General features: G+C 68.6%; 56 protein-coding genes (2 of these 56 cut by a window edge). 18 read left to right on the top strand and 38 right to left on the bottom strand.

Annotated features, from left to right (window positions below; translation table 11 throughout):
• Both IG04_RS0134565 and IG04_RS0134560 read right to left on the bottom strand, forming a co-directional pair.
• On the bottom strand, window positions 1-33 hold the 5' end (the start) of the coding sequence (locus IG04_RS0134565; protein WP_030480947.1) for an ATP-dependent helicase. Its footprint begins 3,327 nt before the window's first position; only the first 33 of its 3,360 coding nucleotides appear in the window; its start codon is at window positions 31-33; the stop codon falls past the left edge of the window.
• Between the two features lie 97 nt (window positions 34-130).
• The gene (locus IG04_RS0134560; protein ID WP_030480946.1) at window positions 131-3,268 is read right to left on the bottom strand and encodes an ATP-dependent helicase; all 3,138 of its coding nucleotides are present in this window, start codon (window positions 3,266-3,268) and stop codon (window positions 131-133) included.
• A gap of 193 nt (window positions 3,269-3,461) precedes the next feature.
• Between IG04_RS0134560 and IG04_RS0134555 the strand changes: the two genes are divergently transcribed.
• Entirely contained in the window at window positions 3,462-4,409 is a 948-nt protein-coding gene (locus tag IG04_RS0134555) for a chitinase (protein ID WP_030480945.1), read from the top strand.
• A 42-nt stretch (window positions 4,410-4,451) separates the two neighbouring features.
• On the opposite strand, the gene IG04_RS0134550 is transcribed toward IG04_RS0134555, so the two are convergent.
• A complete protein-coding gene (locus IG04_RS0134550) occupies window positions 4,452-6,545 on the bottom strand; it encodes a putative bifunctional diguanylate cyclase/phosphodiesterase (RefSeq protein ID WP_245816651.1) in 2,094 nt (697 codons plus the stop codon).
• 130 nt (window positions 6,546-6,675) lie between these two features.
• Window positions 6,676-7,491, bottom strand: a complete 816-nt coding sequence (locus IG04_RS0134545; RefSeq protein WP_030480943.1) for an SAM-dependent methyltransferase — start codon at window positions 7,489-7,491, stop codon at window positions 6,676-6,678.
• A 165-nt stretch (window positions 7,492-7,656) separates the two neighbouring features.
• Between IG04_RS0134545 and IG04_RS0134540 the strand changes: the two genes are divergently transcribed.
• On the top strand, window positions 7,657-8,970 hold the full coding sequence (locus tag IG04_RS0134540; protein ID WP_030480942.1) for a cytochrome P450: 1,314 nt from the start codon (window positions 7,657-7,659) through the stop codon (window positions 8,968-8,970).
• Between the two features lie 17 nt (window positions 8,971-8,987).
• The gene (locus tag IG04_RS0134535; RefSeq protein WP_030480941.1) at window positions 8,988-9,989 is read left to right on the top strand and encodes an alpha/beta hydrolase; all 1,002 of its coding nucleotides are present in this window, start codon (window positions 8,988-8,990) and stop codon (window positions 9,987-9,989) included.
• On the opposite strand, the gene IG04_RS0134530 is transcribed toward IG04_RS0134535, so the two are convergent.
• Together IG04_RS0134530 and IG04_RS0134525 are read right to left on the bottom strand one after the other, a co-directional pair.
• A complete protein-coding gene (locus IG04_RS0134530; protein ID WP_030480940.1) occupies window positions 9,982-12,066 on the bottom strand; it encodes a putative bifunctional diguanylate cyclase/phosphodiesterase in 2,085 nt (694 codons plus the stop codon). The genes IG04_RS0134535 and IG04_RS0134530 overlap by 8 nt on opposite strands.
• Before the next feature lie 102 nt (window positions 12,067-12,168).
• A complete protein-coding gene (locus IG04_RS0134525; RefSeq protein ID WP_030480939.1) occupies window positions 12,169-12,987 on the bottom strand; it encodes an SAM-dependent methyltransferase in 819 nt (272 codons plus the stop codon).
• 181 nt (window positions 12,988-13,168) lie between these two features.
• Between IG04_RS0134525 and IG04_RS0134520 the strand changes: the two genes are divergently transcribed.
• From IG04_RS0134520 to IG04_RS0134510, 3 genes are read left to right on the top strand one after another with little or no spacing between them, the layout of a single operon-like run.
• Window positions 13,169-14,479 carry a cytochrome P450 gene (locus IG04_RS0134520; protein ID WP_030480938.1) on the top strand — a complete coding sequence of 437 codons (1,311 nt, stop codon included), beginning with the start codon at window positions 13,169-13,171 and terminating at the stop codon, window positions 14,477-14,479.
• A gap of 17 nt (window positions 14,480-14,496) precedes the next feature.
• A complete protein-coding gene (locus IG04_RS0134515) occupies window positions 14,497-15,486 on the top strand; it encodes an alpha/beta hydrolase (RefSeq protein WP_030480937.1) in 990 nt (329 codons plus the stop codon).
• 13 nt (window positions 15,487-15,499) lie between these two features.
• The gene (locus IG04_RS0134510; protein ID WP_030480936.1) at window positions 15,500-15,823 is read left to right on the top strand and encodes an MGMT family protein; all 324 of its coding nucleotides are present in this window, start codon (window positions 15,500-15,502) and stop codon (window positions 15,821-15,823) included.
• Window positions 15,824-16,067: 244 nt separating this feature from the next.
• On the opposite strand, the gene IG04_RS45845 is transcribed toward IG04_RS0134510, so the two are convergent.
• From IG04_RS45845 to IG04_RS0134460, 11 genes are all read right to left on the bottom strand, one after another.
• Complete coding sequence (locus tag IG04_RS45845) at window positions 16,068-16,715, bottom strand: sirohydrochlorin chelatase (protein WP_084402059.1); 648 nt, start codon at window positions 16,713-16,715, stop codon at window positions 16,068-16,070.
• The gene (locus IG04_RS0134505) at window positions 16,712-17,803 is read right to left on the bottom strand and encodes a uroporphyrinogen-III synthase (protein WP_030480935.1); all 1,092 of its coding nucleotides are present in this window, start codon (window positions 17,801-17,803) and stop codon (window positions 16,712-16,714) included. The genes IG04_RS45845 and IG04_RS0134505 overlap by 4 nt, the downstream gene beginning before the upstream one ends.
• Window positions 17,800-18,111 (bottom strand): nitrite reductase small subunit NirD, encoded by a 312-nt coding sequence (gene nirD / locus IG04_RS0134500; RefSeq protein WP_030480934.1) that lies wholly within the window; start codon window positions 18,109-18,111, stop codon window positions 17,800-17,802. The genes IG04_RS0134505 and nirD overlap by 4 nt, the downstream gene beginning before the upstream one ends.
• A complete protein-coding gene (nirB, locus tag IG04_RS0134495; RefSeq protein WP_030480933.1) occupies window positions 18,108-20,564 on the bottom strand; it encodes a nitrite reductase large subunit NirB in 2,457 nt (818 codons plus the stop codon). Before nirB ends, nirD begins: the two co-directional genes overlap by 4 nt.
• A gap of 111 nt (window positions 20,565-20,675) precedes the next feature.
• Entirely contained in the window at window positions 20,676-21,977 is a 1,302-nt protein-coding gene (locus tag IG04_RS0134490) for an MFS transporter (protein WP_051771270.1), read from the bottom strand.
• Between the two features lie 99 nt (window positions 21,978-22,076).
• Window positions 22,077-23,522 carry an FAD-dependent oxidoreductase gene (locus tag IG04_RS0134485; protein ID WP_030480931.1) on the bottom strand — a complete coding sequence of 482 codons (1,446 nt, stop codon included), beginning with the start codon at window positions 23,520-23,522 and terminating at the stop codon, window positions 22,077-22,079.
• A complete protein-coding gene (locus tag IG04_RS0134480; RefSeq protein ID WP_051771268.1) occupies window positions 23,519-25,438 on the bottom strand; it encodes a molybdopterin oxidoreductase family protein in 1,920 nt (639 codons plus the stop codon). The genes IG04_RS0134485 and IG04_RS0134480 overlap by 4 nt, the downstream gene beginning before the upstream one ends.
• Before the next feature lie 105 nt (window positions 25,439-25,543).
• Window positions 25,544-26,341 (bottom strand): TIGR02569 family protein, encoded by a 798-nt coding sequence (locus IG04_RS0134475; protein ID WP_245816652.1) that lies wholly within the window; start codon window positions 26,339-26,341, stop codon window positions 25,544-25,546.
• A 133-nt stretch (window positions 26,342-26,474) separates the two neighbouring features.
• On the bottom strand, window positions 26,475-27,647 hold the full coding sequence (moeZ, locus tag IG04_RS0134470; protein ID WP_030480928.1) for an adenylyltransferase/sulfurtransferase MoeZ: 1,173 nt from the start codon (window positions 27,645-27,647) through the stop codon (window positions 26,475-26,477).
• A gap of 79 nt (window positions 27,648-27,726) precedes the next feature.
• The gene (locus tag IG04_RS0134465) at window positions 27,727-28,722 is read right to left on the bottom strand and encodes a DUF3152 domain-containing protein (RefSeq protein WP_245816653.1); all 996 of its coding nucleotides are present in this window, start codon (window positions 28,720-28,722) and stop codon (window positions 27,727-27,729) included.
• Window positions 28,723-28,762: 40 nt separating this feature from the next.
• Complete coding sequence (locus IG04_RS0134460; RefSeq protein WP_036016520.1) at window positions 28,763-29,716, bottom strand: alpha/beta fold hydrolase; 954 nt, start codon at window positions 29,714-29,716, stop codon at window positions 28,763-28,765.
• A gap of 125 nt (window positions 29,717-29,841) precedes the next feature.
• Here IG04_RS0134460 and IG04_RS0134455 point away from each other — a divergent pair, with 125 nt between their 5' ends.
• The gene (locus IG04_RS0134455) at window positions 29,842-30,471 is read left to right on the top strand and encodes a TetR/AcrR family transcriptional regulator (RefSeq protein ID WP_030480925.1); all 630 of its coding nucleotides are present in this window, start codon (window positions 29,842-29,844) and stop codon (window positions 30,469-30,471) included.
• Between the two features lie 37 nt (window positions 30,472-30,508).
• On the opposite strand, the gene IG04_RS0134450 is transcribed toward IG04_RS0134455, so the two are convergent.
• Window positions 30,509-31,288 carry an alpha/beta fold hydrolase gene (locus tag IG04_RS0134450; protein WP_030480924.1) on the bottom strand — a complete coding sequence of 260 codons (780 nt, stop codon included), beginning with the start codon at window positions 31,286-31,288 and terminating at the stop codon, window positions 30,509-30,511.
• Complete coding sequence (locus tag IG04_RS0134445) at window positions 31,261-32,148, bottom strand: AurF N-oxygenase family protein (RefSeq protein WP_030480923.1); 888 nt, start codon at window positions 32,146-32,148, stop codon at window positions 31,261-31,263. The genes IG04_RS0134450 and IG04_RS0134445 overlap by 28 nt, the downstream gene beginning before the upstream one ends.
• A 61-nt stretch (window positions 32,149-32,209) precedes the next feature.
• Here IG04_RS0134445 and IG04_RS0134440 point away from each other — a divergent pair, with 61 nt between their 5' ends.
• Entirely contained in the window at window positions 32,210-32,896 is a 687-nt protein-coding gene (locus IG04_RS0134440; protein WP_144065635.1) for a TetR/AcrR family transcriptional regulator, read from the top strand.
• Complete coding sequence (locus IG04_RS0134435) at window positions 32,896-33,204, top strand: DUF4873 domain-containing protein (RefSeq protein WP_030480921.1); 309 nt, start codon at window positions 32,896-32,898, stop codon at window positions 33,202-33,204. Before IG04_RS0134440 ends, IG04_RS0134435 begins: the two co-directional genes overlap by 1 nt.
• 59 nt (window positions 33,205-33,263) lie before the next feature.
• Here the strand turns inward: IG04_RS0134435 and IG04_RS0134430 are convergent, their stop codons facing one another.
• Both IG04_RS0134430 and IG04_RS0134425 read right to left on the bottom strand, forming a co-directional pair.
• Window positions 33,264-33,488 (bottom strand): DUF3107 domain-containing protein, encoded by a 225-nt coding sequence (locus IG04_RS0134430; RefSeq protein WP_030480920.1) that lies wholly within the window; start codon window positions 33,486-33,488, stop codon window positions 33,264-33,266.
• 209 nt (window positions 33,489-33,697) lie between these two features.
• Window positions 33,698-34,339, bottom strand: coding sequence for a ferritin-like fold-containing protein (locus tag IG04_RS0134425; RefSeq protein ID WP_030480919.1), 642 nt, complete (start codon window positions 34,337-34,339; stop codon window positions 33,698-33,700).
• Between the two features lie 168 nt (window positions 34,340-34,507).
• On the opposite strand from IG04_RS0134425, the gene IG04_RS0134420 reads away from it, so the two are divergent.
• Genes IG04_RS0134420 through IG04_RS0134410 form a run of 3 tightly spaced genes read left to right on the top strand, consistent with a single transcriptional unit; the run spans window position 34,508 to window position 38,383 of the window.
• On the top strand, window positions 34,508-36,160 hold the full coding sequence (locus IG04_RS0134420) for a DEAD/DEAH box helicase (RefSeq protein WP_051771266.1): 1,653 nt from the start codon (window positions 34,508-34,510) through the stop codon (window positions 36,158-36,160).
• A gap of 4 nt (window positions 36,161-36,164) precedes the next feature.
• Complete coding sequence (locus IG04_RS0134415; protein ID WP_030480917.1) at window positions 36,165-37,496, top strand: Rv3212 family protein; 1,332 nt, start codon at window positions 36,165-36,167, stop codon at window positions 37,494-37,496.
• An 8-nt stretch (window positions 37,497-37,504) separates the two neighbouring features.
• Window positions 37,505-38,383 carry an alpha/beta fold hydrolase gene (locus IG04_RS0134410; RefSeq protein ID WP_030480916.1) on the top strand — a complete coding sequence of 293 codons (879 nt, stop codon included), beginning with the start codon at window positions 37,505-37,507 and terminating at the stop codon, window positions 38,381-38,383.
• Window positions 38,384-38,621: 238 nt separating this feature from the next.
• Here IG04_RS0134410 and IG04_RS43230 read toward each other — a convergent pair whose 3' ends face one another.
• Window positions 38,622-38,918, bottom strand: a complete 297-nt coding sequence (locus IG04_RS43230; RefSeq protein ID WP_144065636.1) for a hypothetical protein — start codon at window positions 38,916-38,918, stop codon at window positions 38,622-38,624.
• Window positions 38,919-39,016: 98 nt separating this feature from the next.
• Window positions 39,017-39,856 (bottom strand): RecB family exonuclease, encoded by an 840-nt coding sequence (locus IG04_RS0134400; RefSeq protein ID WP_030480914.1) that lies wholly within the window; start codon window positions 39,854-39,856, stop codon window positions 39,017-39,019.
• Window positions 39,857-39,889: 33 nt separating this feature from the next.
• On the opposite strand from IG04_RS0134400, the gene IG04_RS0134395 reads away from it, so the two are divergent.
• Window positions 39,890-40,201 carry an ArsC/Spx/MgsR family protein gene (locus tag IG04_RS0134395; protein WP_245816654.1) on the top strand — a complete coding sequence of 104 codons (312 nt, stop codon included), beginning with the start codon at window positions 39,890-39,892 and terminating at the stop codon, window positions 40,199-40,201.
• Here the strand turns inward: IG04_RS0134395 and IG04_RS0134390 are convergent.
• From IG04_RS0134390 to IG04_RS47360, 4 genes are all read right to left on the bottom strand, one after another.
• Entirely contained in the window at window positions 40,198-40,812 is a 615-nt protein-coding gene (locus IG04_RS0134390) for a MarC family protein (RefSeq protein WP_030480912.1), read from the bottom strand. The genes IG04_RS0134395 and IG04_RS0134390 overlap by 4 nt on opposite strands.
• A 12-nt stretch (window positions 40,813-40,824) precedes the next feature.
• Window positions 40,825-41,682 (bottom strand): PHP domain-containing protein, encoded by an 858-nt coding sequence (locus IG04_RS0134385; protein ID WP_030480911.1) that lies wholly within the window; start codon window positions 41,680-41,682, stop codon window positions 40,825-40,827.
• Window positions 41,683-41,718: 36 nt separating this feature from the next.
• Window positions 41,719-42,279, bottom strand: a complete 561-nt coding sequence (locus tag IG04_RS0134380) for a PH domain-containing protein (protein ID WP_030480910.1) — start codon at window positions 42,277-42,279, stop codon at window positions 41,719-41,721.
• 78 nt (window positions 42,280-42,357) lie between these two features.
• Entirely contained in the window at window positions 42,358-42,516 is a 159-nt protein-coding gene (locus IG04_RS47360) for a hypothetical protein (protein ID WP_169746024.1), read from the bottom strand.
• 134 nt (window positions 42,517-42,650) lie between these two features.
• Here IG04_RS47360 and IG04_RS0134370 point away from each other — a divergent pair, with 134 nt between their 5' ends.
• Entirely contained in the window at window positions 42,651-43,070 is a 420-nt protein-coding gene (locus IG04_RS0134370) for an NUDIX hydrolase (RefSeq protein WP_420864961.1), read from the top strand.
• Window positions 43,071-43,098: 28 nt separating this feature from the next.
• Here the strand turns inward: IG04_RS0134370 and IG04_RS0134365 are convergent, their stop codons facing one another.
• Both IG04_RS0134365 and IG04_RS0134360 read right to left on the bottom strand, forming a co-directional pair.
• Entirely contained in the window at window positions 43,099-44,094 is a 996-nt protein-coding gene (locus IG04_RS0134365) for a DUF2332 domain-containing protein (protein WP_030480908.1), read from the bottom strand.
• Window positions 44,095-44,108: 14 nt separating this feature from the next.
• Window positions 44,109-44,615 (bottom strand): MaoC family dehydratase, encoded by a 507-nt coding sequence (locus IG04_RS0134360; protein ID WP_030480907.1) that lies wholly within the window; start codon window positions 44,613-44,615, stop codon window positions 44,109-44,111.
• Between the two features lie 286 nt (window positions 44,616-44,901).
• On the opposite strand from IG04_RS0134360, the gene corA reads away from it, so the two are divergent.
• Window positions 44,902-45,972 carry a magnesium/cobalt transporter CorA gene (gene corA / locus IG04_RS0134355; RefSeq protein WP_030480906.1) on the top strand — a complete coding sequence of 357 codons (1,071 nt, stop codon included), beginning with the start codon at window positions 44,902-44,904 and terminating at the stop codon, window positions 45,970-45,972.
• A gap of 137 nt (window positions 45,973-46,109) precedes the next feature.
• Window positions 46,110-46,487, top strand: a complete 378-nt coding sequence (locus IG04_RS0134345) for a hypothetical protein (RefSeq protein WP_030480905.1) — start codon at window positions 46,110-46,112, stop codon at window positions 46,485-46,487.
• Here the strand turns inward: IG04_RS0134345 and IG04_RS0134340 are convergent.
• Window positions 46,471-47,550 carry a DUF2332 domain-containing protein gene (locus tag IG04_RS0134340; protein ID WP_030480904.1) on the bottom strand — a complete coding sequence of 360 codons (1,080 nt, stop codon included), beginning with the start codon at window positions 47,548-47,550 and terminating at the stop codon, window positions 46,471-46,473. The two genes, IG04_RS0134345 and IG04_RS0134340, sit on opposite strands and share 17 nt — an antisense overlap.
• An 80-nt stretch (window positions 47,551-47,630) precedes the next feature.
• On the opposite strand from IG04_RS0134340, the gene IG04_RS0134335 reads away from it, so the two are divergent.
• Both IG04_RS0134335 and IG04_RS0134330 read left to right on the top strand, forming a co-directional pair.
• Complete coding sequence (locus IG04_RS0134335) at window positions 47,631-48,302, top strand: metallophosphoesterase family protein (protein ID WP_030480903.1); 672 nt, start codon at window positions 47,631-47,633, stop codon at window positions 48,300-48,302.
• Entirely contained in the window at window positions 48,292-49,158 is an 867-nt protein-coding gene (locus tag IG04_RS0134330) for a ParB N-terminal domain-containing protein (protein WP_030480902.1), read from the top strand. The genes IG04_RS0134335 and IG04_RS0134330 overlap by 11 nt, the downstream gene beginning before the upstream one ends.
• A 19-nt stretch (window positions 49,159-49,177) precedes the next feature.
• Here IG04_RS0134330 and IG04_RS0134325 read toward each other — a convergent pair whose 3' ends face one another.
• The 8 genes from IG04_RS0134325 to IG04_RS0134290 all read right to left on the bottom strand — a co-directional run.
• Window positions 49,178-50,170 (bottom strand): hypothetical protein, encoded by a 993-nt coding sequence (locus IG04_RS0134325; RefSeq protein ID WP_036016515.1) that lies wholly within the window; start codon window positions 50,168-50,170, stop codon window positions 49,178-49,180.
• A 104-nt stretch (window positions 50,171-50,274) separates the two neighbouring features.
• On the bottom strand, window positions 50,275-51,177 hold the full coding sequence (locus IG04_RS0134320) for a nucleotidyl transferase AbiEii/AbiGii toxin family protein (protein WP_036016513.1): 903 nt from the start codon (window positions 51,175-51,177) through the stop codon (window positions 50,275-50,277).
• Window positions 51,174-51,761 carry a type IV toxin-antitoxin system AbiEi family antitoxin domain-containing protein gene (locus IG04_RS0134315; protein ID WP_030480899.1) on the bottom strand — a complete coding sequence of 196 codons (588 nt, stop codon included), beginning with the start codon at window positions 51,759-51,761 and terminating at the stop codon, window positions 51,174-51,176. The genes IG04_RS0134320 and IG04_RS0134315 overlap by 4 nt, the downstream gene beginning before the upstream one ends.
• A 53-nt stretch (window positions 51,762-51,814) precedes the next feature.
• The gene (locus IG04_RS0134310) at window positions 51,815-52,702 is read right to left on the bottom strand and encodes an SDR family NAD(P)-dependent oxidoreductase (protein ID WP_030480898.1); all 888 of its coding nucleotides are present in this window, start codon (window positions 52,700-52,702) and stop codon (window positions 51,815-51,817) included.
• Between the two features lie 270 nt (window positions 52,703-52,972).
• Window positions 52,973-54,157, bottom strand: coding sequence for an ABC transporter ATP-binding protein (locus IG04_RS0134305; protein ID WP_030480897.1), 1,185 nt, complete (start codon window positions 54,155-54,157; stop codon window positions 52,973-52,975).
• An 8-nt stretch (window positions 54,158-54,165) separates the two neighbouring features.
• Complete coding sequence (locus IG04_RS0134300) at window positions 54,166-55,011, bottom strand: carbohydrate ABC transporter permease (RefSeq protein WP_030480896.1); 846 nt, start codon at window positions 55,009-55,011, stop codon at window positions 54,166-54,168.
• Window positions 55,011-55,940, bottom strand: a complete 930-nt coding sequence (locus tag IG04_RS0134295; protein WP_030480895.1) for a carbohydrate ABC transporter permease — start codon at window positions 55,938-55,940, stop codon at window positions 55,011-55,013. The genes IG04_RS0134300 and IG04_RS0134295 overlap by 1 nt, the downstream gene beginning before the upstream one ends.
• A 23-nt stretch (window positions 55,941-55,963) precedes the next feature.
• Window positions 55,964-56,931: the 3' portion of an ABC transporter substrate-binding protein gene (locus IG04_RS0134290; RefSeq protein ID WP_030480894.1), read on the bottom strand. The gene runs 286 nt beyond the window's last position; only the last 968 of its 1,254 coding nucleotides appear in the window; its start codon lies off the right edge, out of view; it ends in the stop codon at window positions 55,964-55,966.

Below are 56,931 nucleotides of genomic sequence, written 5' to 3'. Positions count from 1 at the left end.
CGCCTCAGCGATCTCAAACGGGCTGACGGTCACCAGTACATCTTCCTACCCGGGCCGGACGCGTCCGCACCACCCGGGACGGTGTGTTCGCCGACAGTTCGAACGCATGAAACACGCAGGTCGACAGTACTTACTCGCTGACCTGCCGGCCGGACGGGTGGACCGGGCACGTCGTGCGGGCCGGGCAGCGGTCGCAGTCCGCGTTCTCCCGCGCCGTGTAGTTCGGCCCGAGCACGGACTCCGCGGCACCCTGCACGACCTCCAGCCACGCCTGCACGCCCTGCTCGTCCAGCGGTGCCTGGGTACGTTCGACGGCTCCTGTCGTCTTGTCCTCCTTCGCCACGTAGAGCAGGCGGGCACCGCCTGGCTCGGTTCCGAGTCCGATGTGGGTGAAGCCGCCCAGCGACGACGCGAGCTGGTAGACGGCCAGCTGCGGGTGTTCCTGCGAGGCCTCGCGCGACACCGGGCTCTTGCCGGTCTTGAGGTCGATCACCACGGGGCGGCCGTCCTCGTCCTGTTCGAGACGGTCGACCCGGCCCCTGACCTGCAGCCACGGCCCGCCGTCGCGTTTCGGCACGTCGACGACCATCTCCTCCTCGACCGCGACCTGCGTGAGCTGGCTGCGGCTCATGGCCAGCCACGCGAGGAACGTGTCGAGCATCTTCTCCACCCGCAGGCGTTCGCGGCGGGAGAACCACGGGGCACCGGCGTCCACCGCGGCCCACGCCTCGTCGAGTTTCACCCTGAGCTGCTGCGCGTCCGCACCGGACGACGCCGCCTGCGCCAGTGCGTGGACCAGCGTGCCCGTCACCGAGGCGAGCTCCGCCGGGTCCTGCCCGCCGTGCCGCTCGACGACCCAGCGCAACGGGCACTTCGTGATCACCTCGATGGTCGACGGCGTCACGCTGACCTTCTGCTCTTCGGTCCACAGTGGAGCGTCGATGGACACTTCGGCCAGGCCGTACCAGGACTCCGGGTGCGCACCGGGCACACCCGCCTCGACCAGCCGGGCCAGCTGCTCGGCGGCACGCGAACGCCGATCAGGGCCCTCGGAGTCCGAGCACACGACGCGGCGCAGCTCGCCGACCAGTTCGCCCAGCACCAGACCGCGCTGCGGCCGGTGCAGCTTCCGTTCGTCCTCAGCGGACGACTCGATCTCGTCGAGGAACCGCGACGGCTGCTCGTCCTCCCCCCGCACGGCACTGATCAGCAGCTTCGACCGCGCACGGGAAGCGGCGACGAGCAGCAACCGGCGTTCCTCGGCCAGGATCGGCGCCACCGCCGACACCGAGGGCTCCATCCCGGCCAGCACGTCCACCATGCGTTCGACGCCCAGCACCGTGCCGCGCAGCCGCAGATCCGGCCAGCTGCCCTCCTGGACGCCGGGCACCGCGACGACCTCCCACTCGCGCCCGGCGGCCGAGTGGGCCGTCAGCACGGACACCGCCTCCCCGGTCGGGGCCGAGGCGGCCAGCGTGTCGCCGACGATCCGTTGCGACTCCAGGTAGTCCGCGAACCCGGCGACACCCGAACCCGGCAACCGGTCGACGTACTTCGCGGCCGCCTCGAACAACGCCACGATCGCGTCGAGATCGCGGTCCGCCTGCATGCCGAGCAGCCCGCGCCGGGCCGACTGCGCCACCCAGCGCTCCTGCAGACCTGTCGCCGTCCACAGGTCCCACAGCACGACCTCGACGGACTTCCCGGCCTCGATCGCCTTGCGCGCCAACGACAGCAGGTGCCCGATCCGCCGCGCCGGCAACGACTCCGCGTCCTCCAAAGCGGCCAGCCTGTCCCCGCTCTCCACGACCTCGACGAGCAGGTCGCCACTCGGCCTGTCCCCGCCCGCGGCCATCTCCAGGCGCCGCAGACCACGCCGCAACCGCCGCAGCGCCAACGGATCCGCGCCACCGTACGAGGACGACAGCAGCATCGCCGCCGTGTCCTCGTCCAACGAACCCGGCGAGGCGGCGGCACGGACGAGAGCGAGCAACGGACGCACGGACGGCTGCTGCGCCAACGGCAGCTCGTCCGACGCGACGGACACCGGCACACCGGCGGCGAGCAGAGCCCGTTGCAGCACCGGCAGGGACAACGTGGCCGACCGCACCACCACGGCCATCTGCGACCACGGCACCTCGTCGGCCAGGTGCGAACGCCGCAGCTGGTCCGCCACCCACGTCGCCTCCTGCGCGGACGACGCGAGCAACCGCACCTGCACGGAGCCCTCGCCGTCGACCGGATCGACCATGCGCGCGGGAGAAGCACCGGGCAAGCGGGCCGCCAGCCTGGCCACCGCGTCCCGGACCTCGGGCATCATCCGGTGCGACTGCCGCAGCACGACGGTCTCGCCGTCGGCGTCCCGCAGGATCTCCGGATCGGCACCGCGGAACGTGAAGATCGCCTGGTCCGGATCACCGGCCAGCACGAACCGCGCGGCTCCCGACCCGAGCGAGCGGATCAGCGAGTACTGCATCGGATCAAGGTGCTGCGCGTCGTCGACCAGCAGGTACCGCACGCGCCGCCGTTCGGCGAACAGCAGGTCCTCGTCGTTCACGAACGCCGCGTAGGCCGACGACACGAGCTCGGCCGCGTCGTAGGCGGGGGCGTACGCCGTCGCGGAGTCCAGCCCGGACAACAGGTTCACCGCCTCGTACTGCGCCCCGAACCGCCCGGCCGCCACCCACTCGTCGCGCCCGTGCTGTTCGCCGAGCTCGATCAGGTCTTCCGGCCCGAGCCCGCGCTCCGCCGCGCGCAGCAGCAGATCCCGCAGCTCGTGCGTGAACCCCGGCAGCTCCAGCGCCGCCCGCAACCGCTCCGGCCACTTCAACGCGCCCAGCTCCACGTCGCCGGCGAGCAGTTCGCGCACCATCGCGTCCTGGTCCGGGCCGGACAGCAACCGCGGCGGCGGCTCGCCCAGCAGCACCGCCTGGTTGCGCAGCACGGCGAACGCATAGGAGTGCACGGTCCGCACCAACGGCTCGCGGATCGCCGACAGCCGCCCCGTCAGCAACTGCGTGATCTGCGCGCGCAACGCCACCGACGCGCGTCTGTTCGCCGTCAGCACAAGCACGTTCTCGGGATCTGCCCCGTGTTCCAGCACGACGTGCGTGGCCAGCTCGGCGAGCAGCGTCGTCTTGCCGGTGCCGGGGCCGCCGAGCACCCGGACGAAGCCCTCGCGGGAGAAGACCCGCTGGGCAGCGGCGTCCCACCGGGGACGCGGGCGCGTCTCCGGCCTTCGGCGGACCAGCTGCGGTGGAAGTGCCACGACTCGATTGCACCATGCGGCACCGACAAGATCGTCAAAGGCCGCCCGACCAGGGGCGAAACGGCGCCGGGCGAACCACGGCCGATTTCGTCTACCTTCTTGACAGATAGTGGTGGTCTAGTCCATTTTTGAAGACGTTGTGAGCCCCTCACCGCAGCTCCGCCGCCCTGGACCGAGCAGTCTTGGAGGACTGATGAAGCGGTTCCTCGTCGGCGCTGTCGCTGCCACCTGCGCGGCGATCATGCTGCCCACGACCGCACAGGCGGCCGTCAACCCCGTGCTCGCGGCGCCCTACCTCTACCAGTGGGGTGGCCGGCCCAACCCCGCCACGGTGATGCAGCAGACGGGCATCAGGTCGTTCACCCTCGCGTTCATCCTCAGCGACGGCACGTGCAACCCGAAGTGGGACGGCTCCCGTTCGCTGACCGGCTCGGACCGGACCCTGATCAACTCGATCCGCGCGGCGGGCGGTGACGCGGTGCCGTCGATCGGCGGCTGGTCCGGCAACAAACTCGGCCAGTTCTGCGGCTCACCGGCCGCGCTCGCCGGCGCCTACCAGAAGGTGATCGACGCCTACGCACTCAAGGCGATCGACATCGACATCGAGGCCGCCGAGTTCGAGAACAACACCACGCAGGACCGCGTGCTCGGCGCGCTGAAGATCATCAAGCAGAACAACCCGAGCGTGAAGACGGTCATCACCATGCCGACCGACCGCACCGGCCCGAACTCCTGGGGCAAGCGCCTGATCACGCGGGCCAAGGAACTCGGCGCGCCGATCGACACGTGGGCCGTCATGCCGTTCGACTGGGGCAGCGGCGGTGACATGTTCGCCCTCACCAAGAGCGCCGTCGACGGCCTGAAGAACCACGTCAAGTCGACGTACGGCCTCACCGACGACGCGGCGTACCGGCGCAGCGGGCTGTCGTCGATGAACGGCAAGACCGACACCGGCGAGACCGTCACCCCGCAGAACTTCCGCGACATCGTGACGTGGGCGAACTCCAAGCACCTGGCACGCGTGTCGTTCTGGGCCGTCAACCGGGACCGCGGCAACTGCGGGGCGATGAGCTCCTCGTGCAGTGGCATCAACCAGCAGACCTACGAGTTCACCAAGGCGCTGGCGAAGTTCACCGGCTAGAAAACTTCTCCGGTGGCCGGACGTGACCCCGACCCCGTCCGGTCACCGGAGTTCCAAGGTCTGCAGGAACTCGCCCGGCTCCCGCGCCACCCCGAAGTGGTCGCCGGTCGCGAAGCCGGCTCCGGCGGCACGCCACCACTCGGCCTGCTCGGCGCTGCCGATCCCCTCCACGGCGACCGCCACACCCCGCTCCCGCAACAACGGCAGCAGCGCCGCCACGTACGGGGACCGGCTCGCCACCAGGCCGGGCGCCACCCGCACCGCCTGCACCGGCAACTCGGACGCGAGCAGCCCGAAGTCGAGCGGCGCCATCCCGAAGTCGTCGATCGCCGTCAGCACGCCCATGCGGGACAGCACCACGAGGTTGTCCGCCGCGTCGGCCACGGACAGCACGCCACCGGGCATGCTGATCATCAGCTTCCCGGCGGGCACCCCGATCTGGTCGAGCACCTCCACGACCCGCGAGACCAGGTCCGCGTCGGACGATTGGTGCGCGGTGAGCCGCACGGCCAGCGTCCTGTCCAGCTGCCCGCGCTGCCGCCACCACGCCGACTGACCGCCGGCGACCTTCAGCAGCCATCCGCCGAGCGGCAGGATCAAGCCGGTCTGTTCGGCCAGGTCCGCGCACCGGCCGTGGCCGAGCGCGCCGGATTCCGGTCTGTCCCAGTGGAACTCTGCCTCGACACCGCTGTCCTCGCCGTCCGCGAGCCGCACGACCGGCCGGTACCGCACGGTGATCTCGCCGTTCTCCCACGCGGCCGGCATCTCCACGGCCAGCGCGTCGTCCCGGCGCTCCTCGGCGTCCTGGCCGGCGTGGAACAGGTCCCACTGCCCGCGCCTGCCCTTCTTGGCACGGCGCAAGGACCGTTCCGCCGAGCGCAGCACGTCGAGCGGTTCCTCGTCGGTGCCCGGCCGGTGCACGACGCCGGCGCTCATCGACGCCGACAGCCCGTGACCGTCCACAAAGGTCGGTTCGAGCATGAGGTCGTCGTTGATGCTCTTCATGATCGCGTCGATGCCCGGCGTCGTCGCCGTGTTCTCCAGCAGGACGCCGAACTCGTCGCCGCCGAACCGGGCGATCATGACCTTCTCGCCCGCCAGCAACGTCTTCAGCCGGCCGCTCACGTGCTGCAGGTACCGCTCGACGACCCGGCCGCCGAAGCTGTCGCGCAGCATGCCGAACGCATCGAGGTCGAGGTGGAGGACGGTGATGCCGTGCTCGGGATCGGCCTTGCGCAGCGCGATCTCCAGCTGGGTGGTGAAGAACTGGCGGTTCGGCAGCCCGGTCAGCGGGTCGTGCAACGACTGCCGCTTGAGCTCGCTCTGCAGCAGCGCCAGTTCGGTGCCGTCCTCGACCACGACGACGAAGTGCATCGGCTGGTCGTCGGCACCGCGCAGCAGTGACGCGGTCAGCGTCACCGGCGCGGACTCGCCGTCCTCGCGCAGCAACCGTTGCGACTGCCGGAAGCGCTCGATGGTGCCGGCGGCGAGGTCGGTCATCGCCTCGCGCAGCATCTCGGTGAAGTCGGGTTCGATCAGGTCGAGCAGCGGCATGCCGGTGAGCTCGTCGGAGGTGCGCCCGAGAATCTGGCCGGTGGCCGCGTTCACCTGGAGCAGCCGGCCCTCGAGGTCGACGATCAGCACGCCGTTGGTGGACGACGTGACGACCTCGTTGAAGCGGGCCTGGCTCTCCTTGAGGTTCCAGTTCGCGTCGCGGACCGCCTTGAGCAACGACCGCTGCATGCTCTCCTGCTGCGCGAGCACGGATTCCGAGTTCGCCGCGGTGAAACCGGCGCCGAGCGCGCCCATCGCGAGCGCGATCCGTTCCGCGTACCGCTCGACGGGCTGGAACTCCGGCAGCGCGAGCAGGCCCTTGCCGAGGACCTCGGTGGTGCACCGCAGCCCGAACCGGCCCAGATGGCCCAGCGCCGCCAGGTCGGCGCCCGCCGCCTCGACCGGGATGGTCGTGAACGGCTCTTCGTGCAGCATCGAACACAACGCGTCCAGCCGGACGCTCAGTTCCTCGTCGAGATCTTCCCGGCCCAGTGGAATCGCGACTGCTCCGAGCAGGCGATACGACCATTTGCGGGCGAGTGTCGTCCGCGCCCTCGCATTGTCCTGAGGCGAGGGCGTCACGTCTGGTATTCGACTCGGCTTCGACATTCGGTGGGCCGCCTCGCATGGCTCTGAGGTCCGGCAGTTTACCCACGCAGAGTCGGCCCCGCCTCAACCGGTCGCGTGAATCGACATCACACCATCGATAATCCTATGGCTTCCGGCCGACGCCGGCGAACGCGATCCTGTTCACCGCTGGATCATCCGAGATGTCACCGGGACCGGAGGGTCGCCATTCGGCGAATTTGACGAGTCCGGGCTCGACCAGTTCGAAATCCCCGAAGAACGACTCGACCTCGGCGCGGTCGCGATAGGCGACGTCACCACCGCCCGCCTTGGCCATCCTGTCGGTGACCGACCGGGCGTCGTCGTTGACGTGGTCGCCGGCCATGTGCGAGATCGCGAGGTAACTCCCGCTGGGCAGCGCCTCGCGGTAGCGCTTGAGCAGGCTCTGCGGGTCCGCCTCGTCCGGCACCCAATGGACCATGAACAGCATCAGCAGGCCGATCGGCTGGTCGAAGTCGAGCAGCCGGTTCACCTCGCCGCTGTTCAGGATGCTGTCCGGGTCGCGCATGTCGGCCTGCAGCACGCCGACGCGCTCGTTGCCCGCGATGATCAGCTCACCGTGCGCGACGGCGACGGGATCGCGGTCCACGTACATGACACGGCACGACGGGTGCGCCTCCTGCGCGACCTCGTGCACGTTGGCCACGGTCGGGATGCCCGAGCCGATGTCCAGGAACTGGCGCACGCCCTGCTCGGTCATGAAGCGCACCGCGCGGCGCAGGAAGGCCCGGTTGAGCCTGGCCGCGCTGCGGGAGTTCGGCATCATCTGCTCGGCCTTGTCGCCCATCAGGCGGTCGACCGCGAAGTTGTGCGCGCCCCCCAGCAGGTAGTCGTAGACGCGCGCCGCGCTCGGCACGGAGACATCGACGCTCTGCGGAACCCAGTTCTGCACGTCGGACACGACTACCCACCCTCTTCAGGTTGCGGATGCACTAGCTTACGCAGGCACAAAGTGCGAGCGACTACGCCGCAAGTGTGAACGCACTCCACCCGATCGGGCACTGTCACCCTGGACCGAACGACTCATAGGGTGGCTCGATCTCTTTCCCCCTCGCGAGGAGCGATGATGTCCGTCCCGGTGGCACCCGGCAGGCTGCCATTTCTCGGGCATTCGCTGCCTATGCTCAGAAAAAGATTCGCATTCACCGGGAATTTACGGGACCAAGGTGATCTCGTCGAAGTACATCTCGGGCCGATGCGCACCTATTTCGTCGCCAGCCCGCAGTTGACCCATCAGGTGCTGGTCACCGACGCGCCGAAGTTCCACAAAGGCCGGATGTACGACAAGTTCCGGCCGTTCGTCGGCAACGGGCTCGCCGTGTCGAACGGAGCCTTCCACCAGCGCCAGCGCCGCATGATGCAGCCGGCGTTCCACCGCGACCGGATCGCCGGTTACGCGAACACCATGCTCCGCGCGACGCTCGACCTGCTGGACGGATGGCGTCCTGGCGACATCAGGCAGCTCGAGGCCGACATGCAGGGCCTCGCCGTCACGATCGTCGGTGAGGCCCTCTTCTCCACCGAGATCGGCAAGAAGGCGATCGCCGAGGCACGCCGGTCCGTGTTCGTGATCATCCGCAACGGCATCATGCGCGCCCTCTCGCCGGGGTTCGTCGAGAAGCTGCCCATCCCGGCCAACCGCGAGTTCGACGAGGCCATCGCCCGGATGCGCGCGATCGTGCACGAGGTCATCGAGAGCCGTCGCGGCGACGACACCGACCACGGCGACCTGCTGTCGACGTTGCTGATGGCACGGGATGCCGAGACCGGCGAACCGATGACCGACGAGCAGGTCTTCGACGAGGTCATCACGCTGCTGACGGCGGGCATCGAGACCACCGCGCTGGCACTGGCCTGGATCTTCCACGAGATCGCCGCCGACCCCGAGGTGGAACGGCGGGTCGTGGCCGAGGTCGACGAGGTGCTGGCCGGGCGTCCGGTGACGATCGACGACGTGCCGAAGCTGACATACGTCGGCCAGGTGGCGACCGAGGTCCTGCGGAAGTACCCGCTCTGGCTCGTCATGCGCCGCACGGCCGTGGAGGTCGAACTCGGCGGCGCCGTCCTGCCTCCGGGCACCGAAGTGATCCTCAGCCCGCACACGATGCACTACGACCCCGCGAACTTCCCTGACCCCGAACGCTTCGACCCGGATCGCTGGACGCCCGAACGCGTCAAACAACTGCCGAAGGGCGCGTTCGTGCCGTTCGGCGGCGGCATCCACCAGTGCATCGGAAACCACTTCGCACTGACCGAGATCGCCATCGTGGTGGCGACGGTCTGCGCGCGCTACCGGCTGGTCCCCGACCGGCCCGTGCGCACCAAGTTCACGAACGCGGCCTACCCCAACGACCTGATGATGAAGGTCGTCCCCCGCTAGCTGGAGGTTGTTCCCCCATGCGTTTCCGTCGGCTCTGTGCCGCCGTGCTGCTCGCTGCCCTGCTGCCGGTTCCCGCGCCGGCCAGCGCTGCCGCGACGACCTGCGAGGACGTGTACACGCCCGTTCAGTTCGGGCTCATCAGGCAGACGATGTACGGCAGGTTGTGCGTCCCGCAGGGAGCGAAGACCGTCCAGGTGCTCGTCCCCGGTGGTACCTACACCAGCGGCTACTGGGACATCCCGGTGGACGGCGAGGCCCGTTCGGTCACGCGCGCGATGAACAAGGCGGGCATCGCCACCATGGCCGTCGACCGGATCGGTTCCGGCAGGAGCACGAAGCCGCTGAGCATCCTCGTCGACGTGCCCAACCAGGCCGAGGCGGTGCACCAGGTCATCCAGAAGCTGCGCCCCCGGTTCGCCAAGGTGCTCGTCGGCGGGCACTCGATCGGCTCGGCCATCGCGATGGCCGAGGCAGGCAGGTACCGCGACGTCGACGGCGTCCTGGTCACCGGCATGACGCACCAGTGGGACTACATCAGGGCCGTACCCGCGCTGACGAACCTGATCCCCGCGCTGATCGACCCGAAGCTGAGCCTGCGCGGCCTCGACGTCGGCTACCTGACGACGGCACCGGGCTCGCGCTACACCATGTTCCACGCGCCTGGCCCGAGCATCACCGCCGTGAACACCCTCGACGAGGCCACGAAGGACGTCGTCTCGGCGGGCGAGTTCGTCACCACCGCACTGATGTCGAACCTCGTGCTGCCGGTGAGCGCCCTCATCAACGTGCCGGTGATGACCGTCCAGACCTCGGCCGACTACTTCTGCGGCACCCCGCCGCTCGGCGCCGACTGCTCCTCGGCCCAGGCACTCGTCCGGTCAGAGAAGCCGTTCTACCCCAAGGCACCGCGGCTCGACGGCTTCGTCGTCAACGGGTACGGGCACGTCTTCAACTTCGACACGAAGACCGCCAACAGCTACCACGCGGCTGTCATCGCGTGGCAGCGCGGCCTTAGCTGAACTTCCGCAGGAACTCGCCCGCGTCACGCGGGGAACCGTAGTGGGCGCCGATCGCGAGGTCGGCGCCCGCTTCCTGCCACCACTTCCCCTGCTCGGCGGTCTCGATCCCGTCCACACAGAGGTTCACGCCCAGGTCGTGCACGGCCGGGATCAACGCGGCGAAGCGGGGATCCTGCCTGTGCACCAGGTCCTTCGGCACCAGCACGGACACCACCGGCAGCGCCGAGAGCCAGGCCAGATCGCGCGGCCCGAGCCCGAAGTCGTCGAGGGCGATCCGGACGCCCATGTCCGCGAGCGTGCCCAGGTTGTCCGCCGCGTCGGCCACGCCCAGCACGCCGACCGGCATGGTCAGCGTCAGCCTGGCGCCCGGCATCCCGGTCTCCTCCAGCACCTTCGACACCCGTGACACCAGGTCCGCGTCGGTCGACTGGTGGTGCGTGAGCCGCACGCCGAACTGCTGGTCGAGCTCGCCGCGCTGGCGCCACCACTGCGCCTGGCCGGTGGCGATCCTGATCAGCCACTCGCCCATCGGCAGGATGAGCCCGCTCTGGTCGGCGAGTGCGGCGCAGCGGTCGGAGAGGTCCCAGTGCAGCAGGGCCTCGACGCCGGCCAGGTCGCCGGTCGCCAGCTCGCGGACGGGCCGGTAGACGACGCCGATGTCGCCCTGCTCCCACGCTCCCGGCATCACCACGGCCAGTGCCGCGTCACGCCGTCCGGCGGCGTCCTCGTTGGTGTGGAACAACTCCCACTGACCGCGGCGGTCGCGCTTGGCCTGCCGCAGCGCCAGGTCGGCCGTGCGCAGCAGCTCGGCCGGGTCGACGTCGGGCGACGGCCTGTGCACGACGCCCGCGCTCACCGACACGGCGAGACCGTGACCGTCCACATAGGTCGGTTCGCCCAGGTCGGCGTTGATGGTCGCCATGGTGGTCGCGACGTCCGGTGTGAGCGCCGTGTTCTCCACGATGATGCCGAACTCGTCGCCGTCGAACCGCGCGACCATGGCCTTCTCGTGCGACATCACGGCCCGCAGCCTGCGTGCGACGTGCTGGAGCAGGTGTTCGCCGACCCGTGCGCCGAGGCTGTTGCACACCAGGCCGAACGCGTCGAGGTCGAGATGGAAGATCGTCACGCCGAACTCGGGATCCGCCCTGCGCAGCACGGTTTCGAGGTGCGTGGTGAAGAACTGCCTGTTCGGCAGCCCGGTCAGCACGTCGTGCAGCGACTGCCTGCGCAGTTCTCCCTGCAACAAAGCAAGTTCTGTGTCGTCGTCCGCCATCACGAGGACATGACTGGGCTTGCCTTCGTCGTCGCGCAGCAGTGACGCCGTGAGCGTCACCTTGGCGAAATCGCCGTCACCGCACACGAGCTGCATCGGTTCCCGCTCGAACTCACCGCGCTCGGACAGAACCCGTTCCATCATCTCGCGGAACACGACGATCGAGTTCGGCGCGATGAGCTCGGCAAGACGGGTGCCCGGCTCCGGCGCACGTCCGATGATCACGCCGATCGACTCGTTGCCCCAGGCGAGGCGGCCGTCGAGGCCGACGATCAGGATGCCGTTGGTCGACGAGGACGCGATGCCCTCGAACTTCGCCTCGCTCTGGCGCTGATCGCGTTGCGCGTCATGGGCGGCCTTGAGCAGCGAGCGCTGCATGCTCTCCTGCTGGTCCAGGATCGCGCGTGCCCGTGCCGCGGTGAAGCCGCACGTCAGCGCCCCAATCCCGCCGACGACGCGGACCGTGTGCCGCTCGCTCGAACGGAACTCCTCCAGCGTCAGCAAGCCCTTGCCGAGCACGTCGACCGTGCGCTTCAGCCCGGGCTCGTTGACGTAGCCGAGAGCGACGAGCCGTTCGCCCACCTCCTCGAACGGAGCAGGGTCGAACGGTTCGCTGTGCAGTGCCGCGCACAATGCGTCGAGCTGGGCACCCAGTTCGGCGTCCAGCTCATCTCGGCTCAGCGCGACTACGACGACGCTACTGAGCAGGTAGCTCCACTTGCGCGACAAGGCTTCTCGCGCACGGACGGCGGCGGCGCCCTCGGGTGGAGCGGCATCGGGTCTTCGGCTCGGTTTCGTCATTCCCGTTGCCCTGTATAGGTTGGAGAGTGTCCGGGAGTTTACCTACCGGCAGTCGACGCCCGCTGCGCCAACCGTGTGATCCTCCGACACTACAGCGTGGTTTCAGTCCTTACGACCGACCCCAGCGTACAAGAACATGTTCATGGACGCCTCGTCAGCGACGTCCCCCGGTCCGTCCGGGCGCCACTCCCCGCACCCGACGAGACCGGGCTCCACCAGCGAAAAGCCGTCGAACAAGGCGCTGACCTGCGCGTGGTTGCGCATGTGCATCTGGTCGGCGCTCTTGCTGCGGTTCACGACCGCGGCGGCCTGGTCGACGGTGTCGTCGATCTGGTCCTTGGCCACGTGCGTCATCACCATGAAGCTGCCGGCGGGCAGCGCGTCGCGGTAGTGGGCGACGAGCTTGTCCGGGCTGTCCTCGTCGGGCACCCAGTGCATCATGAGCAGCATCAACAGCCCGACCGGTTCGTCGAGGCGCAGCAGCCTCTTCACCTCGGGACTCGACAGCACCATCTCCGGGTCGCGCATGTCGGCCTGCACGATCGCGGCGTTTTCGTTGTCAGACAACATCAATTGACTGTGCGCGACGGCGACCGGGTCCTTGTCGACGTAGACGACGCGCGCGGCAGGGTCGCGTTCCTGGGCGACCTCGTGCACGTTCGCGACGGTCGGGATGCCGGAACCGATGTCCAGGAACTGGCGAATCCCCTGGTCCATCAGGAAGTTCACCGCGCGGCCGAGGAACCGGCGGTTGAGTCTGGCGACGCTGGGCAGGCCTGGCACCAGCTTCTCGATCTGCGATCCGACCTGGCGGTCGGCGGCGAAGTTGTGGGCGCCGCCGAGGATGTAGTCGTAGACGCGGGCCATGCTCGGCACGTTCGTGTCGATGCCGAGCGGAACCCAGTTCTGGGTCTCTGCCACGGGGAACACCCTCTTCGGTTTCGTGGCGGTTCGGGGAAGACGCACGAGCTTAGTCACCCGGGCACCGGGCGCACTGCACCATCAGAGTGACGCCGAACCACCCGTTCAGGCACTGTCGTCTTACCCCAAACGGCTCCTAGGGTGGTCCATTCCCATTCGGCCGAACTCCTCAGGAGCCCGAATGCCCGTCCCGGTGGCTCCCCACCGCTGGCCGTTGCTGGGGCACACCCCGTCGATGCTCAGGCAACGCGCCAAGTTCACCGACGCGCTGCACGAACACGGCGACGTCGTGCGTCTCGACCTCGGCCCCCTGCACGCGCACTTCGTCACGAGTCCTTCGCTGACTCACGAAGTGCTTGTGTCGCAGGGCTCGAAGTTCCGCAAGGGCGCCATGTTCGACAAGTTCCAGCCGTACCTGGGCACGGGGCTGCTGCTGTCGAACGGCGAGTACCACCTGCGCCAGCGCCGGATGATGCAGCCGGCTTTCCATCGGGAACGGATTGAAGCCTATGCCTCGACGATGGCTCGTGCTGCTGCTGCGCTGGCTGCGCGGTGGCGCCCCGGCGAAGTCCGTGTCATCGAGGACGACATGCAGGAGCTCGCGGTCACCATCGTCGGCGAGACGCTCTTCTCGACGGAGATCGGCAAACGCGCGGTCGAGGAGGTCCGCCGGTCCATCTTCACGGTCATCCAGCAGGGCATGATCCGCGCGCTGTCCCCGTCCTTCGTGGAGAAACTCCCGCTGCCGGGCAACCGGGAGTTCGACGCGGCGATCGCACGCATGAAAGCCGTTGTGCTGCAGGTGATCGAGAGCTGGCGCGCGGACGGCACCGACAACGGCGACGTCCTGTCCATGCTGCTGCTGGCGCAGGAGGACGGCGTCGGCATGACGAACCAGCAGACCTACGACGAGGTCCTGACCCTGCTCACCGCGGGCATCGAGACCACGGCGATCGCACTGGCCTGGGCGCTCTACGAGGTGGGCAACGACCCCGAGGTCGAACGCCGGCTGCACGCCGAGGTCGACTCGGTCGTGGGCGACCGCCCGGTGACGTTCGCCGACGTCGCGTCGTTGACCTATACAAGCCAGATCGTGCAGGAAACGCTGCGGAAGTACCCGATCTGGTTCGTGATGCGCCGGACGCTCACCGAGGTCCAGCTGGGCGACGTCTCACTGCCCGCCGGCGCCGAGGTGATCGTCAGCCCCCACGCACTGCACCACGACGAGCGCTACTTCCCGTCACCGGAACGTTTCTGGCCCGACCGCTGGACGCCCGAGTTCACCGCCGGCCTGCCGCGCGGCGCGTTCATCCCGTTCGGCGGCGGCAACCGCCAGTGCCTCGGCAACACCTTCGCCCAGACCGAGATCGTCATCACGCTCGCGACCATCGCGGCGAAGTGGCGCCTCGTCCCCACCCGTCCGGCGCGCGTGAAGTTCACCTCCGCGCCGTACCCGAACGGCCTGCTCATGAAGGCCGTCCCCCGCAACTAGTTGGAGGTAGTTCCCCCATGCGTTTCCGCCGGCTGTGCGCCATCGCGCTGCTCGCCACCGGAACCCTGTTAGCCCCGCCGCCGGCCTCCGCAGCCACGTCCTGCCAGGACGTCGCCTACCCGGTGCGCATCGGCCTGACCCCACTGGTCACCACACAGGAGACCGTGGCAGGCAGGCTGTGCGTCCCCACGGGCGCGAAGACCGTGCAGGTCCTGATCCCGGGCGGCACCTACGACCGGACGTACTGGGACGTCGGCTTCGAACCGTCGACCCGCTCGTTCACCCAGTCCCAGAACAAGGCGGGCTTCGCCACCCTCGCACTGGACCGCCTGGGCACCGGCAGGAGCTCCAAGCCACTGAGCGTCCTGATCACGGCCTCGACCCAGGCCAGCGCGGTCCACCAGGTCATCACGACCCTGAAACCCCGCTTCACCAAGGTGATCGTCGCGGGCCACTCCATCGGCTCCGCGATGGCGATGATCGAGGCAGGCACCCACCGAGACGTGGACGGCGTCCTGGTCACCGGCTTCACGCACAAGATGAACTACGTGACCGTCGTCCCCGTCCTCGCGAACATGATCCCGGCGAGCCTGGACCTCGGCTACCTCACCACGATGCCGGACACCCGCTACAACTCGTTCCACAAACCGGGCCCACTGATCCCAGGCTCGATCTCGTTCGACGAGGCCACCAAGGACGTCTTCGCCGTGACCGAGGCCGTGGACACCATCCTCCTCAACACGGTCGTCATCCCGATCTCACGCAGGATCAACGTCCCGGTCCTCATCGTCGTCGGCAACGACACCCACTTCTGCAGCTCCGGCATCCCGCTGATGGGCAGCGACTGCTCCTCCGCCGCCGCCCTCAAGGCAGACGAGGCCCCGTTCTTCCCAGCGGTCCCGCGCCTGGACACCTACGTCCTCAACGGCTACGGCCACTCCATCAACTACGCCCCGAACGCCCCCGACTACCACGCCGCCGTGGCCCGGTGGTCCAAGGGCATCTAGCTAGACTCGGCGCATGGACGAAGAGATCCACGAGCGAGTCCGCGACTTCATCAAGGCCATCCCACGCGGACGAGTCGCCACCTACGGCGACATCGCAGATCTCGCCAAGGCCCCGTCGCCACGGCTGGTCGGCCGCATCCTCAACGAGGACGGCAACGACCTGCCGTGGCAGCGGGTCCTCAAGGCCGACGGCACCTGCGCCCCGCACCTCCGCGACACCCAACTCCAGCTCCTGCACGAGGAGGGGGTTCCGAACCTCGACGGCAAGGTGAACCTGCGGGAGTACCGCTGGGAGGACGCCCGCAAGGAGGCCGACGAGGTACCCGGCCTCTGGTAACGGCCCGCACGGAACGCGCCACCCCTCCGCTGGCGGGATGCTCCCCTCATGGGCACGGCCGGGCGCTTTTCAGCCCGGCCTTTTCCGGCCGTCAAGCATCCCGCCAGAGGCTCAAGGTCAAGCCCCAATCGCAACCCCGCGCAGTTCCGTCACGACCCGCGCAACCACCCTCGCAAGGCGACCTCTCGCGCGCCAGCGCAACCACCCCGCTGGAACGCGACAAACGCCCGCAAGCCGACCCGCGTCAAGCAGATCGCAACAACACAGCCCGAGCCTCAAAGTACTTCCGCACCACCACATCCACCACCAGCGGATGAGCCCCAACAGGCTCAGCCACGACATCAGCCCCACACTCCGCAAGCGACCCATGAAACACCCCAGGCGCCAACAACCAGGAAGCAACAGCCACCCGACGCCCAACCCCACGCAACCCAGCCACCACATCGCCAACACGAGGCGAAGCGGTAGCCACATACCCAACCCCAGCCGCCCCAAGCAACGCCGCAGCCTGCCGAACAGTGGCCAATGCCCGCGAATCAGAAGAACCCGCCGCGGCGAGCACAACTGCGTCGCCGCGGCGGAAACCTGCCTCCCGCAACCGATCCCGAACCGCCGGCACCGCGTCCAACCCCACCGGCGACGTCAGCACCACATCAGCCCGAGGTCCGATCTGCGCGGGAATGTCCACCCGAACGTGATACCCGGCAGCCAAGAACACCGGCACCACAACACAAGGACCATCCACAACAGACCGAACGTCCGGCTGCCGCACATCGGCGTACGCGACCTCAACAGGCAGGTCCACCGACTCCTGAACAGCAGCGGCGATCTCCGAACACACCGCAGCCCCACGCGGATCACGCGTCCCGTGGAACGCCAACACCAGTTTCATGCAGGCTCCATCGCTAGCCGATACCCACGCTTCACGACCGTGCACACCATCTGCGGCGACCCCAAAGCGGTCCGCAACCGCCCGATCGCCGTCTCGACGGCATGCTCTTCCCCACCAGAAGGCAAGGCAGCCAACAGGTCCTGGCGCGACACCACCCGGCCACGAGCGGCCACCAAAGTCCGCAGCACGGCCATGGGAGCAGGCGCGACAGGCCGCAGCTCACCGTCGATCACCACGGCCTGCGCACGCATCTCCATGTCACGAGAGGCGATCCGCAACCGCAACGCCCGTGAGGGCAACTCCAGCGCCAACTCACGCACCATCGACCCGATCCGCGACCGGGCAGGCTGCACAACGGGAATCCCTGCGGCCACCAACGGTCCCGCGGTGATCGCCCCGACACCGACCACCAGAACATCGCGCCGCAAACAGGAAACCAAAGCCCCGAAATCCGGAGCCGTGCGCAGAACAGAAGAAGCCGCAGGCGCCGAGGTGAACGTCAAAGCGTCCACCTGCCCGGCGAGGACGGCGTCGATCAACCGCTGCAACGGCCCCAGATCAGCCGGCGGCTCCCACCGGTAAACCGGAATCTCGACCACGAGAGCCCCAGCGGCCTCCAGCGTGTTCACGAAGTCCGGCAACGGCTCGCCGTGCAGCTGAACGGCGATTCGCTTGCCCGACACGCCCATCCGCAGCAGGTACTGCAGCAGCTCGGCGTTCGACTCGGACGAAGGCGACCAGGCCTCGACCAGGCCGGCCGCGCGGACCGCGCCCTTGGCCTTCGGGCCACGTGGCAGGACCACGGCGCCTTCCAGTGCCCGGTGCAGACGCCCGGCGAGTCCCCATCCCTCGGCGGCCTCGAACCACCCGCGAAAGCCGATCGCGGTGGTCGCGACGACGACGTCCACGGGCGACGACACCAGCTCCAGCGTCGCGGAGTGCAGGGTCGCGTCGTCGGGCAGCGGCACGATCCGCAACGCCGGACCGTGCAGCACCGAGGCGCCCTTGCGTTCCAGCATCGCGATGAGCTCGTCGGCCCGGCGGGCCGCGGTGACGCCGATCGTGAAGCCCGCCAGCGGACCCGTCATGTCAGCTCCACAACTCCGTCACGCACGCGCACCTGATGCACCGCAACGGAGACGGAAGGTTCCTCCAGGCACTTGCCGGTCGCGAGCTCGAACGCCTGCTTGTAGACCGGTGACACCACGACGGGAACGCCGCCGCGGTCGCCCACGATGCCGCGTGACAGCACCGCGGCGCCGCTGAACGGGTCGATGTTGTCGAGCGCGTGCACCGAGCCTTCCGCGGTCAGGAACACCGCCACCTGCGAGCCGTCGGGCAGCAACGCGGCGACGCCCTGTTCCGGCCGCAACACGTCAAAGTCACAGACGATCATCTGACGACCTCCGGGATGCCCAGGGAGACGGGGACGCGCTGACCGCGTTCAGCGCGGAACGAGATCGTGGGATCGGGTACACCAGGCGCGTTCACGAATGACGTGAACCGCGCCAGCTTCTCCGGGTCCTCCAGCACTCCACGCCATTCGTCGGCGTAGTCGGAGACGTGCGACTCCATCGCGGTCTCCAGTTCGGCGCAGATGCCGAGCTTGTCGTCGACGACGACCTCGCGCAGGTGGTCGAGCCCGCCGTCGAGCCCCTCCAGCCACACCGACGTGCGCTGCAACCGGTCAGCCGTGCGGATGTAGAACATCAGGAACCGGTCGATGATCCGGATCAGTTCCTCGGTGCCCACATCGGACACCAGCAGGTCGGCGTGCCGGGGCGTGAACCCACCATTGCCACCGACGTACAGGTTCCAGCCGTTCTCCGTCGCGATCACGCCGAAGTCCTTGCCTCGCGCCTCGGCGCACTCACGGGCACAGCCGGAGACCGCCGACTTGAGCTTGTGCGGCGACCTCAGCCCCCGGTAACGCAGCTCCAGCTCGATGGCGAGGCCGACGGAGTCCTGCACGCCGTAACGGCACCAGGTCGTGCCGACGCAGGACTTCACCGTGCGCAACGACTTGCCGTACGCGTGCCCTGACTCGAAGCCCGCGTCGACCAACCGCCGCCAGATCTCCGGCAGCTGGTCGACGGTCGCACCGAACAGGTCGATCCGCTGGCCGCCGGTGATCTTCGTGTAGAGGCCGTAGTCGCGGGCCACCTCGCCGATGACGATCAGCTTCTCCGGCGTGATCTCACCGGCGGGGATGCGTGGCACGACGGAGTAGGTGCCGTTGCGCTGCAGGTTCGCCAGGAACCTGTCGTTGGTGTCCTGCAACGAGACCTGCGTCTCGCCCAGGATGTGCCCGTTGCCCAGCGACGCCAGGATCGAGGCCACCGCGGGCTTGCATATGTCGCAACCACGTCCGGTGCCGTGCTTCTCGATCAACGCGGAGAACGTCGCCACGCGCGTCGCCCGGATGATCTCGAACAGCTCCGCGCGGGAGTACGTGAAGTGCTCGCACAACGCCTTGGACTGCTCGACACCGCAGTCGGTCAGCAGCTTCTTCAGCATCGGCACGCACGAGCCGCAGCCCGTACCGGCCTTGGTGCACGCCTTCAGCTCCGCCACGTCGCACGCCACGCCGGACTGGATCGCGTCGGTGATCGTCTGCTTCGTGACCGCGAGACAGGAGCAGACCTGCGCGTCAGCAGGCATCTCGACGTCCACGGCGCCGCCCGGCTGCAGCAACGCGGCCGGAACCTCCTTGCCCACCAACGGCCGCAGCGACAGGTACGACGAGGCGTCACCGACGAGCACGCCACCCAGCAGGATGCGGGCGTCGTCCGACACCACGAGCTTGCTGTAGGTGCCCGCGACGGCGTTGTTGACCACGACTTCGAGCGCGCCCTCGGTCTGGGCGTGCGCGTCGCCGAACGACGCCACGTCCACCCCGAGCAGCTTCAGCTTCGTCGACACGTCGGCGCCGGGGAACACCCGCGCACCACCGGAAAGCTGGTCGGCGACCACCTCGGCCATCGAGTAGCCGGGAGCCACCAGCCCGTACGTGACACCCTCTACGGCCGCACACTCGCCGATCGCGAAGACGCGCGGGTCGGAGGTCCGGCAGGCCGCATCGACCAGGTAACCACCGCGCGGCCCCAGCTCCAGCCCCAGGTCGAGGTCGGTGCGCGGCCGGATGCCGGCGCTGAACACCACGACGTCCAGGTCGAGTTCGAGTCCGCTGGCCAGCTTCGCGATCAACCGCGAACCGTCGCGTTCGATGGAGGAGGCGGAGGTGCCGGTGTGCACGGTCAGATCGAGCTTCTCGACCAGGCGCTTCAACAGCCCGGCACCACCGTCGTCGACCTGGATCGGCATCAGCCGCGGCGCCAGCTCCACGACGTGCGGCGAGACTCCCATGCCGCGCAACGCGTTGGCGGCCTCAAGGCCGAGCAGGCCACCGCCGAGCACCATGCCGGAACGCCGCCCTGGGCGCGAAGCCTCCTCCACGGTCGCCCGGATCTCGTCCAGGTCGTCGACCGTGCGGTAGACGTGGCAACCGGGCAGGTCACGACCTGGCACCGGCGGTACGAACGGCACCGAGCCGGTGGCCAGCACCAGGGCGTCGTAGGAGACCTCGACACCCGAGGCGCCCACGACGACCTTGCGGGCGCGGTCCACGGACACGGCCTTCTCGCCGAGCCGGAGCTCACAGCCGCCCAGTGCGGGCAGCTCCAGGTCCGCGAAGTTCCAGCTGTCCACATAGGACGACAGCGCGACGCGGTCGTAGGCGGGACGGGACTCCTCACCGAACACCACGATCCGCCAGGACGAGTCACGAAGGATCTCGACGAGCCGGTGGCCGACCATGCCGTTGCCAACTACGACCAAAGTCTGGGTCATCGGGCATTCCTCCTTCGCCCGGTATGCTCACCGGGCGGCGTGTCATCCCAAGGTCCGCGGTATTTCGCGGGTGTTAAAGGAAACTCTCTCCGCAGATCAGCGAGGCGTGCGTCACACGCCCGCGTAGGCGAGCGACGGACGCGCCGCGAACACGTTGCGCCGCAGGTAGAACCACCACGTGGTGCCGACGCAGAGCCCGTAGAAGACCAGGAACGCGGTCAGCGCGGGCGTCAGGGTCTTCGAACCCTCCAGCGAGAACTTGAAGACGAGGTTCACCAGCACACCTCCGGCGGCGCCGATCGCACCCGCGATGCCGACGACGGCGGCGGCCTGGCGCTTCGCGGACTTGTCGTCGTCCGACTGGGTGCGGAAGATCGCCGGGATCATCCGGTACGTCGAGCCGTTGCCCACGCCCGCCAGCACGAACAACGCGATGAACGAGCCGAAGAACAGCGCGAAGTTGTGCGCGTCGACACTGACGATCACGCCGACGGAGCCGATGGCGAGCCCGACGAACGTCCCCAGCGTCACCTTCGCGCCCCCGATCCGGTCCGCCAGCCAGCCACCGAACGGGCGGGCCACCGAGCCGATCAGCGCGCCGAGGAACGCGAGCGCCACCCAGCCCTTGTAGTCCACGAAACTGATCTTGATCAGCGAGGGGAACGCGAACGAGAACCCGATGAACGAGCCGAAGGTGCCGATGTAGAGGAACGACATAACCCAGGTGTGCCGGTTCTGCATCGCCAGCCGGTACGACTGCCCGTCCGGCTTGGCCTGGGTGAGGCTGTCCATGAAGAACCACGCGCAGGCAGTGGCGAGAACGATGAACGGCATCCAGATCAGCGCCGCGTAGGCGAGGTGGATCCCGGTGCCGACGGTGATCACGATCGGCACGAGGAGCTGCGTGATCGCGACACCGAGGTTGCCGCCGGCCGCGTTCAGGCCGAGCGCCAGGCCCTTCTTGCCCTCGGGGTAGAAGAACGAGATGTTCGCCATCGACGACGAGAAGTTGCCGCCACCGAGGCCCATCGCGGCCGAGGTCAGCAGGAAGAACCAGTAGGGCGTGCCCGGCGTCGACACCGCGTAGGCGAGCATCGTGCACGGGATGAGCAGCAACCCGGCGCTGATCGTCGTCCACAGCCGGCCACCGAAGCGCGGCACCGCGAACGTGTACGGCACCCGCAGCGCGGCGCCCACCAGGTTCGGCACGATCAGCAGCCAGAACTGCTGACCGACGCTGAAGTCGAAGCCGACGGAGCCGAGGCTCACGACGACGATGCTCATCAGCACCCAGACGCTGAACCCGAGGTTCTCCGCGAGGATGGAGAACACGAGGTTCTTGCGGGCGATCCGCTTGCCCTTGTTCTCCCAGAACTCGGGCTTCTCCGGCTCCCAGTGGTCGATCCAGCTCATCTTGAAGTCCTCCGCGGGGTCGGCGTTGCCCGAAAATCTAGGAACCGCGCATTACCGAGGCGTTCTGGGCGGTGACGGCGGAGGCAACTCCGCCGCACATCAGGCCGGAGCGGGCTGTGAGGCTCCGAGCCAGTCGAGCAACCCGCACACCGCGTCCTTGCAGCCACCACAGCCCGTGGTCGCGCGGGTGGCCTCCGCGAGCTGCGGCAACGACTCCGCGCCCGCACGCCAGGCCGACACGATCTGTCCCTTGGAGACGGTGTTGCACCGGCAGATCACCGCGCTGGACGGCAGATCGGCGGGCGACGCGGCCTCGGCGGGCAACGCACGTCCCAGCAGCAACGCCAGGCGGTCGGTCGGCGCGGGGATGCCGCGGTCGTAGAGCTGGGTGATCGTGGCCGCCGCGTCCGGCGCACCGAGCACGATCGCGCCCGTCACCCGGTCGTCGCGCAGCACGAGCTTGGCGTACCGGCCGCGCGAAGGTTCCTGGAAACACAGGACTTCCGAGTCCGGACAGTCCACATCGGTGTGCACGTCACCCAGCGCCGCGAGGTCGATGTCACGCGCTTTCAGCCGCGTGACAACGGAAGTGCCCCGGTAGCGAGCGGACGGGTCCGTGCCGGTCAGGCGGTCCGCGAGCACGGCGGCCTGGTCCCACGCGGGCTGCACCAGGCCCGACACCGTGCCGGGGTGCTGGGCGCAGTCACCGATCGCGTGGATGCGCGGATCGCTGGTGCGCAGCGCGTCGTCCACGACGATGCCGCGGTCGACGGTCAGGCCTGCCCGCACCGCCAGCGACGTCTCGGCGCGCACGCCAGCGGAGACCACGACGAGTTCGGCGGGGACGTGCGTGCCGTCGTCGAGGATCAGGCCGTCGCCGGGCAGGTACTTGGTGGCCATGGAGTTCAGGCGGAACTCGATGCCGAGCTTGCCGAGCGTGCGGGCGAGCACGCCACCGGCAGCGGGGTCGAGCTGACGTTCCATGAGGTGGCCGACGGGGTGGACGACCGTGACCAGGCAGCCGCGTCCGGCCAGGCCACGGGCGGCCTCGATGCCGAGCAGACCGCCGCCGAGGACGGCGACGGGCATGCCCTTGCCTGCCTTGGCCTCGATCTGGGCGCAGTCGTCGAGGGTGCGGAAGGCGACGACGCCGGGGGCGAGCCTGCCGTCCTCGGTGAGGCCTTCGGCCGGTGGCACCCAGGGGACGCTGCCGGTGGCGAGAACGAGGGCGTCGTAAGGAATGGCCGGCTCCGGATCACCGCCTGCCCTGCCGACCACCACGGTGCGCGCAGCGCGGTCGACCTCCCTGACTTCCCAGCCCAGCCGCAGGTCGACGCGGTGCTCGTCCGCCCACCTCTCGTCGTGCAGCCGCGTCGACTCGGGCGTCATCGTGCCCGCCACCACCGTCGACAACAGCACGCGGTTGTACGCGGCGTGCGGTTCCGCGCCCACGACGGTGATGGAGATGTCCTGATCGCGCCGCCGGAGTTCGTCCGCCAGCCGCGCACCCGCCATGCCGTACCCGACGATCACGACTCGCCTCATGCCCGCTCCAATCGAACCGCGCATACCTTGAACTCGGGCATCCGGCTCGTGGGATCGAGCGCGGGGTTGGTGAGCAGGTTCGCCCGCCCGTCACCGGGGAAGTGGAACGGCAGGAACACCGCGTCGGCGCGCATGCTCGGCACGCACCGCACGACCGCCGTCACCGTTCCCCGTCTGGACACGACGTGTGCGGACTCGCCGGAAGCGAGGCCGGCTCGCGCAGCCGTGTCCGGGTGGACCTCGACGTACATCTCGGGGACGGCCTTCATCAGCTCGCCGATCCGCCGCGTCTGCGCTCCCGACTGGTAGTGCTGCAGGACGCGCCCGGTGGTGGCCTGCAACGGGAACTCCTCGTCCGGCGGCTCGGCGGGGCCGCGGTGGTCGACCGGGATGAACCGCGCCAGGCCGTCGGGATGCGTGAACCGGTCGAGGAAGAGCCTTGGCGTGCCGGGATGATCCACCGACGGCACCGGCCAGTGCAGCTGCTCGGACTCCAGCCGCTCGTAGGTGATGCCGGAGTAGTCCGACAGACCGCCGGCGGACGCCCGTCGCAACTCCTCGAAGACCTCGACCGGCGCCACCGGGAACTTCTCGCCCACACCGAGCCGCGAGGCGAGGCCCTGCAACAACTCCAGGTCGCTGCGCACCCCGGCGGGTGGGTCGAGTGCCTTGCGGCGCCTGATGATCCGGCCTTCGAGGTTGGTCATCGTGCCGTCTTCCTCGGCCCACTGCGTCACCGGGAACACGACGTCGGCCATCGCGGCGGTCTCCGACATCACGAAGTCCGCCACCACCAACAGGTCCAGCGCCTTGAACCGGTCGACGACACCGGACGCCCGCGGCGCCGACACCACCGGATTGCTGCCGAACACCAGCATCGCCCTGATGTCGTCCGCGACCAGCAACTCGTACGCGCTGCGCCCCGGACCGGGCAGCCAGTCGACGCCCCAGACGTCCATGATGTGCTGCCGCGCAACGGGATCGTCGATCTTGCGGTACCCCGGCAGCTGGTCGGCCTTCTGCCCGTGCTCGCGGCCGCCCTGGCCGTTGCCCTGCCCGGTCAGGCAGCCGTACCCCGAACCGGTGCGACCGGGCAGACCCAGTGCCAGCGCCAGGTTGATCCACGCCGAGACGTTGTCCGTGCCGGACGCGTGCTGCTCGGTGCCGCGCCCGGTCAGCACGTACGAGCGCCCGGCCAGCATGTGCACGGCAGCGCGTTGGTCCGCGGCGGACACGCCCGTGACGCGTTCGGCCCGCTCGGGCCACCACCCCGCCGCCACCCGCCACGCGTCGTCGAAACCTGAGGTCCGCGAGGAGATGTACTCCTTGTCGATCACGCCCTCGATGACCGCCGTGTGCAGCAACCCCAGCGCCAGCGCCAGGTCCGTGCCCGGCGCGGGCTGCAGGTGCAACGTCGCGCGCTCGGCGGTCGGCGTGCGCCGCGGGTCGATGACGATCAGCCGCGCGCCTTCGAGGTGCCGCAGGAACGGCGGCATCGTCTCAGCCGGGTTCGAGCCCGCCAGCAGCACGGTGTCGGCGCCGCGCAGGTCCGTCAGGGGGAACGGCAGCCCGCGGTCCAGCCCGAACGCCCTGTTGCCCGCGGCGGCGGCCGACGACATGCAGAACCGGCCGTTGTAGTCGATCTGCGAGGTCTTCAACGCGACGCGCGCGAACTTGCCCAGCGCGTAGGCCTTCTCGTTCGTCAGCCCGCCGCCGCCGAACACGGCGACCTCGTCGGGTTCGCAGGAGGTGATCCGCGCGGCCACGAAGTCCAGTGCCTCGTCCCACGACACCGGCCGGCCGTGCAGGAGAGGCGTGGTGAGCCGGCCGGGATGGCGCAGCAGCTCCCCTGCCGTCCAGCCCTTCTGGCACAGCCCACCGGGACCAGGTGTCACCTGGCCGTCGATGACGCTCATGGAGCACTGCAGCGCGCAGTAGGGGCAATGGGTCACGCCGCTGACGCTAAGAAGCCCCCGTTAACCCCGCGCGCCGAAATGTTTCCGACGTGGAAAATGACCCGCTCAGAGCAGTGCGGTGACGTGGTGAGCAGCTCGTTCCAAGCCCGCAAAGGACTGTGACGTTGACAACGGGTGCAGCGCGTGCACGGCCAGCCGGAACAGCGTCGCGCGCACCAGGGCCTGTTCCCACTCGGCCTGGTGACTCCACCGGTGGAACAGCCCGGAGTCCGCGCCACCCCACGCGACGGCGTCCACCGCGACCACTGCGGCGGCCCACTCGGCGGGGCGCCAGTAGGCGGTGAAGTCGATGACGGCCGGCGGCGCGTTGCCCGCGAACAGCACGTTGCCGAACAGATCACCGTGCACGACCTGCGGCTTCAGGTTGATCGGCTTCTGCGCTTCCTTGAGCAGGTCGAACAGCCTGCCGCCGAGGTCGGCCTCGAGCGGCACGTCCTCCTCGCCCCACGCCTTGCGGTCGGCGACGGCGAACACGTCCGTGCGCGCGTCCAGGAACCGCGGCTTGGGCAGTTCCGCGGTGGCCTGGTGCAGGCGCTGCGCGACGGCGATGACCTCGTCGTGCCGCGCCTCGGCCCGGCCCGCGAGGAACTTCGTGGCGGACCAGCCGCCGACGACGTACCGGCCGTCGGTGGACCGCAGCGGTCGGCCGATGCGCAGGTGGTGGACGTCGAGGCCGTCGAGGGTCTTGGCGATCCAGGTGGCCTCGGCGGGCCGGGGGGACGGTCTGATCGTGGCGTCACCGCAACGCCAGGCGGGACCGCCGTCGATCAGCTCCGGCTCGGCGTCGCGTGCCCCGAACGCCGCACGCACGTGCGCTGGGGGCGGTTCGGGGGAGCGGGTCACGGTCGGGCACGCTACCTGCTTAGACCGTCCGGGTGGTGGAAGGCAGCACACCATGATTCGCGCCGCCACCCGAAAAGCCGAATGGCTGATGGGTGCTTTCGGGCGCTTGAGCACCCGAAAGCACCCGCCACGGCTAGTAGGTCGGCAGGCTGGGGTCGACCTCGCGGGCCCACGCCAGCACACCGCCGCCGACGTGCACGGCGTCGGAGAAGCCCGCCTTGTGCAGCGCCGCGAGCGCCTCCGCGGAACGGGCGCCGGACTTGCAGTGCAGCACCAGCGGCTTGTCCTGCGGCAGCTCCGCGAACGCCTCCCCGGACAGGATCCTGTCCTTGGGGATCAGCACCGAGCCCGGGATCTTCACGATCTCGTACTCGTGCGGCTCGCGCACGTCCACCAGCAGGAAGTCCTCACCGGACTCCTGCTTGTGCTTGAGCTCGAGCGGCGTGATCGTGTTGCCCGCGGCCGCCTGCTGCGCGTCCGTGGACACGACACCGCAGAACGCCTCGTAGTCGATCAGCTCGGTGATCTTCGGCGACTCCGGGTCCTTGCGGATCTTGATCGTCCGGTAGGACATCTCCAGCGCGTCGTAGACCATCAGGCGGCCCAGCAGCGGGTCGCCGATGCCCGTGAGCAGCTTGATCGCCTCGGTCACCATGATCGAGCCGATCGACGCGCACAGCACGCCCAGCACGCCGCCCTCGGCGCACGACGGGACCATGCCGGGAGGCGGCGGCTCCGGGTAGAGGTCGCGGTAGTTGAGGCCCTGGCCGTCCGGGGCGTCCTCCCAGAAGACGCTGACCTGGCCCTCGAACCGGAAGATCGAACCCCACACGTACGGCTTGCCCAGCAGCACCGCGGCGTCGTTCACCAGGTACCTGGTGGCGAAGTTGTCGGTGCCGTCGAGGATCAGGTCGTAGTCGCGGAAGATCTCCAGCGCGTTCTCTGAGTTGAGGTGCGTCTGGTGCAGGATCACCTTGACGAACGGGTTGATCTCGGCGACCGAGTCGCGCGCCGACTCCGCCTTCGGGCGGCCGACGTCGGACTGGCCGTGAATCACCTGGCGCTGCAGGTTCGACTCGTCCACGACGTCGAAGTCGACGACGCCGAGCGTGCCGACCCCGGCCGCGGCCAGGTACAGCAGTGCCGGGCTACCAAGGCCGCCCGCGCCGACGACGAGCACCTTCGCGTTCTTCAGCCGCTTCTGCCCGTCCACCCCGACGTCCGGGATGATCAAGTGGCGGCTGTAGCGCGCGACTTCTTCCTTGGTCAGCTCCGCGGCTGGCTCAACGAGCGGCGGAAGCGCCATGCTGGTCCTCCTCGACGAATGTCTCCGTGTCCGAGACAACGTCTACCCTGCCTCGACTCTTCCCCGTTGGAAAGCTGTCTCAGCCTGCGGGAAACGCGTTCGGCGTGCACACCTTGCCGTTGGCGGGAACGACGTCCTGGCCCGCGTTGAGCTGAGAGACGAAGTCGTTCGAGACGCCGAACGTCTGCTGCATCATCACGGGGGCGGGCGCGCCGTTCTCGGCGCAGGCCGCGTGGCCGCTGCCCAGGGCGTGACCGACCTCGTGGTTGATCACATACGTGCGGTATCCGGCCAGGTCAGGGCCGTAGACCATGGCGCCGCGCACCCAGCGGGCGACGTTGATGATCACGCGCTTGGTGCTGGGGTTCCAGCAGGAGGTCTCGAACGGGATCTCCTTGCCGCACAGCGTGTGGGTCGTCTTCGTCGTGGTCAGCGCCACGACGAAGTCCGGGTTCTGGTTCGCCTCGACCCGCTGCAACGCGACCTGCTTGGTGCCGATCCAGCTGCGCGGGTCGGACAGGATTCCGTCGATCGTGCGCGCGAACGCGGCCGGGTCGTCGTTGAAGTCGGCGGGCTTCACGCCGTCCTCGACGGCGATCGCGTACTTGCGGAACTTGGGCGCGTTCGCCTCGCCGACGCGCGGGCCGCCGCCGGCGATCACCTTGAACGTGCCGACGCCGTCCTGCGAGAAGTCCGGGCCGGCCGGCAACTCGGCGGTCGGGATCTTCAGGTCCGGTTTCTTGGCCGGCAGTTCGGAGGCGGGCGGCTCCTGCGTGGTCACGGGCGTCTCGGCGGCGTTCGTGCTGCCGCCGTCGCCGGTCGCGGGCGCCTTCGGCTGCACCGTGTCGAGCACCACCAAAGCCGTCAGCACGAGCAGGACCGGGATCGCGTAGATCCGCCAGCCGTAGTTGGCGACGAGCTTCTTGACACCACGACGTTTGCGCGGCCTTCGCAGGGCCTGCGTGCCGTCCGGCTCCCAGGCGGCCGCGAGCGGTTCCGCGCTGGTCCGGCGCTCGCCGCGACGGTAGCGGTCAGCGGGCGGAGCAGTACGTCCTCGCTCGGGGGCGCGATTCACGTGCTCCAGGGTCCCACACCCCCCGTTCGGCCGTCGTTCGTCACCATGAGTGCCGGTCGACCGCCTCCCACATGCCCAGCACGGCCCTCGCCACGGTGGCGGGCCGCTCCATCTGGGCGACATGGCCGGTCCTGGGAAGCACCAGCAGTCGTCCCTTGGGCAGCGACCGTGCCGTCCGCGGGCCCTTCCGCACGCTGACGAGCCGGTCGTTCTCGCCCCAGAGCACCAGCGTCGGCGCCTTGACCAGCGGGAGCAGCCGCCACAGCGACTTGGGCCCCGGCGTGAACCAGCTCTGCATCAGGCCGAACGTGCTGCGGTTGAGCGCCTGCCCCGCCCACTGCTGCCGGGCGCGCTCCTCGTTCTCCTTGATCGACTCCTCGATGCGGTGGTCGGGCACCACGCTCGGGTCGGCGAAGCACAGCTCCAGCATCTGCTTCGTGCGCTGGTGCGCGGACAGCTTCGCGAGCTCACGACGCACCCTGGCCCCGACGATCGGCAGGACGGCGAGCGCCATCCGCGGATCGGACATGCGGTCGAGGCGTGGCCTGAGGTCGGGCACGGCCGGCGAGACCAGCGTCAGCGTCTTCACGAGATCCGGCCTGCTCGCGGCCACCATGACGGAGATCGCGCCACCCATGGAGTTGCCGAGCAGGTGCACGGGCTGTGAGAGCGTTTCCAGGTACTTGATCACCGTGCGGGCGTGCGTGGCGAGACTGAAGTCGTAGCCGGGAATCGGCTCGGACCGGCCGAACCCGGGCAGGTCGATCGAGTAGCCGCTGACGTGGTCCTTCAGCTGCGCCGCGAGATCTGTCCAGTTCGTCGCGGACCCGCCAAGCCCGTGCACGTACACGGCCGGCGGCCCGTCGCCCGGAGTGACCCTCACGTGCACCTCGTGGTCGTCTACCTGGTGAAACTCGCCGGGCCACGGCGTCTGGGACTTGTCCAACGGCGGCAGCTCGACGGTGGACAACGGGGCGGGATTGATGGTGCTCACCGGACCAGGATGCGGGAAAGAACGCTCAGATGGTTCCCGGAAGTCGGCTACCAGCGAGTAAGGTTGCGCTCAGCCTCGGTCTGGCAACCCCTGTCCGCGGCCGGATCACTCGTGCTGGAGGCACCATGACGGAGACGGCGCAGAGCGCACCCGCAGGCAGGGGCGTTCGACTGCCGCGCACCGCCCGCCGCGCGCAACTGCTGGCAGCGGCGCAGGACGTGTTCGTCGCCAACGGCTACCATGCCGCGGCGATGGACGAGATCGCCGAGCGTGCGGGCGTGTCCAAGCCGGTGCTGTACCAACACTTCCCGGGCAAGCTGGAGCTCTACATGGCGCTCCTCGAGTCCCATGTGGACGAGCTGGTCGGCCGCGTGCGCACCGCCATCGGTTCCACCACGGACAACAAGCTCCGCGTCCGCGCCGCCGTGGCCGCCTTCTACGACTTCGTGGACGGCGAGGGCCAGGCGTTCCGCATGGTGTTCGAGTCGGACCTGCGCTCCGAACCGGCCGTGCAGTCGGCCGTGGAACGCGCGACCACCGACTCCGTGGACGCGATCACCGACACGATCACCGCGGACGCGGGCCTGGACGAGGAGCGGGCTCGCCTGCTGGCCGTCGGCCTCGTCGGGCTGTCCCAGGTCACGGCACGGTCGTGGCTCGCGGACAACCGCCGTGTGCCCAAGGAGGACGCCGTCGCGCTGATCTCCAACCTGGCCTGGCGCGGCATCGGTGGCGGTTTCCCGCTCCAGCACTGATCCCAACGAAAAGGGCCCGCGAGTGCGGGCCCTTTTCTCACATCAGCGCGGCTATTCGTCTCGCCACGTCCTCGGACCGTTCCAGCGGCAACATGTGCCCGGTCTTGGGATAGATCACGAACTGCGCGCTCGGCAGCGCCTCGGCCAGCACCTGTGAGTGCCGCATCGGTGTGAGCACGTCCCACGACCCGGCCATCACGACCGTGGGGATGTCCGACAGCACCGCGAGCGCTTCCCGCCGCTGGTGCAGCGTCAGCTCCTCGCGGATCCCGACGAACGCCTCACCGGTCGTGTTCCCTGCCATCGCCGCGGCCGCGCGCACGTCGGCCCACCGCGGCCGCCGCCCGAACGTCATCCGCAGCCCCGGGGTGATCACGCGGCCGAACCCGACCTTCGGCCGCCGGGCCAGCCATCGCCCGGCGAGCCGCTCCGCCCAGAGCTGCTGGGGCAGGTTGCCGCACGACGTGGCGATCAACGCGACCCCGGACACCCGCGCGAAAAGCTCGGGCCGCTGCTCGGCCAGCGCCATGATCGTCATGCCGCCCAGCGAGTGGCCGGCCAGCACGATCCGCCCGGACGGAACGCATTCCTCCAGCACGGCGGCCAGGTCGTCGGCCAGCTCCGAGATCGTCCCCGCACCCGAAGACCCACCGTGACCGCGCACGTCGTACCGCACCACCCGGCCAGGCAGTGCGGCGGCGACGCGGTCCCAGGTGGTCAGGTCCATGGTCCACCCGTGCAGCAGAACCGCGGTCGCGCCGGAGGACGAAGGCCCCGACGTGACGACGTTCAGCCGATCAAGAACGAGCGACGCCATGAGCGCATCCCCGGCCTTCCCACGAGTCCGGCCTCGTCCAGGAACGTCATGATCCGCTCGCCGGACCAGCGAATGGTCTCCTGGAACCGCTCGTTGCCCAGCGCCTGGCGGTGGGCCTCGCGCACGTCGAGCCCGACGGCGGCGTACGCGGCGGGGTTGATGATCGCGCGCGTGATCATCATCGACACGTACCCGACCAGCCACTTCTGGTACGGCATCTCGTAGCCCTTGAGCTCCGACATCCCGCGCAGCAGTTCCTCACGCGCGAACCGCACGTGCCGGGCCTCTTCCAGCACGTGGATCCGGTTCACCATCCGCACGAGCGGCTGGATGGTGTCGTCGGTCATCGCCTCGCGCTGCAGCCGGTCGAGGATCTCCTCCGCGACCAGGATCGAGCCGTACATCGCGGGGCCGTAGCCGATGATCGGCAGCAGCTTGCCCATGCGGTGCGTGTGGCGAGTGGGCCCGTAGGCCGGGCAGCCGATCCGTTCGACCAGGCGCGCGAACATCGTCGAGTGACGGCACTCGTCGGCGACCTCGGTCAGCGCGTACTGGGCGTGCCGCGTGGTCGGGTCGGTGTTGTAGACGACCTTCACCAGCATCTGCATGAGCAGCAGCTCGAACCACAGGCCGACGGACGCGATCGACGCCAGCTCGTGCTTCGACAGCTCGACGCGCTGCTCCTGCGAGAGCGTGTCGTAGAGAGGCGTGCCGTAGAGCGAAATGCGCTGTTCAGGGATGTAGAAGAGCCCGTCGACCAGAGGTGCGGACCAGTCGATGTCCACCTCGGGGTCGTAGAACTTCTCGGCGGACGACTTGAGGAGCCGTTCCGCTGTCTTCTCCCGATCGGCGACCCTCATCGGTTGCCCTCCCCGGTAAGTGTTACTTGAGGTAACGGTTACTTCTGGTAGCGTGCGTCACATGGCACGTACTGTCAAGGGGCCGGACGCGCGACGTGAGCGGTGGAAGGGTCACCGCGAGCAGCGCAGGGCGGAGTTCGTGGAGGCCACGATCGCCGCCGTGGCCAAAAAGGGCCCGGACGTCGGCATGGACGACGTGGCCGCGGAGGCCGGCGTCAGCAAGCCCGTGCTGTACCGGCACTTCACCGACAAGTCCGACCTGTACCTGGCAGTGGGCCAGAAGGCCACCGAACTGCTGATGGACCGGATGGGTCCCGCGCTCGCCGCGGACGGGCCGATCCGCGACCGCATCGAACGGATCGTGGACGCCTATCTGTCCGTGATCGAGGACAACCCGAACCTCTACCGGTTCGTGGTGAAGGGGTCCTTTGTGGACCGCCCGGTCGAGAAGGACGTGGTGCAGGAGGACAAGGACCTCATCGCGACCACGCTCGCCCGAATCCTCGGCGAGTACATGCGCGCGTTCGAGATGGACTCCGGCGGCGCCGAGCCGTGGGCGCACGCGCTCGTCGGCATGGTGCAGAACGCGGGTGACTGGTGGCTCGACCGCCAGACCATGTCCCGCGCGAACCTGAGCAGCTACCTCGCGACGATCATCTGGCACGCCATCGACGGGCTACTGCGCTCGGCCGGCGTCCAGGCAGACCCGGCAATGCCACTCACGACCCCTCTCCGATTGGTGGACTGATGAGCGAGCACGACGAAGAGGGCTACAGCGGCGAAGCCACCCTCGTTTTCGGTTCCGACGAGGTCGCGGTCGAGGTCGAACTGCGGGGCTACTTCCAGCCGATCGACGGCCGCTACCACTGGTACGGCCGCGTGAAGAAGAACGACGACGTCACGAACCGTGTCGAGGCAGGCGCGCGGACCGCGCTGCTGCGCACCCCCACCGGTGAGGCGGAGGGGACGCTCAACGACCCCGACCCGTGGGGCCGTTACCGGGTCGGTGGCATCTCCACTCCGCCGTACAAGATCGAAGAGCCGGCCGAGCACTAGGGTCGCCCACGAGAAAGGCCCCGGTCGCGATGACCGGGGCCTTGCTCAGTTCTGCCGACTCAGGCGCCGAACCCGACCTTGCGCGAGTCCTGCGGGCCGATCTCCACGTACGCGACGCGGCCAGCGGGCACGACGAACCGCGCACCCTTTGCGTCCACCAGCGTCAGCACGCTGGACTTGCCGGACACCGCGTCCGCAACCAGAGTCTCGACCTCGGACGGGTTGAGTTCACTGGTCACGACGAGTTCGCGCCCGCTGTCCGCGACGCCGATCCTGACCTCCACGCTGACCTCCGTGCTCAAGAGAAAAATCTGATCCCGAGCCTACCCAGTGCGGCGACCACAATCACCGACAGACGCTCCCGGTGTTCAGCAGGGCACCTCGCGGTGTCGACCCCCGCCCCCCATATGCCCGATATGGGGGCGGGGGTCGACACCGCGATGCACCCGTCTGACCAGCGGGAATCGCCTGCCGGTGGTTAGTGGTCGCCGCACTAGCCCAGACCGAGCTGCGTCATGCGCCGCGCGTGCGACTGCTGGAGCCGCCGGAACAGCTGACCGATCCCGGCGAGGTCTCCCGAGCCCCGGATGATGAGCTCGGAGAGGCCGTCCCGCTCCGCCACCACGTACTGGGCCTGCGTCAACGCTTCTCCGAGCAGCCGCCGGCCCCACAGCGCCAGCCGGTCGCGCACCCGCGGATCGGACTCGACGGCGGCCAGGACTTCGCGTTCAGCGAACGCCGAGTGACCCGTGTCGGCGAGCACGTGGAGCACCAGCTCCTTGGTCGGCGCGTCCAGCCACTCCGCGATCTCGCGGTAGAAGTCGGCCGCGAGCCCGTCGCCGACGTACGCCTTCACCAGCGACTCGAGCCACGACTTGGGGCTCGTCGACTCGTGGAACGCGTCGAAACCCTTCACGAACGGCGCCATCGCGTCCTCGACGGTGATGCCCTCGGCGGCGAGGTGCTTCTGCAGCAGCGTGAAGTGCCCGATCTCGGCCGCGGCCATCTGCGCGAGAGCCGCACGCCCCGCCAGTGTCGGCGCCGAACGCGAGTCCTCCGTCATCCGGTCGAAAGCCGAGAGCTCGCCATATGCGAGCGCTCCCAGAAGATCGACAACACCCTCCGCAACACCCATGAGGGCAAGCCTAGTGGTCAAATGTGTCTTGCCAGGTAGAATGAGGGAGGACGCCCGGCGTGACGAGTGTGACGACCACGCTGCGCGGCGCAGAAATGGTGCGCGTACACCTTTCCCGCAGCTGCTCATCGAGCGCGGTCGAGAGGCCCGGCCAGGGCTCGTACGCGCTTGGTACGAGAGAGGCTGATCACCCTGACCGCTGAAGTAGAAACACATCTGGACCCGGTTCTCCTGGAACACAGCGAGGCCGGAGTTCCCGAAGAAGACACGTCGCACCCGTTGCTGGCAGACGCCCCGGTGCAGTCCGAATCCCCCACGTTCGCCGAGCTCGGCGTGCGTCACGAGATCGTCAAGGCGCTCGGCGAAGCCGGCATCGAGCGCACCTTCGCCATCCAGGAGCTGACGCTCCCCATCGCTCTCGCCGGTGACGACCTCATCGGCCAGGCACGCACCGGCATGGGCAAGACCCTCGGGTTCGGCGTGCCGCTGCTGCACCGCGTCGACCTGCCCGGCGACGGCACTCCGCAGGCCCTTGTGGTCGTGCCCACCCGTGAGCTGTGTCTCCAGGTCTCGCACGACCTCACCGACGCGTCGCGCCACCTCGGCGTGAAGGTCGCCGCGATCTACGGCGGCATTCCGTACGAGCGGCAGATCGCGCAGCTCCGCAAGGGCGCCGATGTCATCATCGGCACGCCCGGCCGCCTGCTCGACCTGGCCGAACAGCGCCACCTGGTGCTCGGCAAGGTCCGGATGCTGGTGCTGGACGAGGCCGACGAGATGCTCGACCTGGGCTTCCTGCCCGACATCGAGCGCATCCTGAACATGGTCCCCGACGAGCGGCAGACGATGCTGTTCTCGGCGACGATGCCGGGCCCGATCATCACGCTGGCCCGCACGTTCCTGAACCAGCCGACGCACATCCGTGCCGAGGAGAACGACGCAGGCCAGACGCACGAGAACACCTCGCAGTTCGTCTACCGGGCGCACTCGATGGACAAGCCGGAGATGCTGGCCCGCGCGCTGCAGGCCCGCGACCGAGGCCTGACGATGGTTTTCGCGCGCACCAAGCGGACCGCGCAGAAGGTCGCCGACGACCTGACCGAGCGCGGGTTCGCCGCGGCCGCCGTCCACGGTGACCTGGGCCAGGGCGCGCGTGAGAAGGCGCTGCGGGCGTTCCGCGCCGGCAAGGTCGACGTGCTGGTCGCCACCGACGTCGCCGCGCGCGGCATCGACATCGACGACGTGACGCACGTCATCAACTACCAGTGCCCCGAAGACGAGAAGACGTACGTGCACCGCATCGGCCGCACGGGCCGTGCCGGACGCACGGGTGTCGCCGTCACGTTCGTCGACTGGGACGAGACGCACCGCTGGAAGTCTCTCAACGACATCCTGGGCCTCGGCCAGCCGTTGCCGGTCGAGACGTACTCCACGTCCGACCACCTGTTCGCCGACCTGGGCATCCCGTCCGGTTCCACGGGCCGGTTGCCGCTGAGCCACCGCACCCGCGCGGGCCTCGACGCCGAAGAGGAGGAGAAGCTCGACACGGGCAAGCGCAAGCGCCGCAGCACCAGCAGCGGTAGTAGCAGCAGTCGTCGTACGGGTTCCTCCCCCGCCGGTGCCGAGCAGGCGCCGGAGGCGAGCGAGGAGACGAGGCCGAAGCGGTCCCGCTCGCGCACGCGCAGCCGCGCCGGCGTGACGCCCGAGGGCGAGCAGACGCAGGCCGCTCCCGAAGCCGCCGAGAAGTCCGCCTCGGACAAGCCGCGCAGGCGTCGGCGTCGCCGAAGCTCTGCCGAACAGGCCGCTCCTTCGGCAGACTGATCACATGTCGTCCCCCGGTTCCGACGTCACCGACGTCGAGGACGTCCTCGACGAGCCCGCGCACGAGGCCGCACCCGTCGCAGAACGTCCTCCCGCCCGGTCCTGGCGCACCCGCGCCGACTTCATCGCGATCGCGCTGATCGCGGTGGTGTCGGTCACGGCGTCCGTGCTGACCTGGGCTTTCAGCGATGCTCGTGCCACGACGTCGGTCACCGGGCCGTCGTCGTGGGAGCAGCTGCCCGAAGTGACCTCGCTGCCTCCGTCGCTCGCCGAGGTGTGGCGGGCGAAGAGCGGCGCCTCGCTGTCACCCGCGGTCGTGCAGACCGCGGTGAAGGACACGGGCGAGGAGAAGCCGTCGACGGTCGTGACCGGCGACGGCGGCGAGGTCAACGGGCGCGACCCGCTGACCGGTGACGTGCGGTGGACGTACAAGCGCGACCTGCCGCTGTGCGTGGTGAGCACGGGCTGGGGCCGGGCGATGGCCCTGTACTCAAAGGGCACGAACTGCTCCGAGCTCACCTCGCTCGACGGCGTCACCGGCGAGCGGCGGGCACAGCGCAACGGCGACGCGGAACCGGGCACGGCACTGCTCAACGAGGGTTCGCACCTGATCACCACCGGCTCGAAGTTCGTCGAGGTCTACCGGCGCGACGACCTGGTGCGCTCGCTCGAGTACGGCGGCCTGCGCGCGATCGTGAACCCGAACAAGCAGCCTCGGGCCGGCTGCACGTACGGCTCGGTCGCCGTCACCTCCGGCAGGTTCGCGATGGTCGAGCGCTGCCCCGACGACGCGTCGGACCGGCTGACGATCCTCAAGCCGAACCCGGACAAGTCCGACGAGCCGAAGGTGTTCGGCAGCCCTCTCACCGGCGCGAAGAACGTGCAGGTCGTGGCTGTCACCGAGAAGCTCGTCGCGGTGGCGGCGCCCGCCCCGAGCCGGTTGCTGATCTTCGACGCGGAGACCGGCAACCAGGTCGGCGAGGCACCGCTCGACATCCCCGAAGCCGACTTCACCGACCCGCCGAACCACGTGGCACGCGTCTTCACGACGAAGACGAATGCCTTCTGGTTCACCGGTTCCCGCACGGTCGCGCTGTCGCTGGAGACTCTCACTCCACTGTGGACCGCCGAGGGCACGCTGGGCGCCGGTACGACGCTCGCGGGCCGCGCGGTCATCCCGGTGAAGGAGGGCCTGCGGGTGTACGAGCAGGCCACCGGCGCGGTCGTGGGCACGATCCGGCTGAACCGCGAGGGCCACACAGGCCCTGTGCAACTCGCCACAGCCGGTCCCGTCGTGCTCGAGCAGCGTGGCGAAACCCTGGTCGCGCTGAGATAGTTCAGCTCGTGTACTCGCAGATCAGCCCTAACCGGGCGCAACGCGTCGACCTCCCGGGCCGCTACGGCACGATCGCGGCGCTGCGCGCGCCCGCGCTGGGTGATGACGCGATGCGCACGACCGTGCTGCTCGTGCCGGGCTACACGGGTTCCAAAGAGGACTTCGCGCCGATGATCGACCCGATCGCGGACGCGGGTTTCGAGGTAGTCGCGATCGACCTGCCGGGCCAGCAGGACTCGCAGGGCCCGGACGACGAGGCGCTGTACCGGCCCGGTCCGCTGGGCTCGGTGCTCGCCGAGCTGATCGGGAAGATCGCGGCGGACGGCCGCAAGGTGTTGCTGCTCGGCCATTCCTACGGTGCTCTGGTGTCACGGGCGGCGGTGTTCGCGGGGGCCCCGCTCGCGGGGCTCACGCTGCTGTCGTCGGGTCCGTCCGAACTGCCCTCGGGGGATCGCCGCACGGTGCTGGAGGTCGGCGAGCACGTGCTGGCCGAGCAGGGCGTCGAGGGCACCCAGAGGCTGAACGAGCTGCGGTCGCAGCAGAACCCGGCGTACGCGGTGCTCCCGCAGGAGCTGAAGGACTTCTACCGCAACAGGTTCCTCAAGTCGCAGGCCGCGGCGTTGCTCGGCATGGCCAACGGCCTGCGCTACGAACCGGACCAGGTCGCGAAGCTGGCGCGCGCGTTGCGTTCGTCCGGCACGCCCTGTCTGGTGGTGTGCGGCGACGCGGACGACGCGTGGACGCCCGCCGCCCAGCGTGACATGGCGGAGCGGCTGGACGCGGACTTCGCGGTGCTGCCCGGCGTGATGCACTCGCCGAACACCGAGGCGCCGCTGGACCTCATCGCCACGCTGCTGCCGACGTGGCGGGCCTGGCTGACTTCCTGACGTCAGGACAACAGCACCGCGGTGCTTCGGAGCTGTCCGGTGTGGACGTGCACTGCGTGCTGAAACCGCACACCTAGGGTCTGTATCGAAGTCTCGTTCGATGAGAGTCGCGCCTGAGGTGGTTCCTGGTGGTGCGGCCGAATGGCCCGCATACCGGTGTTGTATGTGGGTCGTTCGGCCGTGCCGCCAGGGGCCGCGTCAGGCCCGGCTATCGCGAACACGGACTTCGATACAGACCCTAGGCCCACCAGAAGGTCCACAGCGTCGCGGCGCTCACCACGAACACCGCCAGCGACGCGACCGGCGCCTTCCAGTCCGCGTACCGGTCAGCCACGATCTGCCCGCCGACCACGAGCAACGCCGCCACCACGTGCGCGACGACGGACAACGTCCCAGGTCCGGGCAGATCACGGGAGTTCGCGTAGAACTGGACGCCGATGTTCCCCAAAGCGAGCAGCACCATGCCCACCGCGAGCACTCCGCTCACGGCGCGCAGAAATCCGTAGGTCCGCGACGGTCGCTTTGCTGCTTCCACGTCCACTCCCGCCACCCTACGGGTCCACGGATGCGCGGGCAGTCACGGCCCGGAAGCCCTGACACCGGCTTACGGCAAAAGTCGCACTCCAGGCACCCTTATGGAGCCAGCAACGCCCAAGGGTCCAGCGAGGGCGCCGCCGCCTGCCCCTCGGCGCAACTCCGCCGGAAGTCGCACCACTGGCACTGCCGCCCGGTCACCGCCGGGAACAGGACCTCCTGGTCCCCACCGGCCTTCAGGGTCTCCGTGGCCAGGTCGATCTCGTCCGCGGCCTCCTCCGCCCGCCGGACGTGCCGTGCCAGCGACTCCTCCGTGTGCTCCCAGACCGCGATCGACCCCGACGGCAGGTGGTGCAGCTCGACCTTGCGGCACGGCTTGCGCAGCGTTCGCCGGGCCGCGAGTGCGTACAGGGCCAGCGCCTGCGAGCCGCGGGCGTCGTCGGACGTCAGGACGTGACGACCGGTCTTGTAGTCGACGATGACCAGTTCGCCGTCGCGGTAGTCGATGCGGTCGACCCGGCCCTCGGCCACGATGCGGTCGGTCGGCGACGACACCCAGCGCTCGACGCCCAGCGGTTCGAAGTCGACGTCCAGCGATGAGACGTACTCGTGGACCCAGCTTTGGGCTCGGCCGCGGTACTCGGCGGCCTGGTCGACGTCGCGGAAGCCCTCGGACTTCCACTGCCGGTTCAGCAGCGCCACGGCCTGGTCCGGCGTGCGGCGGTCGGGAGGCAGGTCGAACAGGGCCTTCAGGGCGTTGTGCACGACAGCGCCCAGCGTGTTGTGCGCCCACGCACCGCCTCGTGGAGGCGAGGGACGGTCGAGGTACGTCATCCGGAAGCGGCGTGGGCAGCTCGTCCACGTCGACAGCTTCGCGGGCGTGACGCGCACCAGCCGACGTGGTGCGGCAGTGCCGAAGTCGAAGCCGAGTTGTTCCACCCGAACCAAGTTACTCAAGCACCCTGACAGAAAATGAAGGGCATGGAGATCTGGCACAACCCGCGCTGCTCCAAGAGCCGCGCCGCCAAGCAACGCCTCGACGACGCCGACATCGACTACACCGAACGCCGCTACCTCGACGACGCCCCATCAGCCGAAGAGCTCGACCACGTCCTGAAGCTGCTCGGCAAAGAGCCGTGGGAGATCGCGCGCACCAAGGAAGCCGCCTACCCGAAGCTGCTCGAACACGACCGCGCGAAGTGGATCGCGCACATGGTCGCCAACCCGAGCCTGATCGAGCGCCCGATCATCATCGACGGCGACAAGGCCCACATCGAGCGCTAGACGCCCGAAGAGATGAAGCCCTGCACGGACGACGCGACGAGTTGCACGGCGATCGCGGCCAGCAACAGACCGGCGATCTTGGCCATGAGCAGGATCCCGCTCTCCTTGAACACCTTGATCAGCAGGCCGGCGGACCGCAACGTCCCCAGCAGCACGAGGTGCACGGCCACGATCGCCGCGGCCAGGGCGAGATAGGAGCCCCAGTCGCCGTTCGCCTGACGCACGAACACGATGGTCGCGGCGATGGCACCAGGACCGGCGAGCAACGGCGTTCCCAGCGGCACCAGGGCGATGTTCACGTCCTCGACCTCGGGGTGGTTGGTCGCGCCCTTGCCCGTGAGCAGGTCCAGCGCGATCAGCAACAGCAGCAACCCGCCCGCGCCCTGCAGGGCGGGGATGCCGATGTGCATGTACGCCAGGATCGAGTTGCCGGCCACCGCGAACAGCGTGATCACCAGGAACGACACCAGCACGCCCTGCCGCGCCGCCTGTTTGCGGGCCTCGCGCGACTTGCGGCCGACCAGTCCGAGGAAGACCGGCACGGTCCCGGGAGGGTCCATGATCACCAGCAGCGTGATCGAGGCCTCGATGAAGAGCCGCAGGTTGAACACGAGAACACCGCCCTATCCCACGAGGATCTTGCAGCCTGTCGCCCTCTCGGCCAGAGCATCCAGCATCTCCGGCGCCGTCGTCTCCGCGCCGAGCCGCACCGTCTTGTTGGTGCCGTGGTAGTCACTCGACCCGGTGACGATCAGGCCCAGCGAGTCCGCCAGCGTTCGCAGCGACCGCCGCGTCTCCTGGTCGTGGTCCGGGTGGTCCACCTCGACGCCGAAGAGGCCGGCGGCGGCCAGCGAGCGCACGACGGAGGGTGCCACGACGGGGCCGCGGGAGCGGGCGAAGGGGTGGGCCAGCACGGTGACGCCGCCGGCCTCGGTGATCATCTCGATCGCGCGCTCGACGGGGGTGTCGGTGCGGCCGACGTAGTACTGGCCGCCGGTCAGGAACGTCGCGAACGCCTCGTCGACCGACGCCACCACCCCGGCGCGGATCAGCGCCTGGGCGAGGTGCGGGCGTCCGGCCGGCGCGTCGAACGGCAGGCGGGACATCAGGTCGACCGGGTCGATCGGGAACCCGTCGGCCTGCATCATCTCGGCCATCTTCTGCAGCCGCGTACGCCGTTCCTCACGCAGGCGCGACTGCTCCTTCATCAGCATGACGTGCGTCGGGTCGTACAGGTACGCCAGCAGATGAACGGTGATGGTGCGGCCGTAGCCGTCGGCCGAGGAGCACGACAGCTCGGCGCCGCGCACCAGCCTCAACCCGGACGGCAGCGCCGCCTCGGCCTCGGCCCATCCGGCCGCCGTGTCGTGGTCGGTGATCGCCACCGCGTCGAGTCCTGCGAGGGACGCCGCCCTCACCAGGTCGGCGGGGCTGTCGGTGCCGTCGGACTCGGACGAATGGGTGTGCAGATCGATGACCACGTCGTCCAGTGTGGACGACGTGGCGAACGACCTGTGTTACGGGACCATCTTCTTCCCGCGCGCGGCGCGCTGGGCCTTGATCATCGAGAACCGCTCGGCCTGCGCCTTCTTGTCACCGAAGGTCAGCTCCGAGATGGCGTCGTAGACCTCTTCGGGGTTCGGCAGGAACTCCAGGCGGTTCAGCGCCTGGATCTGCCCCGCCGACTCCACGATGAGCGTGCCGTAGCCGAACATGCGTCCGCCCACGGTGCGCTCGTAGGTGAGGTCGGTGACCTTGGTGACGGGCATCATCGCGACCTTGGTCTCGAAGACGCCCGACGTCAGCATGAAGCGCTTGTCGGTGACGACGATGCGCTCCACCCACCACTCGATGATGAAGTACGCCACGCGCAGCAACACCAGCAGCGCCCCGTACCAGAGCACGTTCTGGATCACGCCCGCGTCCGCCGGGAGCAGGTAGGAGATCATCATGAAGCCGGCGAGCAGCGCCGCCGCCTCCAGGACGTCCCAGATCAGGTAGGACCAGTGCCTGCGCACACGGATGACCCGACGCTCGCTCGGGAGCAGATAGTCGTCCGGATCACGTGGTGCGAACATGCGCTACCAGCCTTTCCTGGTACCAGGCAGTGCCCTGTCTGACCTGCTCCCGCCACCCGGCAGGTGGCTGGTACCAGACTAGAAGACGGAGCGCACGAACGTGATGAGCGCCTCGGCCGCGGTCCGCAGCGAGTTGAGGATGTTCTGCACGAGTTGAGCCGCCTGCTGAGGCTCCGCGATCAGGAAGAACAACAGCAAGGCGATTCCAGCGAAAGTGAGAATCTTCTTCAAGTTCACGGTGTCCACCCCGTCCGCGTCGCACCCGTTTGGCGCCGTTCGTGACCGTTCTACAGCACAGTTCGGCACCTTGGGAGATTTGTACCGCAGCCGGGGTAGCGGACAGCACCGCCGATCCGGTGTGACTACGCTTCGTGATCGTGACGCCCAGCAGCAAGCGCACGATCCGTTGCGTCGGAGCCGTCGTTCATGACTCGAACGGGCGACTACTGCTCGTGCGACGCGCCAATCCACCAGGTGAGGGCCTGTGGTCGATACCAGGCGGGCGCGTGGAGCCGGATGAGACGGATGAGGCGGCCGTGACTAGGGAACTAGCCGAGGAGACGGGACTCTCCGTCACCGTCGGCCGCCTCGTCGGCCACGTGGAGCGACCGGCCCCGAACGGGGTTTTCTTGATCTTCGACTACGAATGCCAGGTCACGTCAGGTGTGCTCCGAGCGGGCGACGACGCATCGGATGTCGCTTGGGTCGACCGTGCGACCTTCGACACACTTCCGACCACCTACGGGCTCGTGGAAGCGCTCTCTGGCTGGAACTGCCTGCCCAGGGCCTGATCAGGGTTCACGCGTTCGGGGCGGCCGATCAACGCCAAACGAGACGTTGCCCGTGGGCCTCGGTGGTCGCCAGAGTGGTCGTCTCCACGCCTGACTCACCGACACGGATGAGCCGCAGCTCACCGGCCTCGTGCGCGGCCCACCAGACAGGTCTGCCCAAAGCCGACAATGCGGGCACGAGGTCGAGGCCGGACCCGCTCGTGATGACGACGAGCGGCGCGTCGATCGGCTCGACCGCCTTGGCGAGGTCCGCGACCGGGTCCCCGGTCACCAGGCGCGGCGGGTTCTTGCGCAGCACCCCGCACGCCACCCCGAACAGGCGCAGCCGCTCCGGCTGGTCCGCCCACACGCACGCTTCCAGCCACGCGTAGGCGTCCTCGTCGGCCAGATCGGCGGGCGCCACCCCGATGCCCGCCTTCGCGGCCACCTTGATCGTCTTGGGCAGCTTCGGCAGCGCGGCGCCGGGTGCGAGCTCCAACGAGCAGTGCAGCCCCAGCGCGGCCTTGGCCGGTCCGGCGACGAGCTGGCCGGCCTCCGCGGTCTGGTAGCGGTACGAGTACTGGTCGAGCCCGAGCAGCAGACCGGCCGTCGTCGCGGCCTCCACGAGCCCGATCGGCCCGCCCGCCTGCTTCGCCGCGACCGCGACGGCCGGGTAGAGCAGGGCCGCGCGCCGCACCTCGTTGGTCTGGATCACCTGCGAGCCCACCAGGGCCCGCACGCGGTCGCCGCGCTCCAGCAGGAAGTCCCGGAACAACGGCCAGGTGCTCTCGTCCGCGCCGTACGTCCCGCCGAGCGACGGGTAGTAGTTCGAGAGCCGGTGGAACGGCTCGGCCTGCACCAGCCGGTGCGCCGCCGCCAGCAGGAGTTCGCCCGTGGCGTTGTCCTCGCTGGCGGCGGTCAGCAGGTCGGCGACCTCCGGATCGGCGGCAGCACGCGACGCGAGGTGCTCGTAGAGCGGCGAGACCGCTGCGGCCTCCTCGGCGAACGCGCGCAGACGTTGCTGTGCCAGATCCAGAGACGTCACGTCACTTCCCCAAATTAGTTGGATACCGGTTCAGGGCGTCCTGGCTGCTCGCCACCGCGGGCGTCACCGTAGGACTGCTTCGGCACCATGACCTTGCGCCTGAAGATGCACACGACCGTGCCGTCCTGCTTGTAGCCGCGAGTCTCCACGTAGACCACGCCCCTGTCGTCCTTCGACTTGGACGGCGTCTTGTCGAGCACCTCGGTCTCACCGTAGATCGTGTCACCGTGGAACGTCGGCTTCACGTGCCGCAGCGACTCGATCTCCAGGTTGGCGATCGCCTTGCCGGAGACGTCGGGCACGGACATGCCCAGCAGCAACGAGTAGATGTAGTTGCCGACGACGACGTTCTTGCCGAAGTCCGTCGTGTTCTCCGCGTAGTTCACGTCCATGTGAAGCGGGTGGTGATTCATCGTGAGCAGACAGAACAGGTGGTCGTCGTACTCCGTCACCGTCTTGCCAGGCCAGTGCTTGTAAACCGCTCCGACCTCGAACTCCTCGTAGTACCGACCGAACTGCACCGCGCCTCCAACTACGTGTGATCGAGATCTGACTCAGGTGGGGAGACAGTCTTTACGCGGAGGGGGTACCCTCGGCAACCGGTGTGTGAGGATTTCCACCACCAGTGACTTCGCCCCGAGGAGGTGAGGACCCCTAAATGAGCAAGGACCCCCACCCTGCCAGTACCAAGCGCGTCCTCACCGAGGTGGCCTGCTAGATCGTTCTAGTTCGCTGAGTCTCCACCGGTAGGGCGCCCGTCGTGCTTCTCGTGCACTTCGACGACGTGTGGCCCTGGAGGAACTCACCATGCCCAGCCTGCCCTCGATCCGCGGACGCGGCGCTCAGCAGCGCCCGACGCCGCACATCTCCGTGCCGTTGTCGCACTACGTGGTCGACTGCGCGGTCTACGTCGATGGCAAGCGCTTGCCTGGCCGCTGGACGCACACCGACGCCGTCAAAGAGGTGCGCAAGCGCAAGGACGGGTTCGTCTGGATCGGCCTGCACGAGCCGGATGCCGAGCAGATCGAGGGCATCGCGGAGACGTTCGGGCTGCACGAGCTCGCGGTCGAGGACGCGGTGCACGCGCACCAGCGCCCGAAGCTCGAACGGTACGACAACTCGCTCTTCATGGTCTTCAAGACCGTTCGCTACGTGACCAACGAGTCCCCCGACACCGCCAACGAGATCGTCGAGTCCGGCGAGATCATGGTGTTCCTGGGCAAGGACTTCGTCATCACCGTGCGGCACGGCAACCACTCCGGGCTCTCCAAGCTGCGCCACGAGATGGAGGACGACGCGGAGCGCCTGGAGGTCGGCTCGTCCGCGGTCCTGCACGCCATCGCGGACCACGTGGTCGACAACTACCTCGACGTCACCGCGCGGATCGAAGCCGACATCGACACGATGGAGGAGCGGATCTTCGCGCCGCGCAGCCGGGTCAGCGCCGACCAGATCTACATGTTCAAGCGCGAGGTGCTTGAGCTGCGCCGCGCGGTGATGCCGCTCGCGAACCCGTTGCGCCGCTTGGCGGAGGGCTACACGCCGCTCATCCCCGAGCAGGTGCGCTCGTACTTCCGCGACGTCGACGACCACCTCACCGAGGTGTCCGAGCGGGTGACCGCGTTCGACGAGTTGCTGACGACGCTGGTCGACGCGACGCTCGCGAAGATCACGCTGCAGCAGAACACCGACATGCGCAAGATCACCGCGTGGGTGGCGATCATCTCGGTGCCGACGATGGTCGCCGGCATCTACGGCATGAACTTCGACTTCATGCCCGAGCTCAAGATGAAGTACGGGTACCCCGTGGTGATCAGTGTGATCCTCGTGGCGTGCCTGACCCTCTATCGAATACTGCGACGAAATCGCTGGCTGTAGGTCCCGGTTTCACCCGCGATGTTCGTACGGAGGCTTTGCCATGACCAGAATGCTCACCAACATCAAGTTCTGGATCCTCGCGTTCCTGCTCTGCTGGATCACCACCGTGTTCGTGCTGATCAGCGGAACGCCGTGACGTGCACCGCCAACTGACCAACCTGCGGTTCTGGCTGATGGTGTTCGCCGTCGGCTGGCTGCTGGCGGTGGTCGTCCTCATCGCGCGCTGGCCGGAGCCGGGCGCGGAAACGCCGGACGAACTCGCCGCCGAGGTGACGAACGCGTTGCGCGCACACGACTTCCACCAGCTGGAGCCGCTGCTGGCGGTCGGCGGCGAAGACGTCGCGAAGGCGACCGCGGACCAGTTCCAGACCGCACAGGTGGAACGGGGCGTCTACCGCGACGGCGCCATCGTCGTCGAGTACACGCACGACGGCGTCCGCGCGGAGTTCCGGCTGCCCGTGGAGATGCAGGACGGCCGGTACGTGGTGAACCCGGTCGTCATTCCCAAGGGGTGACGTCCCAGGTGAACGGCGTGCCGTGGCCCGCGCCGTGGCCGAGGTTCAGCGAGATCCCGGCCGGCCAGAGCTTGAGCAGCAGTTCGAACCGGTAGCCGTCGTCGGTGCGGCGAGGCTCGAAGACCAGCAGTGCCAACGGTGACAAGGGTGTCGCCTTCGCGGCCGCGTCCGCCAGCACGGCCCTGCCCATCGCCCGGTCCGCGGGCGAGACGTACTGCCACACCACGGAATGCCACACGACGGTGAGCACGTCCCGTTCGGCCCGGGCGAGCTGGTGCGCCAGCCACTCCGGGCCGGTCGACCGGTCGACCCGGACGGGGTCGGTGGCGGCGAGGTCCAGCGCGTCTCGCAGGCGGTTCCACCTCTCCAGCTGATCCGCCCAGACGAACGAGCTCAGGTGCAGCCGTCCGTCCTCTGTGGACACGTCGACCGGGGCGGGGTCGCAGCCCGCCCTGCCGACGACGCGCAGCCGGTGGCTCAGATCGGCGGGCGGCCTGCCGGTCCACTCCGGGTCGAGGACCAGGAGGCTGTCCGGATCGCCGAGAACCGTGTCCGGTAGCTGGTAGCCGACGTGGTGCGGGCGCAGGTTGAGCCCGCCGCTCGCGCCGACCTCCAGCAGCCGCACGCAGAACGGCACGTGCCGGCCGGCGGCCTTCGCGGCCTCCTGCGCGGCGACCATCAGGCCGCCGTAGAGGGGCGCGCTGCGGCCGGGTTCGTTGGTCTGCACGACAGTGGCCAGGACGCGTTGCCTCAGGACGTCGGCGTGCGCGTTGAGAGCGGGCAGCGCGTCCTCCCACAGCGTCGGCAGGTGGGGCTGGCCGCCGACGGACGGGTAGTGCTTCGCGAGGCCGGGTGCGCGTCCTTCGAGCACGAGCCGGTGGACAGCGCCCGCGAACCGCAGCCCGGGCACGGTGCCCTCCCGGTCGCATTCGGAGCCGGCCATGATTTTGGCCGTGACACCGCCCTGCCGGAGGTCGTCGGCAGCGTCGGTGAGGAGTCGCTGGGTCAGCGGACTGCGGTCGCGGCATCCGTCGGCGGCCGCGGCGAACAGCTCGGCAAGCACGGTGAACACGCTAATGGCAGCGCTGTCCCGCGTCATGTGGAGACGGTGTTCAATTTCTTGGCACTCATTAGGCTGCTGGGATGGCTCGGATTCTGGCTGTCGCGGACGAGGTGGTCGAGCAGCTGTGGACCGATCAGGTGCACCAGCACTCGGACGTCGACCTGATCGTCGCGGCGGGCGACCTGCCGTTCGACTACCTGGAACACCTGGCCAACGCCCTGGACAAGCCGCTGGTGTTCGTCCCCGGCAACCACGACACCGACCTGTCGGGCTACTCGAACGTGCGTGGCCTTTGGACCAAAGCGGGCGTGCCGGTGCGCTGGCCAGGTCCAGCCGGTGCGGTGAACGCGGACGAACGCGTGGTCGATGTCGCCGGCCTGCGGATCGCCGGTCTCGGTGGTTCGATCCGCTACAACAAGGGCCCGAACCAGTGGACGGAACGGCAGCAGGCCCGCCGCGCCCGCCGGGTGTCCCGGCTCGCCGGGTGGCGCAGGCTGCGGGACGGACGTGGCGTGGACGTGCTGCTGACCCACTCACCGCCGTTGGACTGCGGCGACGAACCCGACGCGCCGCATCGCGGTTTCGACTGTTTACGTGGACTTGTCTCACGGTTGCAGCCCTCGTTCATGCTGCACGGCCACATTCATCCGCACGGCGTGCCGCGCCCAGACCGTTCGTTGGGCGCCACACGCGTGATCAACGTCGTTCCACAGAAGGTGCTTGAGATCTCGGGAGGGCGAGATGAGACGTGACACCGGTTTTCCCGTGGCCGACGCCGAGAGCGACTTCCTGCGCGCTCGCCGCCGTCAGGTGATGTCGCGTCTCGCGGCCTGGCTGCGCCGCGAGCCCGACGACGTGAACATCATGCTGCCGTTCCACGAGGTCGTGGGCGCCCTGGGCATGGCATCGGAGAAGCGCCTGGGCCTGCAGTCGATCCGCCTGGACTCGATCGTGGGCAGCGTCGACCGCACCCGCGACTTCGACCGCCGCTTCCGCCCGACCTCCGGACGCGTCCGGGAGCGCTGGCAACGACTGGCCCTGGCCGCCCGCCGCGGCGAGAGCGTGCCGCCGATCGAGGTGTACCGGGTCGGCGAGCTGCACTTCATCATCGACGGCCACCATCGGGTGTCGGTGGCGCACGCGATGGGCCTGGAGGTGATCGACGCGTACGTGACGCAGGTGATCACCCGGATCAACTCGTCCGGCATCCGCTACCGCGGCGACCTGATCGTGAAGGACTACCGGCGCCTCTTCCTGGACCGCGTCCCCCTGGGCGGCGAGGCCCGCGCCGCCGTGGTGCTGTCCGACCCGTGGCACTACGCCCAGCTCGGCGAGCACGTCGAGGCGTGGGGGTTCCGGCTGATGCAGGACAGCGGCCAGTTCCTGGACCGCCCCGAGGTGGCGCGCCGCTGGTACGCCGACGAGTACACGCCGGTCGTCGCGATGCTGCGGCAGGCCGACATGATCGGCGACCGCACCGAGACCGAGGCGTACATGTGGGTCGCGGCCGAGCGGTACCGGCTGATCCGCACGCACCGATGGGACGCCGACGTCATCAACGCCGTGCGCGAGGAAAGTCAGTCGCACGGCCGAGGCCCACGCGTCTAACCAGACGCCTCTGTACCGATCACCGGGGCGCCACCCGCGGCCCGTCCGCGTCCGGCAGCGGCCGCGCCTGGTCCAGCACCTCGTCGGTGTACTTGTCGAGCAGCCGCGTGCCGATCTGCTGCGCGTACCCGAAGATGACCGCCCACAGCAGCAGGGCCGCCGCCGACGGGATGCCGATCAGCCCGCTGGTGACCCCTGCTCCCAGCGCCAGGATGCCGACCACCGCCAGTGCCGCGCCGAGCATGATCTTGATCAGTGCCTGGTACCCGATCATCACGTACGGCGAGAGCGATGGCCGGCGGCGTAAGAGCAGCACCACGGCGGCCAGCACCGCGCCGAACGACCCGAGCACCTGCACCAGCCACACGTCCACACCGGACGCCTTCGCCGTGCCGCCGGGGCAGACGGTGGGCAGCGCGTTCTCCTTCGGGTCGACGCACAGCGGGATCATGCCGGGCTTCACGATGCCGACGACACCGAGAACCGTGTTGATCACGAACAGCACAAGCGACGCGGCGATCAGCTTGTTACGCAACGCACGCGAGCCGGCATGCGCGAAGTCCGAGTTGTCATACGCCGCCCGCAACGCGTCCACCACGATCGCGCGCTCGACCGCGGGCGTGAACTCCCCCGGCCGCAACTCCTCCAGGGCGCGGCGGCGCGGATCATCGTCGTCCAGGTACTGCGCCACCCGCGCCCGCAGACCAGGTAACCGCCCCAGGAACCCGCGCTCGGCCGAGATCGTGGCCACCTCGGCCTCGTGCAGGGCGCGCCACGCACGTTCGATGTGCCAGCCCGACCACCACGACGGCAGCATGCGCCACCACGGCTCGCGGGCGTTGAGCATCGCCTCGACCACGGAGGCCTGCGTCTCGGCCGTGCGACGCCACACGTCGCCCTCGGGATCGACCGGATCGGACGGGCCGAGGGCAGCCAGATCCGCGCGGACCCGGTCCAACCGGGACTGCACGACGAGTCGCCAGTCGGTGACTCTGGGTTTGCGCTCGGCCATGCCCCGATGGTGACAGGAGGGTCCGACAATTTCCGCAGCCATCCGTGTGACGTGCGAAAACGTCACCCGAACACCTCAGTGCGTGATCGAATGAGAATCCGTCGCTAGACCCACTTCCGGGTTTCGGGGTCCCACGCCTCGCAGAGATCCCCGGCCGCGAGTGGGTCGACGAACTCGATCACAGCGGCCACGACGTCCCCGAAGCTGTCGGGCAGATGGGCGCCATCCGGTCCAAGACGCTTCTTGAACGCCGAGTAGGTCTGTTGGCGCGACTCCGCGAGATCGCCGATCACGGCGGACAGCGGCAGTATGTCGACGCCGCGGTGACGAGTCGTAGCCTCCAGAGCCGACCGGGCTGATTCGTACGACACTGCTTGTTTGCCGGTCAGCATGTAGAGGTCGGCATAGTCACGAACCCTCGTGTTCGCCGCCCGGAGCGCGATCGCCGTACTGGTCTTCTCCGCCAGAACCGTCTCGATCGGGTAGCCGAGCACGGGGACCGGCGCGACCCCCGGCCGCTGCGACGGCAGATCGAGCAGCTGAGGTGCCGGGGTCACCGGGTCGCCGAAGTTGATGTCCAGCCTGAGTTTCACGCTTGCGGTGGAGATGCGGCAGGCCATGCTGATTCGAACACCCGTGTAGAGGTCGTCTTCGCGGATCGACCGGGCCGCGACCGTGTCCACCAGGAACTCCACGCCGTCTTCCTGGTCCAGTTCGACACTGGCCACGTCCACGACTCGCGCGATTACTGTCTCCTCGTCGTTGGCGAGGTTGCGAGCGAGCAGGTCCGCGTCGGCGGTGGCTCGTCGTGCATCGAACACCGCGAGAAGCATGCCTCCCTTCAACACGAACTCACTCGCATGGCGGGACGCGGCCAGACGAGCGAGCCATCGCTCCAACACGTAGAGCGTCTGCAGTTCCTGGTTCGAACGCCGCTCACGGCGCGCCCGGTTCTGAAGGTCCAGGTAGGCACAGCCACCGGGCGTGGCTTTGGTCGGTCGACTCACTCGGCGATCACCGCGTCCACGGCCGCACGCACCGCCGCGAAGACGCTGAGCTCCCGGGCGAACGCGAGCACCTGCCAGGGCCGTGCGCCACGCCGGAGCAAATACCGGCGGAGCGCCGAAAGAGCCAGCGGCTCACCGAGCCTGCCTCTCAACCTCATGAGATCGACAACTGTCCTTTCCGGGTTGTAGATACGAACGTTCTCCCCTGGCGCCGCCTCCACCTCGGTGAGTCCGAGGTCGAACGTTGTGGCGCTGAAGCGAAAGGCCTCGGTAGGCGGATACTCGATGCGAGGCGGCCGCTGGCCACGCGGAACCGCGATCTGGACCTCTCGGGGAATCTCGTCGGTGAGGTCGTGGACCTCGGCTGCCGACACGCAGCACACGACCGCGAGCGGGGCACGCACTGATACCGCCAGCAGATCGGGCCATGTCGGAGCCGGCGCTTCCGCTTTGCGGAAGACGCCCCTCGAAAGCTCCAGCAGGTCACCCTCGTCACGGAGGCGGTACAGGTCACGAAAGTGCAGGCCAGCCTTGTTCGCCGAGCTCGTGGTGAACGTGTTCGGCAACGTCTCCAGGCTTCCCATGGATAGAAGTGTTACCAGGTTGGACCGATCTGGCAACACTTCTATCCACCGAGCTAGGCGGTCTGTGAAGGCTCCACCAGCGCACGGAGCCGGGGAGGCATCCTCTTCTCCAACCCGTACGGTTCGAGGTGCGCCTGCAGCACGCCCGTGAACGCCCGTTCGACCGAAGCGGTGTCCCAGTTGTCGCTCTCCAGGATCGGCTGCTTGAAGTACGGCTGACCCACGATGTGCAGCTGCCTGCCGTTGCACCGGATGACCTGCCCGGTGATGCCCTCGGCGCGGTCCGAGAGCAGGAACAGCACGAGCGGCGCCACCTTGCCCGGCGTCCGGTCGGCCGGAATGGCGCGCAGGGAGCGTTCCGACTTCCACACCATCCGCGTGTGTGCGACGGGGCACACGGCGTTCACGCGGATGCCTTCGGCTTCCAGGTCGAGGGCCCACGAGTAGCTCAGTGAGGCCACCGCGCCCTTGGTCGCCGAATAGGTGGCGAGTTTGCGCTGGCCGAATGACGCGCCGGAGGAAATGTTGATGATGGAGCCGCCGCCGGTGGCCCGCATCGCGCGCATCGCCGCGATTCCGGTGTAGATGACGCCGAGGACGTTCACCTCGACCACGTGCCTGATCGTCTCGGGATCGTCTTCCCACGGCGCTGTCTCGTAGTTCAGGCCCGCGTTGTTCACCAGACCGTCGACGCGGCCGAATTCGTCGACGCACAGGTCGACGATCTTGGCCGCCTCGCTCGGGTCGGCGACCGTGTGGTTCGAGGCCACGGCTCGGCCGCCGAACTCGCGGATGTGCTCTGCCACCCGTTCTGCCAGGTCACCGTCGTTGTCGTTGACCACCACCGACGCACCCGCGAGGGCAGCGTGCATCGCGTACGCCTCGCCCAGTCCTCGGCCCGCCCCCGTGATGACTACCGCTTTTCCGTCCAGGATCCCCATTGCACGCTCTCTTTCACTCGGCGGCGGTTCCCCGGAACCCCCCTGTGGTCCTGTACCCGCCTTCGACAAGCGTGCGGACTGTCCGAAGAAGCGAAGACCACGTTTCGATGAGATGTCGCTGCCGAGCGCCCAATGGCGAACCGAGTTCGGCAGGGCAGATAGGGTGGGACTAATCAGTCCCGGCTGCACGAGGGCTTTCGCCCTCACTCGATCGAGTGACAAAAACGGGCCGCCTTCCCGAGAGGGGAAGGCGGCCCGCAAAACGAGAATTCACCGTTCCGTGTAAGTCAGGTTCCTGCCACTGGACGGGTCGAAGAGCTGCACCTTGTCCGCGTCGAACCAGATGTCCGCCGAGGCGCCCTCCACCGCACCGGACGCGGAGGACAGTCGCGTCACGAGCGAGATGCCGTCACCCGGCACGTCGTCCGCTCCCGCGTCCGCCGCGAGTTCCTGGAGCTCCGCCGAGGCCGCCTGCTCGCCCGTGAGGTTGAAGTAGGCGTACTTGTCCGAGCCCATCGACTCCAGCACGTCCACCTGCGAGGTGAACTTGCCGCCCGACGACAGTGCCTCCGCGTCGACCAGTGCCGCGTCCTCGAAGTGCTCGGGGCGGATGCCCATGATCACTTCGCGGGGCGCGTCGGCACTCTCGATCAGCTGCCGCACCCGGTCCGTCAGCGTCACGTCGCCGAGCACCGACCGCAGCGAGCCGTTCTCCAGCGACGCCGGCACGAAGTTCATCGACGGGGAGCCGATGAAGCCCGCGACGAACAGGTTCGCCGGCTGCTCGTAGAGGAACTGCGGTGCGCCGATCTGCTGTACGACACCGCCGCGCATGACGACGACCCGGTCGCCGAGGGTCATCGCCTCGGTCTGGTCGTGCGTCACGTACACCGTGGTCGTGCCGAGCTGCTTCTGCAGGCGCGACACCGAGGTGCGCATCTGCACGCGCAGCTTGGCGTCCAGGTTGGACAGCGGTTCGTCCATGAGGAACGCCTTGGGGCTGCGCACGATCGCGCGACCCATCGCCACGCGCTGCCGCTGACCACCGGACAGGTTGGACGGTTTGCGGTCGAGGTGCTGCGTCAGATCCAGGATCTCCGCTGCGTCGTTGACCTTCCGCTCGACCGTCGCGTTGTCGACCTTGGCCAGCCTCAACGGGAAGGCCATGTTCTCCTTCACCGTCATGTGCGGGTAAAGCGCGTAGGACTGGAACACCATCGCGATGTCGCGGTCCTTGGGCGCCTTCTCGTTGACGCGCTGCCCGCCGATGCGCAGCTCGCCGTCGGTGATGTCCTCCAGCCCCGCGATCATGTTGAGGGTGGTGGACTTCCCGCAGCCGGACGGCCCGACCAGGATGATGAACTCGCCGTCGGCGATCTCCAGGTTGACCTCCTGCACGGCCAAAGCGCCGTCGGGATACCGCTTGGTCACCTTGTCCAGAACGATCTCTGCCATTGGTCAACTCACCCCTTGACGGCGCCGGAGGTCAGGCCGGCGACGATCCGGCGCTGGAAGAACAACACGAAGAGGATGATCGGGATCGTGATGACCACGGCCGCCGCCGCGATCGACCCGGCCGGGTCCTCGAACTGGGAACTACCGGTGAAGAACGACAGCGCCACCGGCACGGTCCGCGACTGCTCGGTCGAGGTGAGCGAGATCGCGAACAGGAAGTCGTTCCAGCAGAAGATGAACACCAGGATCGCCGTCGTGAACACACCCGGCGCGGCCAGCGGCGCGATGACGCGACGGAACGCCTGCCCCGGCGTCGCACCGTCCATCTTCGCCGCCTTCTCGAGCTCCCAGGGGATCTCGCGGAAGAACGCCGACAGGGTGTAGATCGCGAGCGGCAGCGCGAACGTGATGTACGGCAGGATCAGGCCGGGCCACGTGTCGAACAAGCCAAGGGAGCGCTCGATCTCGAACAACGGCGACACCAGCGAGACCTGCGGGAACATCGCGATCAGCAGCGAGACGCCCACCAGCAGGTTCTTGCCGGGGAAGTCGAGCCGCGCGATGGCGTAGGCGGCCATCGTGCCGAACACCACGGCGATCGCGGTCGCGATGACCGCGATACCGATGGAGTTGATCAGTGCCCGCGTGAACTCGGACGTCGAGAAGATGTTCTGGTAGTTCTCCAGACTCCACTCGCGAGGGATGAAGTTGCCGTCCGCCAACGTCTTCGACGACTTGAACGACAGCGACACGATCCACAGCACCGGAACCAGCGCGTAGATCACGACCACCGTGTTGAGCACACCCCAGCCCCACTTCTTGGCCGGGGTCTCCGCTCCTCCGATACCCGCCATCAGCGCTTCCCTCCGTCGTCACTGCCGGGGGCAGCGGTGCCGAAGAGCTTGATGAACACGAACGCGATGATCGCGACCATGATGAAGATCAGCACGGACATCGTGGATCCGATACCGAGGTTCAAGCCCTTGATGAGGTTGTTGTAGGTCAGCATCGACACCGACGACGTGCCCTGCGAACCAGCGGTGAGCACGAAGAGGTTGTCGAAGATCCGGAACGCGTCGAGCGTGCGGAACAGCAACGCCACCAGGATCGCCGGCTTCATGATCGGCACGGTGATTCTGATGAACCGCTGCCACCCGCTCGCGCCGTCCATCGCGGCGGCCTTGAGCAGGTCGTCCGGCACCAGCGCCAGGCCCGCCATCAGCAGCAGGGCCATGAACGGCGTGGTCTTCCAGATCTCCGCGAGACCGACGACCATCAGCGCCGGGATCTTCTCGGTGAGCACGGGATCGCCGCCGAGCGCCTCGGCGAGGTAGCCGGTGCCGGGCGTCCAGGCGAAGCGCCAGGAGAACGCGGCCACGACCGTGACGATGCCGTACGGGATCAGCGTCGTCGTGCGGACGATGCCGCGACCGACGAGCGCCCGGTGCATGATCAGCGCGAGCGACATGCCCAGCACCAGTTCGACCGCGACCGTGACGACGGTGAGCAACACCGTCACCCACACCGCGTTCCACCAGTACGGACTGCTGAGCACGGTGATGTAGTTGTCGAACCAGATCCACTCGGTGCGGTCCGGGAACTTCAGGTCGAACCTCTGCATCGACAGCAGCACCGAGTAGAGGATCGGCCAGCCGGTCACCGCGATCATGGTGAGCGCGGCGGGCGCGCAGAGCAGCCAGCCGAGTTTGCGTTCGGCTCTCTTGCCCTCGCTCAGCGCCGCCTTCTTCTTGGGCGCAACGGGTTCTGCCGTCTCTGCCTGCACAGCGTCTTCTGTGGCCGCATGACTCACGGCAGCACCCCCTTGGAGTCGAGAGCGTCCTGCAGTTCCTGGCGCAGCCTGTCCGCCGTCGCCTGCGGGTCGATGCTCGCGGGCGGCGACAGGATCGTGGAGATGACCGTCGAGACGTTCTGGTAGGCGGGCGTACGCGGCCGCACACTCGCGTTCCTGAGCGTCTCCAGGATGTCGTCGCGCATCGGGTACGCCTCGGCCATCTCGGGCTCGTCGTAGACGGCCTCGATGGTCGGCGGCACACCGTCCTTGAGCGCGGCGAGCTTCTGGCTTTCCGCGCCACGCAAGCACAACACCGCGTCGAACGACTCGTCCGTATGCGCGGTGTAGTTGCTGACGGCGTAGTTGATCCCGCCGACGGTGACCTTGGCCTGGTCACCGCTCACCGTGGGGTACGGCGCCCACTTGAAGTTCTTGGCGAACTCCGGCTTCTTCTGCGCCGCCGCGTAGACGTACGGCCAGTTGAGCTGGAACGCCGCGTTGCCGTTCTCCATGGCGAGGCGCGCGTTGTCCTCCGCGGCGTTGGAGAACGACGGGTCGATCGCCGACGACGTGGCGAGCTTCTTCAACGCCTCCAACGCTTCCACGGCCTTGTCGTCGACGATGGCCTTGGTGCCGTTCTCGTCGAGGATGGTGCCGCCGTTGGATTTGACCAAAGTGTTGAACAGCACGACGAGCCCCTCGTACTGCTTGCCCTGTCCCACGATCTGGCCGGGCTTCCCTTCCGCCACCAGCGCCTCGGCCATGGAGATCATCTCGTCCCACGTCTTCGGCGGCGTGGGCACGAGGTCGGAGCGGTACCAGAGGAGCTGGACGTTGGTGTTGTCCGGGGCGCCGTACAGCTTGCCCTCGTACGTCGCCGTCTCGAGCGGCGTCTTCAGCGTGCCGTTCTCCACCTGCGACTTGACCGAACCGGTGAATTCCCTGATCCAGCCCGCCTTCGCGAGTTCCGCGGTCCACGTGA

Source organism: Lentzea albidocapillata (genome assembly GCF_000719115.1).
Classification (GTDB): Bacteria; Actinomycetota; Actinomycetes; order Mycobacteriales; family Pseudonocardiaceae; genus Lentzea; species Lentzea albidocapillata.
This window is presented reverse-complemented; position numbering and strand designations above follow the sequence as displayed.

Excerpts from the sequence above, each read along its gene's own strand:
- IG04_RS0134440 (WP_144065635.1), top strand. The coding sequence starts at position 32,210 with ATGGCACGTACTGTCAAGGGGCCGGACGCGCGACGTGAGCGGTGGAAG.
- IG04_RS0134335 (WP_030480903.1), top strand. The coding sequence starts at position 47,631 with ATGGCTCGGATTCTGGCTGTCGCGGACGAGGTGGTCGAGCAGCTGTGG.
- corA (WP_030480906.1), top strand. The coding sequence starts at position 44,902 with ATGCCCAGCCTGCCCTCGATCCGCGGACGCGGCGCTCAGCAGCGCCCG.
- IG04_RS0134510 (WP_030480936.1), top strand. The coding sequence starts at position 15,500 with ATGGACGAAGAGATCCACGAGCGAGTCCGCGACTTCATCAAGGCCATC.
- IG04_RS0134485 (WP_030480931.1), bottom strand. The coding sequence starts at position 23,522 with ATGAGGCGAGTCGTGATCGTCGGGTACGGCATGGCGGGTGCGCGGCTG.
- IG04_RS0134380 (WP_030480910.1), bottom strand. The coding sequence starts at position 42,279 with ATGTTCGCACCACGTGATCCGGACGACTATCTGCTCCCGAGCGAGCGT.
- IG04_RS0134515 (WP_030480937.1), top strand. The coding sequence starts at position 14,497 with ATGCGTTTCCGCCGGCTGTGCGCCATCGCGCTGCTCGCCACCGGAACC.
- IG04_RS0134520 (WP_030480938.1), top strand. The coding sequence starts at position 13,169 with ATGCCCGTCCCGGTGGCTCCCCACCGCTGGCCGTTGCTGGGGCACACC.
- nirD (WP_030480934.1), bottom strand. The coding sequence starts at position 18,111 with ATGATCGTCTGTGACTTTGACGTGTTGCGGCCGGAACAGGGCGTCGCC.
- IG04_RS0134540 (WP_030480942.1), top strand. The coding sequence starts at position 7,657 with ATGTCCGTCCCGGTGGCACCCGGCAGGCTGCCATTTCTCGGGCATTCG.
- IG04_RS0134325 (WP_036016515.1), bottom strand. The coding sequence starts at position 50,170 with ATGGCCGAGCGCAAACCCAGAGTCACCGACTGGCGACTCGTCGTGCAG.
- moeZ (WP_030480928.1), bottom strand. The coding sequence starts at position 27,647 with ATGGCGCTTCCGCCGCTCGTTGAGCCAGCCGCGGAGCTGACCAAGGAA.
- IG04_RS0134435 (WP_030480921.1), top strand. The coding sequence starts at position 32,896 with ATGAGCGAGCACGACGAAGAGGGCTACAGCGGCGAAGCCACCCTCGTT.
- IG04_RS0134555 (WP_030480945.1), top strand. The coding sequence starts at position 3,462 with ATGAAGCGGTTCCTCGTCGGCGCTGTCGCTGCCACCTGCGCGGCGATC.
- IG04_RS0134505 (WP_030480935.1), bottom strand. The coding sequence starts at position 17,803 with ATGACGGGTCCGCTGGCGGGCTTCACGATCGGCGTCACCGCGGCCCGC.
- IG04_RS0134445 (WP_030480923.1), bottom strand. The coding sequence starts at position 32,148 with ATGAGGGTCGCCGATCGGGAGAAGACAGCGGAACGGCTCCTCAAGTCG.
- IG04_RS0134305 (WP_030480897.1), bottom strand. The coding sequence starts at position 54,157 with ATGGCAGAGATCGTTCTGGACAAGGTGACCAAGCGGTATCCCGACGGC.
- IG04_RS0134330 (WP_030480902.1), top strand. The coding sequence starts at position 48,292 with ATGAGACGTGACACCGGTTTTCCCGTGGCCGACGCCGAGAGCGACTTC.
- IG04_RS0134455 (WP_030480925.1), top strand. The coding sequence starts at position 29,842 with ATGACGGAGACGGCGCAGAGCGCACCCGCAGGCAGGGGCGTTCGACTG.
- IG04_RS0134310 (WP_030480898.1), bottom strand. The coding sequence starts at position 52,702 with ATGGGGATCCTGGACGGAAAAGCGGTAGTCATCACGGGGGCGGGCCGA.
- IG04_RS45845 (WP_084402059.1), bottom strand. The coding sequence starts at position 16,715 with ATGAAACTGGTGTTGGCGTTCCACGGGACGCGTGATCCGCGTGGGGCT.
- IG04_RS0134450 (WP_030480924.1), bottom strand. The coding sequence starts at position 31,288 with ATGGCGTCGCTCGTTCTTGATCGGCTGAACGTCGTCACGTCGGGGCCT.
- nirB (WP_030480933.1), bottom strand. The coding sequence starts at position 20,564 with ATGACCCAGACTTTGGTCGTAGTTGGCAACGGCATGGTCGGCCACCGG.
- IG04_RS0134315 (WP_030480899.1), bottom strand. The coding sequence starts at position 51,761 with ATGGGAAGCCTGGAGACGTTGCCGAACACGTTCACCACGAGCTCGGCG.
- IG04_RS0134480 (WP_051771268.1), bottom strand. The coding sequence starts at position 25,438 with ATGAGCGTCATCGACGGCCAGGTGACACCTGGTCCCGGTGGGCTGTGC.
- IG04_RS0134490 (WP_051771270.1), bottom strand. The coding sequence starts at position 21,977 with ATGAGCTGGATCGACCACTGGGAGCCGGAGAAGCCCGAGTTCTGGGAG.
- IG04_RS0134535 (WP_030480941.1), top strand. The coding sequence starts at position 8,988 with ATGCGTTTCCGTCGGCTCTGTGCCGCCGTGCTGCTCGCTGCCCTGCTG.
- IG04_RS0134425 (WP_030480919.1), bottom strand. The coding sequence starts at position 34,339 with ATGGGTGTTGCGGAGGGTGTTGTCGATCTTCTGGGAGCGCTCGCATAT.
- IG04_RS0134530 (WP_030480940.1), bottom strand. The coding sequence starts at position 12,066 with ATGACGAAACCGAGCCGAAGACCCGATGCCGCTCCACCCGAGGGCGCC.
- IG04_RS0134395 (WP_245816654.1), top strand. The coding sequence starts at position 39,890 with ATGAAGGGCATGGAGATCTGGCACAACCCGCGCTGCTCCAAGAGCCGC.
- IG04_RS0134300 (WP_030480896.1), bottom strand. The coding sequence starts at position 55,011 with ATGGCGGGTATCGGAGGAGCGGAGACCCCGGCCAAGAAGTGGGGCTGG.
- IG04_RS0134415 (WP_030480917.1), top strand. The coding sequence starts at position 36,165 with ATGTCGTCCCCCGGTTCCGACGTCACCGACGTCGAGGACGTCCTCGAC.